This window comes from Citrobacter sp. Cpo147, from assembly GCF_030332405.1.
In the GTDB taxonomy this organism is placed as follows: Bacteria; Pseudomonadota; Gammaproteobacteria; order Enterobacterales; family Enterobacteriaceae; genus Citrobacter; species Citrobacter portucalensis.
The window spans coordinates 1-52,550 of sequence record NZ_JAOWHX010000036.1 but is presented as its reverse complement, the minus strand read 5'-3'; the positions used below and the strand labels follow the sequence as shown (position 1 = coordinate 52,550).

The window sequence follows — 52,550 nt, the reverse complement described above, 5'->3', positions numbered from 1 at the left end:
CGGTAGTTCAGTTGGTTAGAATACCTGCCTGTCACGCAGGGGGTCGCGGGTTCGAGTCCCGTCCGTTCCGCCACTTATTAAGAGCCCTGAGCTAACGCTCAGGGCTTTTTCTTTGTCTGCAATTTAATTATTGCTGAATCCGCAAAAATCCTCTGCATTTTTCACTCTTTTTCTATAAAGAGCTGAAGCTCATAATCCTCTCAGTTAACGAACATAGTGATTAAAAAGAGGAATTCTATGACTATCCCTGCATTCGGTTTAGGTACTTTCCGCCTGAAAGACGACGTGGTTATCGCTTCTGTTAAAACGGCGCTTGAGCTAGGCTACCGTGCTGTCGACACTGCGCAAATCTATGATAATGAAGCGGCTGTTGGTCAGGCGATTGCCGAAAGCGGCGTACCGCGTAACGAGCTGTATATCACCACCAAGATTTGGATTGAAAATCTCAGCAAAGAAAAACTGATCCCAAGTCTGAAAGAAAGCCTGAAGAAGCTGCGTACAGATTATGTCGATCTGACGCTGATCCACTGGCCATCTCCAGGTGATGCGGTATCTGTTGAGGAATTCATGCAGGCGCTGCTCGAAGCAAAACAGCAGGGGCTGACTCGCGAAATTGGTATCTCAAACTTCACCATTCCGCTGATGGAAAAAGCCATTGCCGCAGTAGGTGCAGAGAACATTGCGACCAATCAGATTGAGCTGTCTCCGTATCTGCAGAGCCGTAAGGTGGTTGACTGGGCGAAAGCACACGGTATCCACATCACCTCTTACATGACGCTGGCTTACGGTAAAGCGCTGAAAGATGAAGTGATTGCGCACATTGCCGCTAAACATAACGCGACCCCGGCGCAGGTTATTCTGGCATGGGCAATGGGGGAAGGTTACTCCGTAATTCCTTCTTCTACCAAACGTGAAAACCTGGCAAGCAACCTGCTGGCGTTGGAACTGCATCTGGATGCCGAAGATAAAAAAGCGATCGCGGCACTGGACTGCAACGATCGTCTGGTCAGCCCGGCAGGCCTGGCCCCTGATTGGGATTAATTGCCTGACCCTCTGTACCCTTTAACCCTCTTTCACAGCTCCTTCGGGAGCTGTTCTTATATATTCACTTAAAAAGTCGATAAATGCCCGAATGCGCGTACTGACGGCACGATCGCTGTAATAAACTGCGCTAAAAGGCATCTCTACCGGCAGACGTTTATCTGCCAATAACTCCACCAGTTCACCCCGCGCGATCTCTTTATCTATCATATAATCTGAAAGACATGCGATGCCGTTGCCATTCAGGCAAAGCTGTTTTAGCGTTTCTCCACTGTTGGAAGAAATTCCGCACTCGACCTCATGCAGCTGTCCGTCGATACAGGCAATCGGCCAGGTATTGAGTGAAACCGGTTCGGAAAACCCCAGACACAGGTGCTGGTTTAACTCCTCGACACTCTCTGGCTTGCCAAAACGGGCAATGTAGTCCGGTGAGGCAATAATCTTACGATAGCTGGTAAATAACGGACGCGCACGTAGACTCGAGTCAGTCAGTGTACCCGCTCGTATAGCAACATCCACTTTTCGTTCAATAAGATTGATGAACGTTTCTGAGGAGACGAGAGACAGCGTCATCTCGGGATACCGCTCCCGGAACGGCTTGATTAGCGGCATCAGGAAATGCAACATCACCGGTGTTGCTGCGTCGATGCGCAGCAGGCCGCGCGGAGTATTACGCGACTCCATGATTTCCGTTTCTGCTGCAGCCATCTCTTGCAGTATCTGCTGCACCCGCCTGAAGTAGCGCTCTCCTTCTTCGGTCAGGCTTAGCTGTCGGGTCGTGCGATTAAGCAAACTGACGCCCAGTTTCATCTCCAGCTTTTTTACTGCCCGGCTGACCGCGGAATTGGCTTGTCCAAGCTGTTCTGCCGCCCGGCTAAAGCTGCCACTTTCCACTACCGCCACAAAAATCGCAAGTTCTTCAGAGGTTGCTTTCATTTTTGCACCTGACGCAAAATTATATTGAGATTTTGAATATTTTTGTCATTAAAACATCCTGGCATACTGCGTGTCATCTGATTACTGATGTTACGGAGTTATTTATGCCTCTCGCTTTATTTGCACTAACAATAAGTGCCTTCGCTATAGGCACTACTGAGTTTGTGATTGTTGGCCTGGTGCCAACCATCGCTCAACAGCTGGCGATCTCGTTACCTTCCGCTGGGATGCTGGTTTCAATCTATGCGCTGGGGGTGGCAATTGGCGCACCGGTACTGACCGCTTTGACCGGACGCCTTCCACGTAAACAGTTACTGGTTGCGCTGATGGTTCTGTTTACAGCGGGGAATTTGCTCGCATGGCAGGCACCCGGGTATATGACACTCATTGTTGCTCGTCTGCTGACTGGGCTGGCACATGGCGTATTCTTCTCGATTGGTTCTACCATCGCGACAAGTCTGGTGCCAAAAGAGAAAGCGGCTTCCGCCATTGCCATTATGTTTGGTGGCTTAACGGTGGCGCTGGTCACCGGCGTGCCGCTGGGAACATTTATCGGTCAGCACTTTGGCTGGCGTGAGACTTTCCTCGCGGTATCAATGTTAGGCGTGATTGCACTGATCAGTAGCCAGTTGTTGATCCCCGCCAACATTCCCGGTCGCGCAGCCGCCAGCATTCGCGACCAGATGAAGGTGCTGACTCATCCCCGTCTGCTGCTGATTTACGCCGTTACGGCACTGGGCTACGGCGGTGTATTCACGGCATTCACCTTCCTGGCACCGATGATGCAGGATCTGGCGGGATTCTCCCCGGCAGCAGTAAGCTGGATCTTATTGGGTTACGGTGTTTCAGTGGCTATCGGTAATATCTGGGGCGGTAAGCTGGCGGATAAACATGGTGCGGTTCCTGCGTTGAAATTCATTTTCGCCGCGCTGTTTGTTCTGCTGATGGTCTTCCAACTGACGGCCTCTACGCAGTACGCCGCGCTGGCTACCATTCTGGTGATGGGGATCTTTGCCTTTGGTAACGTACCGGGATTGCAGGTCTACGTGGTACAGAAAGCTGAGCAATTTACGCCTAATGCTGTAGATGTGGCGTCAGGGTTAAACATTGCGGCGTTTAACATTGGGATTGCACTGGGGTCAGTGATTGGCGGGCAAACGGTCGAGCATTATGGTTTAGCTCAGACGCCGTGGATTGGCGCCCTCATTGTTCTGGTAGCTTTCCTGCTGATGGGGGTCAGCGGTCGTCTTGATAAACCCGTGCGTGTTGCTCTGGGGTAAATCATTGATGTAAGCGCCCACTTACAAAACAAACTGCAATTGTTCGTTGAAAGTGAGTGCTAAAATCCCTATAACAGAAGAACCAGTCCGGCTGCGGACTGGTTGACGTTACAGAGGTTTGAAAGTCTAAAGTGCGAAAAAACACCTATGCCATGCGTTATGTTGCCGGACAACCCGCCGAGCGGATTTTACCGCCGGGGTCGTTTGCGCATATTGGCCAGGCATTACCCGCAGGCGTTCCGTTAAGCAGTGAAGACCGCATTCGCGTGCTGGTATGGAATATTTTTAAACAGCAGCGCGCAGAATGGCAGTCGGTGCTGAAGAATTTTGGCAAAGATGCGCATCTGGTATTATTACAGGAAGCGCAAACCACGCCAGAACTGGTGCAGTTTGCGACCGCTAACTATCTTGCTGCCGATCAGGTTCCTGCCTTTGTGCTGCCTCAGCATCCCTCTGGCGTCATGACGCTCTCTGCTGCTCATCCTGTTTACTGTTGTCCATTGCGCGAGCGTGAGCCTATTTTACGGCTGGCGAAATCGGCTCTGGTAACGGTGTATCCGCTGCCTGACTCTCGATTATTAATGGTGGTGAATATCCACGCGGTTAACTTTAGCCTCGGTGTCGATGTTTATAGTAAGCAGTTACTTCCCATTGGCGATCAGATTGCTCATCACAGCGGTCCGGTTATTATGGCTGGCGATTTCAATGCCTGGAGCCGTCGACGGATGAATGCGCTATACCGCTTTGCGCGTGAAATGTCGCTGCGCCAGGTACGTTTTACTGACGATCAGCGCCGACGCGCGTTTGGTCGCCCTCTCGATTTTGTGTTCTATCGTGGTCTGAACGTGAGTGAAGCCTCTGTGCTGGTCACCCGTGCATCCGATCACAACCCGCTACTCGTTGAATTCAGTCCCGGCAAACCTGAACAATAACGGTGTGTCAGGTCTGCCGTAGGGCAGGCCTGTGATGGTTGCCCTTCCTATTTCACAACAACCGAAGGACAACACAATGACAACACGCTCTCACCATGACAACGTCGAAAAACAGTTTGGCTCTCAGGCTAATGCCTATTTAACCAGTGCGGTGCACGCCTCTGGCCGTGACTTGCAGCGTCTGAGGGAAAGGTTATCGGCATTTCCGCAGGCCCGTGTGTTGGATATGGGATGTGGAGCGGGGCATGCCAGCTTTGTAGCCGCGCAACACGTAAAGCAGGTTGTGGCTTATGATTTATCGTCGCAGATGCTTGAGGTAGTCGCTGAGGCGGCAAAAGACAGAGGCCTGGAGAATGTCGCCACACGCCAGGGTTATGCCGAAAGTCTGCCATTTGAAGATAGCGAATTTGACGTGGTAATTAGCCGCTATTCTGCGCACCACTGGCATGATGTCGGACGCGCGCTGCGGGAAGTGAACCGCGTTCTGAAGCCCGGTGGTGTATTGATTGTGATGGATGTGATGTCGCCAGGCCACCCAGTACGTGATATCTGGTTGCAAACCGTGGAGGCGTTACGCGATACCTCGCACGTTCGTAACTATTCCAGTGGAGAGTGGCTGTCGTTAATCAACGATGCCAATTTGATTGCCGATACTTTGTTAACCGATCGCCTGCCACTGGAGTTCAGTTCGTGGGTCGCGAGGATGCGCACGCCCGCGGCGTTGAGCGACGCGATTCGTGCATACCAACAAAGTGCTTCTGCAGACGTGAAAGCCTACTTTGCGTTACAGGAAGATGGCTCGTTTACCAGCGACACGATAATGGTTGAGGCACATAAAGCGGGATAAATAAAAAAGGCACTGGGGGGGAATCCAGTGCCTTCATTTCTACAATCCTATCAGGAATCCGGCATGCCGTTGTTTTTCACAAACAACGTGAGCTGATCGCCTGGCTGTAGATTGTCCGTATCGCTGTTCCAGCGCATGACATCTTTGATGTTAACCCCGTGACGTTTGGCAATGCTCGACAACGAGTCGCCTTTACGCACACGATAGGTGATGCTATCGCTGTTGTTCGCCAGACGCTGCGCGCTGGTACCCGCACCCACCGTCAGGTTTTGACCCACTTTCAGGGATGACCCGCGCAGATTATTCCACTGCTTAAGGTCATTGGTGCTCACGCCAAGACGTGAAGCGACGCCAGAAAGCGTATCGCCAGAGCGAACTTTGTAGCTACGACTGTTCAGCGGCGTGTTATCCGCGACCAGCGTTGACTGCACGGCTGCAATTTCGCCTGAAGCCAGAGATTCACGCAGCTTCTCTGCATGCTTCTTTGGCACCATCACATATTGCGGGCCGCTGGCACCCAACGTGGAGCCTTTCACACCTGCATTGAAAGTCTTCAGCTTGCTGACGGAAATACCCGCCATATCGGCAACCTGAGCCATCTCAACCGGGCTACTCAGGCGAACACGTGCCAACGCGCGGCTTTCGTCTGTTGTTGGCAGACGCACGCCATAGCGTTTGCTGTTTTTGAGTATATCGCTCAATGCCAGCATTTTGGGCACATACTGCTTTGTTTCCTGAGGCAATGGTAACGACCAGAAGTCAGTGGATTTTCCACGTGCTTTGTTCGTTTTGATTGCCTTCATGACACGACCTTCACCGCTATTATAAGCAGCAACGGTCAGCAGCCAGTCGCCATCAAACATCTTGTTCAGACGCTGCATCATGTCCAGTGCGGCGGTGGTGGAAGCCACAACGTCGCGACGTGCATCATAATTGCGGGTCTGTTTTAAACCATAATTGCGCCCCGTGCTCGGAATGATCTGCCAAATACCTGCGGCATTGGCGCCAGACGTTGCGTGAGGATCAAAAGCGCTCTCCACTATGGGTAGTAGTACCAGTTCCATTGGCATGTTACGTTTCTTAACCTGCCCGGCTATCCAGTACATATACGGCTCTGCCCGTAAAGTTACATCGTGGAGATAGCTCTTATTACGTAAATACTTCTGTTTCTGTTCGCGAATCCGGTTGTTTTCCGGAATTCCCATCTTTAGCTCGTCACCAATGAAAGCCCACAAATCTTGATCAGCAGCGATAGATGTTCCGTCGTCCATCCATCGCGCCTGACTTGTAAACTTTCCTGCTTCCCCTTGACCAGCTGCAGAAAGGCTCTGTGCGTGTTGTTGGACGTTACCAGTATTCTGGCACCCAACAAGCAGGACAGAGGCGAGTAATATCGCTTTTGCCTTCATGTGTGTGTCAATAGTTGCTTAAAAGACGACCGATCATAACGGCGAAGTTTTCAAAAGGCAACCCGGAATTGTCAGAACGTATCTTTCTTTGACCTTAACCAGGCAAAACGCTCTTCAGGTTGTTGCAATATTGTTTCTTTGTTTATTTCATTAATTAAATCAATATCTTCCGTTCTAAAAAAAAGATTATTTCGCCGCTCATTTTTCAGAATTACGGGTAGTGTCATTTGTTTTTTTACGCGTAACTCATTAACTTTACGATAATATTCATTTATGAACGAATCGTGCGGGAGAATGCTTAAGGCAAACTTCATGTTTGCTAATGTGTACTCATGTGCACAACAAATTAATGTATCGTCAGGAAGTTTGTTTATTTTTTTAAGTGATTGATACATTTGAGTTGCTGTGCCTTCGAAAAGTCGACCACAACCGCCAGAAAAGAGCGTGTCACCACAAAATAAGTAAGGATGGCTAAAGTAACAGATATGTCCTAAAGTGTGACCCGGAGTAGCAATTACCCTAAATTCATGCCCCAAAACGAGTGCAATATCGCCATCTTCGACTATGTGTGTCGTTCCCTTATCTTGCGTTTCAGCCGGTCCGTATACCACTATTTGTGGGTAATGTTGCAGGAGTTCTTTCACACCGCCCACGTGATCCTGATGATGGTGGGTTAGCAGGATGGCTTCCGGCACCCAGTTATGCTCTGCAATGGCTTTCAAAACAGGAGCCGCCTCACCCGGGTCCACAATCAGACAATGCTGGTCATTATTTGACAGGACCCAGATGTAATTGTCCTGAAATGCAGGAATACTGTTAAGATTCATATATTACCTCTCAATGCGTAACGGAAGGTTGTGATGAAACCGGCAAGGATCCCTCAAACTGTCGTAGCGCCCGTTAGCTGGGATGATTTGCCCTGGGGCGAACACTATCGTGAGGCGCTGGAGCATCAGCTTAACCCGTGGTTTGCAAAAATGTACGGTTTTCATCTGCTTAAGGTTGGTAATTTAAGCGCAGAAATCGATTCTGAAGCGTGCGCGGTTTCTCATCAGGTAAATGTTTCTTTGCAGGGATCTCCCATGCAGGTGACGGCCGATCCTTTGCATCTTCCCTTTGCCGATAAGTCCGTGGATGTCTGTTTATTGGCCCATACGTTACCGTGGTGCTCTGATCCGCATCGCCTACTGCGTGAAGCCGATCGCGTGTTGATTGATGACGGCTGGTTGATTCTGAGCGGCTTTAACCCGGTAAGCTTGATGGGATTGCGTAAACTGATACCCGTATTGCGCAAGACATCGCCCTATAACAGTCGGATGTTTACCCTCATGCGTCAACTGGACTGGCTATCATTACTGAATTTTGAAGTGCTGCACTATAGTCGTTTTCATGTTCTGCCCTGGAACAAGAAGGGCGGGAAAATGTTAAGCGCCCATATCCCCGCGCTGGGCTGTTTACAGCTGGTGGTTGCGCGCAAGCGAACCATTCCGCTTACGCTCAACCCGATGAAACAAAATAAAAGCAAAACGCCTATCCGTCATGCCGTTGGCGCGACCCGGCAATACCGTAAACCGGACGCTTAAGCCTCAGCCTGATACCCAATATCATCCTGAGTCGGGCTCATGGCCGCGGTGCGCGCAAGCTCATCGCAGCGTTCGTTTTCCGGATGGCCCGCATGGCCTTTAACCCATTCCCATTTGATTTGATGCGGCCCCAGCGCGGCATCGAGACGTTTCCACAAATCGACGTTCTTCACCGGTTTTTTATCTGCTGTTTTCCAGCCGCGCTTCTTCCAGTTGTGAATCCACTGCGTAATGCCCTGGCGCACATACTGGCTGTCCGTGCTGAGTATCACTTCACACTGTTCTTTCAGGGCTTCCAGCGCAACGATTGCCGCCATCAGCTCCATGCGATTATTAGTGGTGAGGTTGTAGCCCTCGCTAAAGGTTTTTTCGCGCCCACGATAGCGTAAAATCGCCCCATAACCACCAGGCCCTGGATTTCCCAGGCAAGAACCATCGGTGAAAATTTCTACCTGTTTAAGCATCTCTGGTAGACTTCCTGTTTTAGCAAATCGAAATCAAACGATAAGTCTGACATAAATGACCGTTATGAGCACTGGAATTACACGACAGATCGTCCTCGATACCGAAACTACCGGTATGAACCAGATTGGCGCCCACTATGAAGGCCACAAGATCATTGAGATCGGTGCGGTTGAAGTGGTGAACCGCCGCCTGACCGGCAATAACTTCCATGTTTACCTGAAGCCGGACCGGCTGGTGGACCCGGAAGCGTTCGGCGTACATGGAATCGCAGACGAATTCCTGCTCGATAAACCTACGTTTGCCGATGTGGCCGATGAGTTTCTCGACTACATTCGCGGCGCGGAGCTGGTCATCCATAACGCATCGTTCGATATCGGTTTTATGGATTATGAATTCGCTAAGCTCAGGCGGGATATTCCGAAGACGAACGAATTCTGCAAAATAACCGATAGCCTGGCGCTGGCGAGGAAAATGTTTCCTGGCAAGCGAAACAGCCTTGATGCGCTGTGCTCGCGCTATGAGATAGACAACAGTAAACGAACCCTGCACGGCGCATTGCTCGATGCCCAGATTCTGGCTGACGTTTATCTGATGATGACCGGCGGGCAGACCACGATGGCGTTCTCAATGGAAGGCGACAGCCAGCAGCAGAATGACACGGGGATCCAGCGTATTGTGCGACAGTCCAGTAAACTACGCGTTGTTTTCGCCACTGATGAAGAGTTAGCGGCCCATGAGTCACGCCTTGACCTGGTGCAGAAGAAAGGCGGAAGTTGCCTCTGGCGGGCATAGTTTGTACGTTTACCGTATGAAAATGGCCATTCGGGTGATTTTTGCAGCAAACGATTAAAAACGTGAGAAAAAGCGTTGACGAGGCGCGAGGCAATCCGTAATATTCGCTTCGTTCCCAAGCGGAACACAACGCGGAGTGGTAGTTCAGTTGGTTAGAATACCTGCCTGTCACGCAGGGGGTCGCGGGTTCGAGTCCCGTCCATTCCGCCACTATTCAGAAAGCCTGAATCAGAAATGATTCAGGCTTTCGTCGTTTTAGCCCGCCAAAAAATAATAATCTCATTATCACGCTTTATCGACCGCGCCCGAGCTTTCGGGTGGGCAACACATCAGGTCATCCTTAACCCGACGCATATCCAGAAGGCGATTAACTCGCGAAGTGATTCATCACGCAGGCGAAGCGGGGTGAAAAGTTATCGCCAATAAGAACCGTTTCCTCATTCAGGTGCTTTAGCATATACAGCTTGTCGGCACGTTCGTAAGCGTCGAAGAAGAGATAGTCGACAGCGTCCGTTGCATCATCATCGGGGGATTTTTCCCGACCATCGGGAGTGAGCATAAAAACGCCTGCGGTATGGCCGAGTGGACGGGCATAGCGAAAGAACAGTTTTCTATTAACAGCGAACTCGCCGTCGTCACTTTTGAGTTTCCCTTGGACTGACAATGAAAGGTGTCCGGAGTTGTAGCTGGTTATCAGCATTATTCCGTGGAGTTCCTTTTTTGTATTCTGGATGTCGAGTATCGACGTGAATTCCGAGGAGCAGGAAAAACTGATTTCTTGTTTTTTCGCATTCCCGGCGATAATAAAAAAAGCGATAGCCGCTAGCCCAAAAATGGCAATCACGACTGACCATAGTAAAGGAGAGTGATCGCTTTCCTGCTTCATATCATTCCTCATGATGGCGATACTGGCTGATGCAATGGTAATAGCCGAGGTTTAGCCCGCATTCAGCGGCAAACGACCACTCAACCAGATTATGGTTGCTCGCCCAGGTATTGAGATACAGATCTTTTGGGTACGAACAGTTGGGGTTAATACCCACGGACTTGAAAATATCCAGCGCTTTTTTTTCGGTTATGGTGTCGGTGAGGGCGTTTCCTAATATATGCACACGGCATTGCTCGTAGTCGATAGTCCGCAGGATCGCCGCGTCCGTCATCGCGATTTCATTGGGTATCCATGTTAACCACGCTGTCGCCAGTACGGCGATGCCGGTAATTAACGTTGTTATCGTGACAGGCCACAGGTTTCGTTTCTTTTCCCTGGGCGTCAATGCAACATTGACTATTCTGGTGGGCGCTTGCGATTCCTCCAGTTGCTGAATATTGATACTGGCGTCGCTCATCCGAAATCCTATTCGCGGAATAGTGACGATCAGTTCTGCAGGATGGCCCGTAGACGTTATTGCTTTGCGCAGAAATGAAATGTGCTGATTGAGATTAGCATCCGTCGCTCTGGCGCCATTATGCTGGAAAACATTCTGCAGAATTTCATCGCGCGAGGATATCTCTTTACCATTTTGCAACAGATAGAGCAGTAATTGTGTTGCCACATTATTCAATGTGGCCATTTCACCAGATGCCAGGTCTTTTAGGGTATTTTTATGTGGTCTGAAAACTAAGCCATCACCAATAATTACGGATTTAATTTTGTTTATTGGTATATGAGAAATCACTGATGTCTCCTTTAAAGCAGGATATCTCGCATTCGAGTGGGGGAAGCAATAGCATAACATAATTCATTTATAAAAAATGATTGTACCATAGATCACTTTATTAATATTTATATAACAATCTCTTAATGTATCTAATAGAATCCTCCAATCTCCTTCCTCTCTTTCACTATCTTATTGTCATTACTCGATTTTGATGCCCAATTTCATTTTTACAAAACATTCATAAATACATTTTGCCTGTTCTTCTGGCTAAATAAAAAAATAGTTGATAGATAAAAACTCTATAAAAACCATAAATGATAGACATTAACACTGGCATTGGCGTGTTTTTTGGCTATTTTTTAGGTAAACGATCGCTCTACAGACAGTGTTACAACACGATTCCCTGAGTTTGATTAATACCGGATTTTTGCATTGTGTCATTTTTTCGTCGACTTAATATAAGCCCCGAAACAGCGTAAACAACTGTGGACGGTATTTCTGATGGAATACCAATGAAGTTCAAAATACGGGGTGGCTTGAGATGGATTGTTTGCAAGGAAATGCACTTCCGCCACCTGCAGATCAGGGTTTCCCTTGCATAAATTGTCTGTGGAAATAGATCGTCGGAATAACCAAAAAACAGATATAAGGTTAAGTAGTAATATGAAAATGAAAAACGTGGCTGTGGCTTGTGCGCTGATGGCGGGAATGACTTTTACTGCATCTTCTGCTTTCGCTGCAAAAAATGTTGAACCGACTAACGGTAAAATTCACTTCACTGGTTCTCTGGTTAATTCCGCATGCGGTCTGGCCCCAGAATCCAGCCCGGTGCAGGTTAATTTTGGTGAGATCCCAACTTCTCAGTTAAAAGACAACCAACGTGCTGGTGTTAAGCATGCCAAAATCGTTCTGCAGGGCTGCGATACAACTGTTGCGAAAACCGCCACAGTAACTTACACCCCGGCAACGATTGATACCGACAACAATGCGCTGGCTGCATTTACCTCGGGTACAGCAAAGGGCGCGGGCATCGGTATGATTGACAGTGGTAACCAGGACGTGAAATGGGGCGAAGCCGCATCTCAGGTCAACATTACCGATGGCGAAACCGACATTGATTTCGTTGCTTATCTGCAGGCCAACAACGCATCCGCAGCAGTAACCCCGGGTGACTTCGAATCTACCGTTAATTTCCAGATCGATTATCAGTAACGATCTGCTGCGGGCGCAATTATGCGCCTGCTTAACCCTTCCTGCGAATAACTGAAAGGAAATGCGGTGATGCCTGGATGGCGTATTTTACTGCTTTTTATCTTCATATCGCCTGCATGGGTTTTGGCTGACACCCATCGTCTTGTCAGTACGCCCGGCAAAATGCGCATGCGGGGAAATATTATTGAGGCTGCCTGTTATGTCGATCCACACGACCGGTCGCTGCTGGTTGAATTTGATGACCTCTCAGCCAGAGATATTTCCGGAAAACCTGAAAAAGTATCTGCGCATGATTTCAGCATTCATTTGCTGGGATGTTCATTAGGGGATTCTCAACACCCCGGGAATCTGTTCCAACGCGCCAATATTACCTTTTCCGGCGCACCGGATAGTGACAATCCTGATTATCTGAGCGTGCAATCGGAAACTGAAAATTTAGCGATAGAAATATATGACGGCAGAGGCAAGCAAATTCATTTGGGTGAGCCATCACCGGATTATGCGCTTAACCCAGGGAAAAACACGCTCAATTTTACGGCTTATTTGATCTCCCGCGACGGAAGAATGACGTCTGGTGAATTTACTGCAGTCACGCATTTTGTTGTGAATTATCTCTGAGCTGCACAGCAATTCGGGTATCTGAAGGTTTGCGAACGAAAATGATCACGCTGAAAACAGATAAAAAACGTCTGGCGCTTTTAATTGCTCTGGTCTGTGCCTCTTCATGGGCTGAAGCGGATGAGTCTATTGAATTTAATACTGACGTCCTGGATGCCAGTGACAGACAAAATGTCGATTTACAGCGTTTTTCCGAAGGCAACTTTGTGACTCCCGGAGAATATCTACTGGATGTTCGTATTAACAGCCAGGAGCTCCCTCAGCAGTCGATCCGTTATATCGTTGATCCTGCCAACGCGCATAAATCCATGGCGTGCCTGACGCCGCAACAGCTCGAATTACTGGCGCTCAAAGAAGAGGCGCTGACCTATATTCATCCGATTAGCGCGACCTGCTATGACATTTCCCGCCTGCCGGGTGTGGTGCTGAATAATAGCGCAGGCGTACTGGACATTACCGTGCCACAGGCATGGATGAAATATACCGATCCAGACTGGACGCCGCCGGAGCGCTGGGATAACGGCGTCGCGGGACTGATTTTCGACTACAGCGTTTCGGGCCAGGCCACACATTACGAACAAGGTGGCGATCATTACCGCTCACTGTCTGGTTATGGACAGACGGGCTTTAACCTCGGCGCGTGGCGCTTTCGTGGCCAGTATCAGGCCAATTATGCTTCGGATGAAAATCGTGGGCGTATCGACTGGGATCAGATCTATGCCTATCGCCCGTTACCGATGCAGGCTGCAAAACTGACGGTCGGTGAAATATATCTGAATTCCCAGGTGTTTGATTCAGTGCGATTTACGGGGGCTAACCTCGCCAGCGACGAGCGCATGCTACCACCGAATTTGCAGGGCTACGCGCCAGAAGTGCACGGCATCGCCCGCAGTAATGCGAAGGTCGCCGTCAGTCAGCAGGCGCGTGTTATCTATCAAACCACTGTTCCAGCGGGGCCATTTAATATTCAGGATCTACATGGCTCGGTACGCGGCACGCTGGATGTTCGCGTCGAAGAGCAGGATGGCAGCGTACAAACCTTTCAGGTCAATACGGCCGATATCCCTTACCTGACGCGCCCGGGCTATGTTCGTTACAACGCCGCTGTCGGTAAGCCATCGCGTTATAACCACGACGTCCAGGGACCTGCATTTTATAGCGGTGATTTTTCATGGGGGGTCAGCAATGCGTGGTCACTGTACGGTGGCGCGTTGCTCACTGGCGATCGCTATAACGCCTGGTCGATGGGGATTGGGCGGGATTTGAGCTGGTTGGGCGCGCTGTCGGCTGACGCAACGCAATCCGTGAGCCGGGTGAAGCATCAGGCTGAACAAAAAGGGATGTCCTTTAAGCTCAGCTATGCCAAAACCTTTGATGAATACAACAGCGCCATCACCTTTGCCGGTTACCGTTTTTCACAGCGTAACTTCCGCACCTTCTCGCAGTTTCTCGACGAGCAGTATGAAAATAACAACAGCGCCGGTAACGAAAAAGAGATGTACACCATCACCGGTAACAAGACCTTTTTTGCCGACGACCCGCAATTAGCGACCACGCTGTACCTGACCTATACCCACCAGAATTACTGGGATCGTGGCTCTCAGGATCGTTACGGGGTGTCGATGGGGCACAGCTTTTCGTTCGCAGGCATTCAGGGGATCAGCGCTAACCTTGCTGCTTACCGCTCTGAGTATCAGGGCAAACGGGACGACAGCCTTTCGCTGTCCATTTCGGTGCCATGGAGCGATGGCCGCTCAATGGATTATGAAGTGCAAAACAGCGGCAGCCAGACCAGTCAGATGGTTTCGTATTCCGATAACCGCGACCGTAACAATCCATGGCGACTGCGCGCAGGGGTTTCCGGTGAAGGGCACACCGCGTTTGATGGCTACTACAAGCATCGCAGCATGATGGCGGAACTGGAATCTAACGTCAGCTGGCAGCAATCACGCTATTTCTCCGTTGGTGGCACGATGCGCGGCGGCTTTACCGCAACGCGTCATGGCGCGGCGCTACACAACAGCCAGGCGTCGATGAATACCGCCAGGGTGATGGTTGATACCGACGGTGTGGCGAATGTACCGCTGAACGGCGAACAGGCGCACTCAAACCGCTTCGGTATTGCCGTCGTACCGGACGTTGTCAGCTATCACAGCTTTGATACCCGTATCGATGTGGACGCAATGGACGAGGACATTTCCGCGACCAAAGCCATTGTCACCAACACCCTGACGGAAGGCGCGATTGGTTATCAGCGCTTCGCCGTGGCGCAGGGGCAAAAAATGATGGCGCTGCTGCGCCTGAAAGATGGTTCGGTACCGCCGTTTGGTGCCGAAGTGTTTAACGCCAACGGTGTTAGCGTCGCCATGGTGATGGAAAACGGCATGGCCTGGATTGCGGGTGTGAATCCAGCCGAGCGTCTTTCTGTTGCCTGGGGCGGTCGCGCGCAGTGTCACTTACAGGTGCCTCAACAAATCAACCCGGAAGGTAACGTGCTGTTGCCTTGTGAATAATATCAATAACCTGAATGAATTTTGTCATGAAAAATCAAGCATTTTACTCCGTGCAGCGTTGGCTCAAACCCGTGGTCTGCGGTCTGCTTTTTATTGCAGAGATCAACGCCTCATGGGCGGGCATTGCACTTGACCGTACCCGTCTGATCATCACCGGTGATGCGCGATCTGTCAGCGCGAACTTAACCAACACCAGTCCAAGCATTCCGTTTCTGGCTCAGTCGTGGGTGGAAGACGCCAATGGAACAAAAATTACCTCGCCGTTGATGGTTTTACCGCCGCTGCAGCGGATTAACGGCGGGCAAAAGGGCATTGCGCGTGTGACAAAAACCAGCGGTATTAACGCTCTGCCGCAGGATCGCGAAAGTCTGTTCTACCTGAATGTGCGTGAAATTCCGCCCAAGCCGGATAAGCCGAACGTGCTGCAACTGGCGATGCAGTCACGCATCAAACTGTTCTACCGTCCGACCGCCATCGTGCCGGAAACACCGGGCGCCGTGTGGCAAAACCAACTGGTCTTTCATAAGCAGGGGCAGCGCTGGAGTGTGGATAACCCTACGCCGTACTTCGTTACCTTAATCGGCTTAAGCCGCAAGCCTGAAGCGCAGGGCGGCGACAGGCTGACTGACTTCCCTGGGATTATGGTTTCACCAAAGTCCTCTCTCGATTTCAGCGTGGCCGACGGCAGCGTTAGCCAGTTCAGCATGATGTATGTGAACGATTTTGGCGGTCATCCCGAATTGAAATTCAGCTGCACAGGCAATGTGTGTAAAGCATTGCCGATGGAGCAACAGCCCCGGTAACAGGATTCGTAAATGAAAAAGATGCTTTGCGCTCTGCTGATGGCGGGCATGGCCTGCTCGGTTCAGGCCACAAGTGGTCGCCAGGATATGAGCAATGTGTCCGGCGAGTATGGCAACGTCCGCTTTCATGGGCGAGTGTTCGTTTCGCCGTGCGTGCTGGATATGGCCTCCCGCGATCAGACTATCGATCTTGGTGATATTTCCGCCAGCCGTTTTCGCCAGGGCGGCGATCGCAGCGATCCGGTATTGGTCACGCTGTATCTGAACGGCTGTTTAAAGGGCTCCGGTCATACTTTAAGGGATTTCCCCGGGCAGACCAGTGAGATGCCGGAGCTGGCGCATAGCACGGTGGAACGTGGCGTTTCGATGACCCTAATGGCTGAAGGCGCGCCGGAAAACAGCGATTTGGGGCGCATTCACGGCGATGTGCGTGGTGCAGGCATTCGGCTACTGACCGAACGCAACCAGTTGATCCACCTGAACCAACCGCAACGCATGTGGATCCTCAAACCGGGCGATAACGCCATTCATTTTCTTGCCGCGCTGGAATCTTTTGGGAGAGAGGTGACCGCCGGAGAATTTAACGGTCTGGTCAGACTCAAGCTGGAGTATCTATGAGCGTATTACGTAAAACGCTGTTGTGGGTGGTGCTGGCAGGCTGTCCGATAGCCGGGCAGGCATTTACACAGGGAGAAGGTGAGCCGGAAGGTGGGTCGCCGCATCAGTACGATATTGAACTGAGCTCGCTGGATGTCAGCAAAAACCACGTGGGTGGCAGAACGGAGCCGTTCCCATGGAATCTGGGTGGCTGGTATGTGGTGAATTTCTATTGCGAACAGGCTGACATCTCCCGAGCACCAATTTACTACACCACCACAACCACGATGCCGCCTTCAAATCAGGGGGCGAACCGTTTTCGGCTAAACGAGTATCTGGATGTGGAAGTTCAGGTGTGGGTTGCCGGGGGCTATAAAAAATATGTGCAGGCGCCTTTTACCAACGTTTCAAACCGCAACAGCAACAACAGCTGTAAAAAACGTAAGGGCTACACGCGAGCGACTAATGTTGAAAGTGGTTCAAAAGGGAAAGTGACGTTTATTGTCACTAAACCCATTATCAATGGCATCAATATCACTTCCCAGTCGCTGGTGGAGGTGGCCGGGCGTATGGGAAGCGCGGGACCTACGCCAACCACGGCGATTTCTCGCGTGGTGATTAAATCCGGGCTGATTACCGTCCCGGACAAATGCACCTTCAACCGGGGAGACAAAATCAGCATTGAGTTTGGCGATCTGCCTGGATCCGCTGCCCGGCTCAACGGCACTAACTACAGCAAGTCAGTCCCTATACATGTGGTCTGTGAAGGCGGGAGTTTCGATCAGGGCGCGCTGAACATTAATCTTGGTATACAAACGACCACGGCGTCAGGTACGGCGGGGTTTAACGGTAATCTCCTTGGCACGCTGAGCGGCGGACAAAAGCGCGACGATCTCGGCATTATGCTTAAAGACGAAAGTGGTGGCACCGTCGTGCCTAATCAATTCTACAACGTGAAGGGGTTTTACCAGAATCAGGGCGACTGGAATCTCACCGCTGCGCCGGTGGCAAAGCCGGGCGTGGGAAGCGTGAAGGAAGGTGAATTTGAAGCCTCTGCTACCGTTGTCGCGCAGTTTCAGTAGGGGGATGTCATGAGATTCTCGGCGTTATTCGCGACCAGTATGTTACTGCTAGGTGGCATGGCGCAGGCCGACACCAAACTGGTCGGCGGCGACATGTATTTTCACGGCACCATCAGAGCGCTGGCCTGCAGCCTTGCACCGGGAGGCGACAAAATCGAGGTCGATTTCAAGCAAATCGCGACACAGGATCTCTATCTCTCGGGGCGCAGTAAGCCGGAAAAATTCAGCATCCAGTTACGCGACTGCAACCCTGAGGTTTTCCGTGGGATCTCGGTTACCTTCAGCGGTCGTGAGGATGCGGAGCTGACCGATCATCTGGCGCTGGATAGCAGTGAACAAGGCGGCGCGTCAGGGATCGGGATTGGGATGAGCGAAGAGGACGGTACGGCAATCCGCCTTGATGAGAGCACGTCAGTCAAAGAGATAACAGAAGGTTCGATGACGCTGAATTTCTTGGCGTGGGTCGCAGCGGAGCCATCGGCGATAAAAAATCAGTCTCTCGAATACGGTCCGTTCAGCGCCAGCGGGACCTGGACGTTGAACTACCAGTAGCATGATGAACGTACTGAATCGCATTGCGCCGCTTCCTGCGCAGAAATTATTGCTCAGTATTAGTCTGTTTTTTTGGTGTGGGGCCATGCATCTCTACTGGCCGAACAACGGCGGCAGCGGTCTGTCGTTGCCGCTTAATATTACGAGCTGGATCTACGCTGTTGTACTGGCTGCAAGCGTATTGATGCTGGTGCCTCGTCAACGCTGGCGCATCACTGTGCCCGCTGCGGGTTTTACAGTCGGGGCGTTCATCCTGACGTTGCTTTGCCTGCTAACGCCTGATGTCTGGCAGGCCGAGGCACTGCTGGTGGCGGGGGCGTTACTGGGCGGTGTGAGCGTCTATCTGGTCACATTACAAATTCCGCTCACGGCAAACACCCTGACGGCACTGCTGGCTCTGCTATGGGGAGCGTGCGTGATTGAATGTCTGGCGTTTGTCTATCAGTACTGGCATTTGCCGGGCGTTGATTACTGGGAGTTTGCCTGGCGGCGCGGTACGCGACCCTACGGGATATTTCAGCAGGTCAACCTGATGGCCAGCTTCACGGCATGCGGTGTGCTGCTGTCAGCGCCGCTCTTTTTACGTCTGCACCGCGGGTATCGAATTGCCATTGGAATAGGCCTGGTAATGATGGGATTTGTACTGCATGAATCGCAGTCGCAAACCGGCTACTTGTCTTTGGTAGTCGGTGAAGTGCTGCTGCTGGCGGTTTTCCCGGCGCAACGGCGCACGCTACTGCTGCTTCTACTGCCGATGGCGTTAGGCGTGGTGATAGGGGCCACGGCCCGCCATTTTTTGTCTGTGGTCACGGTCGATCATCTGACGACTTCTCAAGTGCGCTGGACGGTGTTGAAAACGTCGCTGGCATTATTTGTCGAACGCCCGTGGATGGGGTGGGGCGTGGGCAGTTTTGCTGCCGTGTTTCTCGAACGCGCGGGGCCATTGGGGCTGGGCAGCATTTCGCATCCGCACAACGAACTGGTGCTGTGGCTGGTGGAGGGCGGTCTGGTTGGGCTTGCGGGGGCGCTCTGTTTTATAGCGGGTGGTTTCTGGCTCTGGCTGCACGGTAATTGCTGGCGTCGCGCCTGCCTGGTGGCGGCACTGCCGGTGGTTATTCATATGTTGACGGAATACCCCGTCAGGCAGTCAACGCCACACTGGCTGCTGTTGATCCTGTTGCTTCGATGTGCAGACAGTGCGCGAACGGGAATACGCCTGGCGCTTACGTCAACGTCGCTGATTCGCGCGACAGGGTTTATCTCGTTACTGACCGTCGCGCCATTGCTGCTTCTCACGCTGCACACGCAACAGCAATTGACGCTGGCGGAGAGGCAGTCAACGCAGTGGCATCTTGCCGAACTGCTCCCTGTGGGAGGCTGGCTTCTTACCAGTCGTTATCGGTTTGATGTCCAGATGGGGTATCTGCAACGGTATCAGCGTACCCGGGACGCACGTTGGCTGGAAGCGGTTCGCCGCTGGGCGCCTGATTATGTGCGCGTTCACCCAGACCCTAATGTCTCCTTCACGCAAATCTTACTGGCGCTGCACCAGCGCGACCTGGTCGAGGCGCATCGTTTGGCGACGCGCTTTTGCCTGATATACCCAAACGATCGCCGTATCCCGTGGCTGCAGGATGCACGACGTCCTTTTAATAAAATAATGGAATGATATGAACAGATTCAGTGAACAGGCCCGTTATGTGCCAGAACTTCCTCGCAACGCCGAACTGCTGCGGATCACCGGGATCCGTTTGCAGCGCATTCATTTTTTTGATGACGCATCGCTGGATGTTTGTGAGGTGTTAAGCCAGGTACGCACACCGCTCCCACTGGATCTGTTTTTCAAGCACCTTTCCATCACGGCAAAACAGCAGCTTTTTCTATGGCAAATGCAGCGGGTGCTGGCCCTCTCGGGAAGCTATTCGCTGAATTTATCCGTCAGGATGCTGACCAGTCTGTCATGGATCACGCGTCTCACAAAGCAGGGGCATCAGGGGAGGATTGTTATTGAGATTCAGGATCCGGGCTCCATGATGCGCCTGGATAAGGCAGAGCAGCAGGCCGTATGCATTGCCGTAAAAACGCTGGTGCGTCACGGGTTTCGCGTGTGGCTGGATGATGTTTCGCCTGAGCTATTTTTTGTCTGGCGGCTGTCGGGCATCCGTTTCGATGCCATCAAAATTGAAAGTGGAATGTTTCATCAGTTCAGAACATCGGAGTGGCAGTTGAGGGTTCTGGTCAATCAATTTCGTGGGCTGGGTGAACGGGTTGTCATTGAGGGGGTAGAAACACCACAGGATTATGCCATTTGCCGTATGAGCGGCGCAGATGCTGTACAGGGCTTTCTGTTTGAGCAGGAAATTTTACCGAAAAGCCTGAATCATTGCTGACTCAGGCTCTGGCAATTACTCGCTCAGCGTCTGTGCGATATCTTTTTGCACCTGCTGGCGCTGTTCTGGGGTCAGCACTTTGTTCAGGTCAAAATAGTATTTCACGCGATAATAACGCGCCTGCTGTTCGATGTTGCTGAACGCGGAAAGCTGTTTCTGAACGGCAGCTTCATCCCATTTCCCGGACTTGATGACGTCAATTAACGCGCCGTCTTTAACATCTTTCACCGAAATCTGGCCGACGTTGGTTTCAAGCTGTTGGTGCAGTTTTTTAATCTGCGCAACCTGGTCAGTGCTCAACTTAAGATGTTGCACTATAGGATCCTGGGCTGGAGCCGGAACATTAGATGTCGTTGCTGCAAGCGTGCTAAAAGAAGCGCCCGCTAAGGTAGCCGCCAGCAAAGTCATGCGTACGAAGTTCTTCATTATTGAAATCCTGATAAGGGAATTATCGACATTGTCTGCCACTCGTTGGTTGCGAGTGATTATCCTTTGCAGAATACGATGCCCGCCGCATGTCGCCACGCGAATTTGTTTTGCGGTTGGTTACGGAGTGAAACAATCCCGCCACGGAAAACGTTGTGCAGCGGGAGTGAAGGCGATAGTTATAGCGTGAACGGGTCGGCGTCTTGCCAGGCGGGAAACTTCTCGCGATACTCGCGCAGCGCTGAGAGTGACAGTTCGGCGTCAATGCGTGTGGCCTGATGCGGCTCGGCGGTGGCAATAATCTCACCCTGCGGATTAATCACCCGGCTGTCACCGCGATAATGATGACCGTTACCGTCTGTGCCCACGCGGTTACATCCTGCTACATAAGCCTGGTTCTCAATCGCCCGTGCGGCAAGCAGAAGCTGCCAGTGCAGCGAACGCGGCGCAGGCCAATTGGCAACATACAACGCCAGGTCGTAATCGTTGCGATTGCGCGACCATACCGGAAAACGCAGGTCATAACAGACCAACGGCAGAATGCGCCAGCCGCGCCATTCAACAATAACGCGCGCGTCACCCGCATGGTAATGCTGATGCTCGTCCGCCATGCGGAACAGATGGCGCTTGTCGTAGAAATGCACATTACCTTCGGGCTCAACCAGAAAAAAGCGGTTTACCGGGCCGCGTTCAGACTGGGTAGCAGCGCTGCCCGCGATCAGGGCGTTGGTCTGTTGCGCTTTGGCACGCATCCAGCTTACGACTTCTTCTTGCGGCAACGATTTATTTGCCGCTTCCATGGCAAATCCGCTGGTAAACATCTCGGGCAACACGATGACATCACGTCCGGCGACGGTTTCCAGTTGTCGGTCAAAATGGCGCAGGTTGGCCGGGCCATCCATCCAGATCAAGGGTTGTTGCAGCAGAGTAATTTTCAAACCAGGCACGATCGAGGCTCCTCGTTGAACAACATTTTGACACTGTAGCATGAGCATTAATGAAAATGTGGCAATAAAAAGCCCCGCATTAAGCGGGGCTAAACGTTGTGCGTATATCGTTATGCGGCTTCGACTTTACGCACTTTCTCTGGCAGCTTTACCGGCTGAGTCGCCAGCTCCTCGGGTTCAAAGTCATCCACGTTGATACTGCGCAGTCGGCTCGCTTCGGCTTTCACCAGAATCGCGGCTTCATCTTTATCAATCAGCCCTTTCGCCAGCGCATTGTGCGCCAGTTCGTCGAGGCGGGTAAATGGCAGGTTTTTACCCAACTCTTTACAGATCCGCTGGTGGAAAGGGTCGGCTGCAATCACGTCCAGCAGCGCCTCTTCCAGCAAACCAACCGGGTTATGCTCGCTTGGCGTCAGATATTGACCACGACCAATACGAGAACGAGTCGCGCTCGGAACCTGCAAAATCTTCGCGACTTTATGGTCCAGCTTGTCAGACGGAGCATCATAGTGGCGACCGGTCGGGAAGATAACCACGTTCAGCAAGCCCGCGACCAGACGGTTCGGGAAGTTTTTCAGCAGATCGTCCATCGCCTGTTCCGCTTTGTACAACGCATCCTGAACGCCCCAGTGAACCAACGGCAGGTCCGCTTCATTACGGCCTTCATCGTCATAACGTTTCAGTACCGCGGAGGCCAGATACAGCTGACTTAACACATCGCCCAGACGCGCGGAGATACGTTCACGACGCTTCAGACTGCCACCCAGTACGGCCATGGACACATCTGAAAGCAATGCCAGGTTGGCGCTCAAGCGGTTCAGGTGCTGGTAGTAACGTTTGGTCGCATCGCCGGTTGGCGTGCTGCTGGTTAAGCCACGTGTCAGACCAAGCCAGAAGCTGCGTACTTTGTTACTGCCAACGTGACCGATGTGTTTGAACAGCAGCTTGTCGAACGCATTCACATCGTTACTCTGTGCCGCAGCCATCTCTTCCAGAACATACGGATGGCAGCGAATCGCACCCTGACCGAAGATCATCATGCTACGGGTCAGAATGTTGGCACCTTCTACGGTAATGGCGATTGGCGCACCTTGATAAGCGCGGGCGAGGAAGTTGTTTTCGCCAAGCATAATGCCTTTACCGCCAGTGATATCCATCGCATCGATGATTGACTGCTGCCCGCGGTGGGTACAGTGATATTTCACGATAGCCGACAGCACCGCCGGTTTTTCACCCAGCATAATGCCGTAGGTAATCAGTGATGCCGCAGCGTCCATCACGTAGGCGTTACCGGCAATACGTGCCAACGGTTCTTCAATACCTTCCATCTTACCGATGGAGATTTTGAACTGGCGACGAATGTGTGCATAAGCGCCGGTGGCCATCGCGACCGATTTCACGCCGCCTGTCGAGTTAGACGGCAGGGTAATACCACGTCCCACAGACAGGCATTCCACCAGCATGCGCCAGCCTTGACCGGCCATTTTCGGACCACCGATGATGTAATCAATCGGTACAAACACATCTTTACCGAGGGTCGGACCGTTCTGGAACGGCACGTTCAGCGGGAAGTGACGACGCCCAATTTGTACGCCCGGCGTTGAGGTTGGGATCAGTGCACAGGTAATGCCGAGATCTTCTTCACCACCCAGCAGTTTTTCCGGGTCGGAGAGTTTAAATGCCAGACCCAGTACCGTCGCGATAGGCGCCAGCGTGATATAACGTTTGTTCCAGGTCAGGCGCATACCCAACACCTGCTGGCCCTGCCAGTCGCCCATACAGACCACACCGGTATCAGGGATCGCCCCTGCGTCGGAGCCTGCTTCCGGGCTGGTCAGAGCAAAGCATGGGATCTCCTGACCGCGAGCCAGGCGCGGCAGGTAATGATTTTTCTGCTCTTCGGTGCCGTAATGTTGCAGCAGTTCGCCTGGGCCTAATGAGTTAGGTACGCCAACGGTGATCGCCAGGATCCCGGAAACACCGGAGAGTTTCTGCAGAACGCGAGCCTGAGCATAGGCTGAGAATTCCAGCCCGCCGTACTCTTTCTTAATGATCATCGCGAAGAAGCGGTGTTCTTTCAGATATGCCCACAGTTCCGGCGGCAGATCCGCGAGTTCATGGGTTATCTGGAAGTCGTTCGCCATGCGGCACGCTTCTTCCACTGGACCATCAATAAACGCCTGTTCTTCAGCGGTCAGATGCGGTTGAGGATAGTTATGCAGTTTTTTCCAGTCAGGCTTGCCCTGGAACAGGTCACCTTCCCACCAGGTTGTACCCGCATCAATCGCTTCTTTCTCAGTACGCGACATCGGTGGCATGACTTTACGGAAACCGCGGAACACCGGCGCAGAGATCATGGATTTGCGCATCGGCGTAAAGTTAAACGGTACGAGAATAATGGCCAGAGGAACCAGCAGCCAGACTGACCACAGGCCAGCCACGCCAAGCGCAGCCGTCCAGGCGAGCAAAATTAAGCTGCTGAGGAATAAGCTCACGCGGTGATAAAACAGAACGCTGAGCAGAACAACCGTAGCGATAATACTCAAAATCATCATAACGAAAAGCTCCCTTGCTTGTAGGAGGTCTGACCACTTGTGATGATATGTTTGTAGTGGATGTAAATTCTTTTAGCAATGTGTTTACAAAATAATTACAACAAAGCTCACATTGTTGCTGTTTTAACCGGCACAAAAAATCAAAAGCGACAGCCATTCCTGTCTGGATAATTTTCTGTAGTAGGAAATATCAACATGCGTTGTTAAGGTAATGAACGTGTTAATTCTGAGAAATTGTTCCGTTCACTTTGCGTTTATCGCCACTCTGCAGCAACAATATTTGTGAACGTGTTAAGGGTGCTATCGCTGCACCCTTAACAATCCCGGCTCCTGGCGGGAAATACCCTCCGCTTATTCCTTCAGGCTACCGGGCCGGGCGCGAGGTAGCGTCCCTGCAAAACGCGCCCTGAGCCAGCATCCATGCTGGCTCTCCCGGCCTTACGGAAACACGTCGGCAATTTTCAGCCGGACCAGCCCACACCTGATCATCTCCGCCGTTTTTTCAAACAGCGAAACAGAAACACCTGAGATTAAGAGAGTTGAAGCGATACCCTCGGTCCGGCTGAAAATTGATGAGGCGTTGACGGCTGACTGGGGTCGTCCGCAGGGATGCGGACGGAGGGGATGGCCTGCAGGGATGCAGGCTCGGCCCCGACCCGAAAGGCAGACGGAATAAGACGAATGAATCGCATAGCGACGATTTTCCCGCCGGGAGCCCGGGTTGCAAGGGTGGTGGCGGTGAGCCACCCTTGCACGTTCACGTAAATAGCGATATCAGAGTAGCGATGAACATAAGGTGAACGTAACCCTGTTCAAAGATAAAATATTCTCCTTACATGATTCACTTGCAGTCATTATGACCATTCCTGTGGCTTGTACTTCTCGCTGGTAGCGCTATCCGGTACACTGCGTCTTGTCATTTACATTCATGCTGAAGGATATCCTCATGTACCAGGATCTTATTCGTAACGAACTGAGCGAAGCGGCGGAAACGCTGGCTAATTTTCTTAAAGATGACGCCAATATTCACGCCATTCAGCGCGCGGCAGTTCTGTTGGCAGACAGCTTTAAAGCGGGCGGTAAAGTGCTTTCTTGCGGTAACGGCGGTTCCCATTGCGACGCGATGCACTTTGCTGAAGAGCTGACCGGACGCTATCGTGAAAACCGTCCTGGTTACCCTGCTATTGCAATCTCTGACGTTAGCCATATCTCCTGCGTCAGCAACGATTTTGGTTACGATTATGTGTTCTCTCGCTACGTAGAAGCCGTGGGTCGTGAAGGTGATGTCCTGTTAGGCATTTCGACTTCGGGTAATTCCGGTAACGTAATTAAAGCGATTGCCGCAGCGCGTGAGAAAGGGATGAAAGTGATCACCCTGACCGGTAAAGATGGCGGCAAAATGGCGGGCAGCGCAGATATTGAAATTCGCGTGCCGCACTTTGGCTACGCCGACCGTATTCAGGAAATTCATATCAAAGTGATCCATATCCTGATCCAGCTGATCGAAAAAGAGATGGTTAAACCATAAGAAGATGATTGCCGGATGGTGGCTGAAGCCTTATCCGGCCTACATGAGCACCACGTAGGCCTGATAAGCGCAGCGCCATCAGGCAGTTCACGGTTTTAAGGTAGGTGATGTATGTGCGAACTGCTCGGGATGAGCGCCAATGTGCCAACCGATATCTGCTTTAGCTTCACCGGGCTGGTTCAGCGCGGCGGAGGGACCGGGCCGCACAAAGACGGCTGGGGTATTACGTTTTATGAAGGTAAGGGCTGCCGTACGTTTAAAGATCCGCAACCTAGCTTTAATTCGCCTATCGCCAAACTGGTACAAGACTACCCCATCAAATCCTGTTCCGTGATTGCCCATATTCGTCAGGCGAACCGTGGCGAAGTGGCGTTGGAAAATACCCATCCCTTTACCCGCGAACTGTGGGGGCGTAACTGGACCTATGCTCATAATGGACAGCTCAGTGGCTATAAATCGCTGGAAACCGGAAATTTCCGCCCGGTCGGGGAAACCGACAGCGAAAAAGCTTTCTGCTGGCTGCTCCACAAGCTGACGGAGCGTTATCCGCGCACGCCTGGCAATATGACGGCAGTGTTTAAATATATCGCGATGCTGGCAGGAGAACTGCGGGAGAAGGGCGTCTTCAACATGCTGTTGTCTGACGGACGCTATGTGATGGCCTTCTGTTCGACCAACCTGTTTTGGATCACGCGTCGTGCGCCGTTTGGCGTGGCGACATTGCTGGATCAGGATGTGGAAATCGATTTTAGCTCAGAGACCACACCCAATGATGTGGTCACCGTGATTGCCACTCAACCGTTAACCGGCAATGAAACCTGGCAAAAGATTATGCCAGGCGAGTGGGCATTATTTTGTCTCGGGGAGCGTGTAGTTTGATGCCAGTTGCGGCTGAACCACTTCGTGACTCAACGGCTTGCTGACGACGTAACGACCATCGACGACAGAGACAGTCGGTGGTTTACGTGTTTGTTCAAAGTAATCGTATCCCGGCTTTAACTGGGCCCAGAAATCTTTGTAATACGAGAACTTATGGCGCTGCATGTTGGCATCGGTCATGCGGAACGGGTAAATGCTAACCTGTACGCTGGACTGCCCGAACACCAGAGCACCGGTCACAAACTGGAAAATCTCATCAATGCCGTTGTCGGTCATTGCGTAGCAGCCGACGGAAACACAGGCACCATGGATCATCAGGTACTTACCTTCATAACCGTGTGCGCGGTCATAGGCATTAGGGAAACCAATGTTAATCGCTTTATAGAAGCGACTATCTGGTTTCAGCTGTCCACGCTGAACGCTGTAAAACCCTTCCGGACTTTTGAAATCACCCTGACGCTGCTTCGGACCTAAGCCACCGGAATAATTACAGATCTTATAACTGTCGAGCAATTGATACTGTTCGCCCATCTTGACGTACAGATCCAAGGTTCGCTCTTCTTTGAAGATCTGGATATAAACGGGGGAGCCCATTAATTGCTGCTTATATTCTTTGCTGACAGGCGTAGTCGGGCTGCTGCTGCTCAGCAAACCGGCAAATGAAACGCACGGCAATAAAAGCATCGCAAGAAAAAATGCGATTTTACGCATACTGCTTATTCCTTGATAAAACGATCACACACGCCAGGACGGCAAAAAGAATCCCCAAATCGGATAAATCTGGATCTGGAGCGCTCACATTAGCACCAAGAGAGTTTTTCGCAAGTCTCTCGTGCGGCGTTTACACTTTAGTTTTTCTTTATACGGAAAATTGCGCTTAAAGGCAGTCAGACACTGGCGTATTTTGCTGGTTACTGCGCTTCATTGGGTCTTAATCGTGCTGGATGGATAATGGGTCAGGAACGGCTCAGCATTAGGTACAACCAGACTTCTCACAACATAAAAATACTGTATACTTAAACAGTAATGTGGGAGACAAACGATGCGTAAAATCATACATGTCGATATGGACTGCTTTTTCGCGGCGGTGGAAATGCGCGACAACCCCGCCCTGCGTGATATTCCCATTGCTATTGGCGGCAGTCGAGAACGTCGGGGGGTCATCAGCACGGCCAATTACCCGGCGCGCAAATTTGGCGTTCGTAGCGCAATGCCAACTGGAATGGCATTAAAGCTGTGTCCGCATCTCACTTTATTACCTGGTCGTTACGAGGCCTATAAAGAAGCCTCCCGCCAGATTCAGGCTATTTTCTCCCGCTATACCTCGCTGATAGAACCACTTTCGCTGGATGAAGCCTATCTGGATGTGACCGACAGCACCCACTGCCACGGCTCAGCTACGCTGATCGCTCAGGAAATCCGCCAGACAATTTTTAACGAGTTACAGTTAACCGCCTCTGCCGGAATTGCGCCGGTAAAATTTCTGGCAAAAATAGCTTCCGATCTCAACAAACCCAATGGGCAATATGTGATTACCCCTGCCGATGTTCCTGAATTTCTCAGAACATTACCGTTAGGCAAAATTCCCGGCGTTGGCAAAGTCTCCGCCGCTAAGCTGGAATCAATGGGATTACGTACCTGCGAAGATGTTCAAAAATACGACCTGGCAATGCTGCTCAAACGCTTCGGCAAGTTTGGTCGCGTGCTGTGGGAGCGCAGTCAGGGGATTGACGAACGGGACGTTAACAACGACAGGCTGCGTAAATCCGTCGGCGTGGAGCGTACGCTGGCGGAAGATATTCACGAGTGGTCGGAGTGTGAGGCGATAATAGAACGGCTCTATCCCGAACTGGAACGGCGTCTGGCAAAGGTTAAACCGGATCTGCTGATCGCTCGCCAGGGGATAAAACTCAAGTTTAATGATTTTCAGCAGACTACGCAGGAGCACGTCTGGCCGCGCTTAAATAAAGATGACTTAATTACGACAGCGCGCAAGACCTGGGACGAGCGTAGGGGAGGGCGAGGCGTCAGGCTGGTGGGATTACACGTCACGCTGCTGGATCCACAAATGGAAAGACAGCTACTGTTGGGGCTGTGACTCAGAACAATTGCCGGATGTCGGCGTAAACGCCTTATCCGGCCTACAAACCAGCGTGCAGGCCAGATGGCTACGTAACAACTTTATCCGGCCTACAAATCAGCATGTAGGCCAGATAAACGTAGCGTCATCCGACATTTAGCGCAGAATCTTACTTCGCCGGAATAGACTTCAGCAGTTCAGTCAGCAGCGTCCAGTAATGGCCGACGCTTTCGATATGAACCTGCTCATCCGGGGAGTGTGGACCGGTGATAGTTGGCCCGATGGAAACCATGTCCATATCTGGATACGGTTTCTTGAACAGACCACATTCCAGACCAGCGTGGATGATCTGGATATTCGGTGTTTTATTGAACAGACGCTGATAGGTTTCACGAACCAGGTGCATAACCGGAGAGTTAGCATCCGGCTGCCAGCCTGGGTATCCGCCTTTTGCCTGGGTTTTCGCGCCAGCCAGTTTACCCAGTGAATCCAGCATGCTCACCACGTAGTCTTTACCGCTGTCGATCAGGGAACGGATCAGGCAGTGAATTTCAACGTTGTCGTCAGTCATGGTGACAACACCGACGTTCAGAGAGGTCTCTACCACGCCTTTGGCGACGTCAGAGTTGCGGATTACACCGTTCGGGGTGGCGTTCAGCAGACGCACAAAGCTGTCGCGAGACTGAGCGGTCAGCGCGGCTTTGTCTTGAGCTACGGCATCCAGCAGCAGAGCCAGGTTCTTCTCTTTGGCTTCCAGTTCGTTTTTCAGGATTTCCTGATAGGTGTTGACCAGCGCTTTTAACGCATCAACTTTATCTGCAGCCACGGCGAGGGTGGCAAAGGCTTCACGCGGAATCGCGTTACGCAGCGTACCGCCGTTGAAATCAACCAGACGCAGATCCAGCTCTTCAGCGTGGCCCGCCAGGAAGCGTACCAGCAGTTTGTTCGCGTTACCGAGACCCACGTGGATTTCGCCGCCGGAGTGACCGCCTTTCAGGCCTTTTAACGTCAGCTTAAAGCTCTGGAATCCAGCCGGGATTGCTTCACGGGACAGCGGCAGGTTAGAGGTAAAGTCGATACCGCCTGCGCAACCCATGTAGATCTCACCTTCTTCTTCTGAGTCGGTGTTGATCAGAATATCTGCCTGCAGCCAGTTAGCCTGCAGACCAAACGCGCCATCCATACCCGCTTCTTCGGTCATGGTCAGCAGCACTTCCAGCGGACCGTGTACCACGCTGTCATCAGCCAGAACGGCCAGCGCAGACGCCATACCGATGCCGTTATCCGCACCCAGCGTGGTGCCACGGGCTTTCACCCATTCGCCGTCAATATAAGGCTGGATAGGATCTTTAGTGAAGTCGTGCACGGTGTCGTTGTTTTTCTGCGGGACCATATCCAGGTGCGCCTGCAGAACGACCGGCTTGCGGTTTTCCATGCCTGCGGTAGCGGGTTTGCGAATCAGGATATTACCGACTTGATCGCGCTCGACGTGGAAACCTTTCTCTTGGGCCCAGCTCAGAATGTGTTCAGCGAGCTGCTCTTCATGATAGGACGGATGAGGAATAGAACAGATTTTGGCAAAAATATCCCATAGCGGTTGCGGGGATAATTGAGACAGTTCAGACACGTTGAGTCTCCTTGGCGATGTCCTACAAAACTTGCTTGCAGGCCACGGGGTTAGCAGAATTAAAAACACCACAAGTCAGGCTTGCGCGATGCGATTGAGAATACCACTTTCTCCGCTGACGGCTAGCATAAAGCATGCAAAAAGAGGCGCGGATTCCGCGAAACACTGGTTTTTAGTGCGTCAGATCTCTATAATCTCGCGCAACCTATTTCCCCCTCGAACACTTTTTAAGCCGTAGATAAACAGGCTGGGACACTTCACATGAGCGAAAAATACGTCGTCACCTGGGACATGTTGCAGATCCATGCACGTAAACTGGCAAGCCGCCTGATGCCTTCTGAACAATGGAAAGGCATTATTGCCGTTAGCCGTGGTGGTCTGGTGCCGGGCGCATTGCTGGCGCGTGAATTGGGTATTCGTCATGTCGATACCGTATGCATCTCCAGCTACGATCACGACAACCAGCGCGAACTGAAAGTGCTGAAGCGTGCCGAAGGCGACGGTGAAGGTTTCATCGTAATCGATGACCTGGTTGACACCGGTGGGACCGCCGTTGCGATCCGCGAAATGTATCCTAAAGCGCATTTCGTCACTATCTTCGCTAAGCCGGCTGGTCGCCCGCTGGTGAATGATTATGTTGTTGATATCCCTCAGGATACCTGGATTGAGCAGCCGTGGGATATGGGCGTGGTGTTCGTCCCGCCGATCTCAGGTCGCTAATCTAAAAAGTTTTCAACGCCTGGCATTTGCCGGGCGTTGTTCTTTTTGTGCTGTGTCAGGTTACACTATGCCTTAGTGAGTACTCATGGAGGCTGCAATCATGTCACAGGCTAACCTCAGCGAAGTCCTGTTTAAACCCCGCTTCAAACACCCTGAAACGTCAACACTGGTTCGTCGTTTTAATCACGGCGCGCAGCCGTCCGTACAATCTGCCCTGGATGGCAAAACCATTCCGCACTGGTATCGCATGGTGAATCGCCTGATGTGGATCTGGCGCGGCGTCGACCCGCGTGAAATCCTTGAGGTGCAGGCACGTATCGTGATGAGCGAAGCCGAGCGTACAGATAAAGAACTCTACGATACGGTTATCGGCTATCGCGGTGGGAACTGGATCTATGAGTGGGCGAAGCAGGCGATGGACTGGCAACAGAAAGCGTCTATGGAAGAGGATCCGCAAGTGAGCGGACGTCACTGGCTGCATGCGTCTACGTTGTACAACATTGCCGCTTACCCACACCTGAAAGGCGATGAGCTGGCAGAGCAGGCACAGGCTTTAGCCAATCGCGCCTATGAAGAGGCCGCACAGCGATTGCCGGGCACGCTGCGTGAGATGGAGTTTGCTGTTACCGGCGGTGCGCCGATCACCGGTTTCTTACATATGCCAAAAGGCGACGGTCCGTTCCCGACGGTGCTGATGTGCGGTGGCCTCGATTCCATGCAAACGGATTATTACAGTCTGTATGAGCGCTACTTTGCCCCGCGCGGTATTGCCATGCTGACGCTGGATATGCCGTCGGTCGGGTTCTCGTCAAAATGGAAACTGACTCAGGATTCCAGCCTGCTGCATCAGCATGTATTAAAAGCGCTGCCTAATGTTCCCTGGGTGGATCACACCCGCGTGGCGGCCTTCGGTTTCCGCTTTGGCGCTAACGTAGCGGTACGTCTGGCGTATCTGGAATCATCGCGTCTGAAGGCGGTGGCCTGTCTGGGGCCAGTGGTTCATGCGCTGCTTAGCGACCCGCAGCGTCAGGCGAGCGTCCCGGAAATGTACCTTGATGTACTGGCTAGCCGCCTGGGGATGCATGACGCCTCCGATGAAGCGCTGCGCGTTGAGCTAAATCGCTATTCATTAAAAGTGCAGGGCCTGCTGGGGCGACGCTGCCCGACGCCAATGCTTTCGGGCTTCTGGAAGAACGATCCGTTTAGCCCGGAAGAGGAGTCGCGTTTAATCACATCTTCATCTTCAGACGGTAAGCTACTGGAGATCCCCTTCAACCCGGTGTATCGCAATTTTGACAAAGGGCTGCAGGAAATAACCGGTTGGATCAATCAGAGATTGTGTTAAAAGTTTGCTAAATTTTATCGATTTGGTAAAACAGGTGCTTCACCTAAGGAGATCGTAATGACGTTACCGAGTGGGCATCCGAAAAGTAGATTGATCAAGAAATTCACCGCGCTTGGCCCGTATATCCGGGAAGGGCAGTGCGAAGATAATCGATTTTTTTTCGATTGTCTGGCTGTTTGCGTCAACGTGAAACCCGCCCCTGAGAAACGCGAGTTCTGGGGCTGGTGGATGGAACTGGAGGCGCAGGAAAAACGCTTCACGTACAGCTATCAGTTTGGTTTGTTTGATAAAGACGGTAACTGGACGGCGGTGCCGGTGAAAGAGACTGAAGTGGTAGAGCGACTGGAATACACCTTACGTGAATTCCATGAAAAATTACGTGGCTTGTTAACGACGCTGAATCTGGCGCTGGAACCTGCTGACGGCTTTAAGGATGAACCGGTTAAGTTAACGGCATAATGAACAGTGAAATGCCGGATGGCGGCGCAACCCAATCCGGCATTTTTTTATGCTATATCAAAACTGGTAGACCATACCGACAGCAACGATGTCATCATCGTTGATGCCCAGTTTATTATCGCTATCCAGCTGGTTGATTTTATAGTCAACAAACGCGGACATATTTTTGTTGAAATAATATGTTGCGCCCACGTCGATATAATTCACCAGGTCTTCATTGCCGACACCTTCAATATCTTTCCCTTTAGAAAGTACATAACCCAGTGACGGACGCAGACCAAAGTCAAACTGGTACTGAACAACCGCTTCGAAGTTCTGTGTTTTATTGGCGAAGCCGCCGGAAATTGGCGTCATATTGCGTGTTTCAGAATAGAACGTCGCAATATAAATATCGTTAGCATCATATTTTAAGCCGGTCGCCCAGGCTTCAGCTTTATCACCCGTACCACGAGTTTGCAGATTCTGCTGGTTGGTACGATCGGAGTTGGTATAAGCGCCGCTCACCGCGAAATCGCTGCCACCAAAGTCATAGGTAACGGAAGTACCAAAACCGTCGCCGTTCTGTTTTTTCACATCACGATCCTGGTTTTTACCCTGGTATTGCAGGGTCAGATCCAGGCCATCCACGACGCCGAAAAAGTCGGTGTTACGGTAAGTTGCCAGACCGCTGGCGCGTTTGGTCATAAAGTTATCGGTCTGTGCGGAGGAGTCACCACCGAATTCCGGGAACATATCAGTCCAGGCTTCCACGTCATACAGCGCGCCCAGGTTACGACCATAATCAAACGAGCCAAAATCTTTTAATTTCACACCGGCGAAGGCCAGACGTGTTTTTTGTTGGTTAGAGTCGCTTTCAGCTTTATTGCCGGCAAACTCTGCTTCCCAACGACCATAACCGGTTAGTTGATCGTTAATTTGCGTTTCGCCTTTAAAACCTAAACGGATATAGCTTTGGTCACCATCTTTGCTGTCATAATCCGTCATGTAATGCATGGCTTTTACTTTGCCGTACAAGTCTAGCTTATTACCATTCTTGTTATACACTTCCGCCGCCTGTACGGATGCCGACGCAACAATTCCCATCACCACTAATGCCAGAGTGCTCTTTTTCATTTTCATTCCTGATTAAAAGTACGCGCTAATATTCACTGGGTGTGATCCCCGTTAAAAGACAGGAGGGTTTTTAACGTCTGGCAATGAACGTTTTATGACAAAGTAAGAATATTTTTAAAAAAGGATGTTTTTATGTTTCTGTAATAAATGCGTCAAAATCTGCCGCTACGCTTGCTGATCCTGCGCAATAAAATTTCATGCTTTGTGCGCTGGTTGTTGGCAACCGGGGCCAGTCCTGCTAAAACGTTCGTTTGATATCATTTTCCCCAATTTTGAATGGCAGAGAATCATGAGTGACAGCCAGACGCTGGTGGTAAAATTTGGCACCAGTGTGTTAACGGGCGGATCCCGCCGCCTGAACCGCGCCCACATCGTAGAACTGGTTCGCCAGTGCGCGCAGCTCCATGCCGCAGGGCATCGTATTGTTATCGTTACCTCTGGTGCGATTGCCGCCGGACGTGAGCATCTTGGTTACCCGGAGCTCCCGGCAACGATAGCTTCGAAACAGCTGTTGGCGGCGGTCGGGCAGAGCCGACTGATTCAACTGTGGGAACAGCTGTTCTCGATCTACGGTATTCATATCGGGCAGATGCTGCTGACGCGTGCAGATATGGAAGACAGAGAGCGCTTCCTCAATGCCCGCGATACGCTCCGCGCGCTGCTGGATAACAACATTGTTCCTGTCATTAATGAGAATGACGCCGTAGCGACCGCTGAGATTAAAGTCGGCGATAACGACAACCTCTCCGCGCTGGCGGCAATTCTGGCTGGAGCCGATAAGCTGCTGCTGTTGACCGATCAGCAGGGGCTGTTCACCGCCGATCCACGCACCAACCCACAGGCTGAGCTGATTAAAGACGTACACGGCATTGATGATGCGTTGCGCGCCATTGCCGGGGATAGCGTCTCAGGTCTGGGAACCGGCGGCATGGGCACAAAACTGCAGGCCGCCGATGTCGCGTGCCGCGCCGGGATTGACACCATTATTGCCGCAGGCAGCAAGCCGGGCGTGATTGGCGACGTGATGGAAGGCGTTTCCGTTGGGACGCGTTTTCATGCTCAGGCCTCTCCGCTGGAGAACCGTAAACGCTGGATCTTTGGCGCGCCGCCTGCCGGGGAGATTACCGTCGATGAGGGCGCGACCGCAGCAATTCTGGAACGCGGCAGCTCATTACTGCCAAAAGGCATTAAAAGCGTGACAGGTAACTTTTCTCGTGGTGAAGTGATCCGCATCTGCAATCTCGAAGGGCGCGATATTGCCCACGGCGTCACCCGCTATAACAGCGATGCGCTGCGCCGTATTGCCGGACATCACTCACAACAGATCGACACCATCCTGGGCTACGAATACGGTCCGGTTGCTGTCCATCGCGATGACATGATCACCCGTTAAGGAACAGGCATATGCTGGAACAAATGGGCATTGCTGCCAAAGCCGCGTCATACAAGCTGGCGCTGCTCTCCAGTCGCGAAAAAAATCGCGTACTGGAAACCATTGCTGATGAGCTGGAAGCGCAAACGGAAAGCATCCTCAGCGCGAACATACAAGATGTTGAGCAGGCGCGAGCCAACGGCCTGAGCGAAGCGATGCTCGACCGCCTGGCGCTGACGCCGGCACGTCTGAAAGCGATTGCTGACGATGTGCGCCAGGTCTGTAATCTTGCCGACCCGGTAGGGCAGGTGATTGACGGCGGCCTGCTGGATAGCGGTCTGCGTCTGGAGCGTCGTCGCGTCCCGCTGGGCGTGATTGGCGTGATTTATGAAGCGCGTCCAAACGTCACCGTTGACGTTGCCTCCCTGTGCCTGAAAACCGGCAATGCGGTGATTCTGCGCGGTGGGAAAGAGACCTACCGGACCAACGCCGCGACCGTGGCTGTTATCCAAAAGGCGCTGGAAGCCTGCGGTTTACCCGCGGCTGCCGTACAGTCAATTGATAACCCGGACCGCGCGTTGGTCGCTGAAATGCTGCGAATGGATAAGTACATCGATATGCTGATCCCTCGCGGTGGCGCGGGTCTGCATAAGCTGTGCCGTGAGCAGTCGACTATCCCGGTCATCACCGGTGGCATTGGCGTATGCCATATTTATGTTGATGATACCGCGGAGATCGACCCGGCCCTGAAGATTATCGTTAACGCCAAAACCCAGCGTCCAAGCACCTGTAACACCGTAGAAACTCTGCTGGTGCATCAGGATATTGCTGAGCATTTTCTGCCTGCGTTAAGCCAAAAGATGGCGGATAGCGGTGTTACGCTGCACGGTGATGAAATCGTGATGCAGGTACTGCATGGCCCTGCCAAACTGGTGTCACTGAAACCGGAAGAGCTGGATAACGAGTTTCTGTCTCTGGATCTGAATGTTGTGGTGGTCGAAAATATGGATGGCGCTATCGCCCATATTCGCGAACACGGCACCCAGCACTCGGACGCCATACTGACGCGCACGCTCAGCAACGCCAACCGTTTCGTGAATGAAGTGGACTCTTCTGCCGTGTATGTAAACGCCTCTACTCGTTTTACCGATGGCGGCCAGTTCGGACTGGGTGCGGAAGTGGCGGTGAGCACGCAAAAACTGCACGCACGTGGCCCAATGGGACTGGAAGCACTGACCACATATAAGTGGATTGGCTTCGGTGACGACACGGTTCGTGCATAATTGAAACTGGGTGATGCAATAATAGCCATCTGATTTAAAAGGCTATTAAGGCATCACCCAGTTAATTCTAACCTTCATCCCGCTGCCGTATTTTTTATCCTGTGTTTTTAACATCATCCGCACCAGTCTGGTTCTGACCTATGCATTCTCTGGCGCCAGAAAGGCGGCGTATCACAGAATTTTCCCTGCCTGCATGAATTTTCCTGGTCTTCGTTTCACGTATTGTTCCTATGGCCCGATCTATTAGAATCAATCTCATTTTTATGAGGAGTTGTTGCGTGAAATCGGATATTCACAAACTTAGCATTCCTGTTGTGCCGCTTGGCAACCCGTTTCCTCCCCGTCATTGTTCGCTGTGCCCAAAGGGAGCGGCGATTGATCGTAATAATCAATACAAATTAATAGACAAAAGAAGGCGGTTTAAAGCTGGGGAGATACTCGCCCGACAGGATGAAACCGCGGATATGCTTTTTGTTATCCATGAGGGGTACTGCAAGTCCAGCGTGGAATGTGGCGATAACGTTTTTATCAGCCGCTTTTATGTTCCGGGAGATATCATGGCGCTGGATGCTGTCGAAGGGGGGAAGTACCTGACAACGATTAAGGCGGCAACGGCTGCGGAGGTTTGCCACATTGATATTGCGCGGTTGTTCAAGGTAGCAGATAAGGAGCCTTCGGTTGCTGCCGCAGTCATCAAGTTTCTCTGCAGGGACAATGGATTCATTGTTGAAAAACTGCGGCGCTATGCGAATAAACATGCTGAGGCTAGGATCGCGGCTTTCCTGGTGGAATTTTACGAGATGCATTTGCGCATCGGCAGGCCAGAAACGACGCTTCGCTTGCCATTTTCTCGGGACGAAATTGCCAGTTATCTCGATCTTAAAATTGAAACCGTTAGCCGCTCATTAAAATCACTTGAACAGCAGAATCTGATTACCTTACATAGGGTACGTACCGTAACAATTAATAGTTATCTTGGTTTAAAACGTTTTATCTAATTTTCTATTTAACGATAATCATTATCTCTCCTGATAAGCCAGGAATATTCATTTTATATGGAAAATTCCTGGTTTTAATTTTGTCAAATAATTATCAATTAGAATGTAGTTTCTGTAGGTGAATGATTTTTTTATAAGAATATTCCCGCGGAAATGGATATATCATGAGAATTTTCTTGCGGCGTTAAAAATTTAGCATAATTGCAACAAATAATAAGCATTATAGAGAAACTATGGAGGTGTTAATTATCTTTATGTTTTGTAAGGGTTTTGCTCTCGTGATATTTGTATGATCTTTTTGATATTTATCAAAAACATAAAAAAGATGAATTGTTTGATTTGCCTTATTTATTTGGGTGATAGTTCTGATTCACGGTGTTATTTAAGTAAATTAAACTTAGGAAACTTCTTAGATTATCGTTTTAGTGGGAAAATTCTTAGTCTTTTTGTAATTTTTGCGTTTCAGGGTTTGTTGAGATGTTACTTAATTCAAATGATAATTTTTGGGCGCGGCAATTCTGGCTCGCAATTAATGGAACCGCTGGAGTGACTTAATAATAAGACTCGGTGGTGAGTATGTTCTTAGGAGAAGACAAAAATGAAAAAATTATTATTAGTGACCTCTCTGGCGTCTGTATTTGTTGCGGCAAATGCAATGGCAGATGTCACTGCTTCTGCAACGGCCTCGTGGGACGCGACGGCAACAAAAGATACCACCAGCATGTTGGTCGTCACTCCGTTGAACTCTTTGACTTTCCAGTATGCGGAAGGTCTTAATGGCTTCAACTCCCAGGATGGCGCGTTTGATGTGACTATTCAGGGCCAGGAAACGGCAACTGATTTTGAACTGACCGCTCAGATTATTAGCAATACTCTGACCAACGCCAGTGGCGATGCGTCTACCCTGAACGTAGGGGTGGCATGGAATGGCACCGCGTTGACTAATTCATCAGATACTGTCCTGGTAAATTCCAGCTCGACTTCTGGTCTTGAAAGCCTGATGGCTGATGGCGCTTACAACGGTGCTGATCGCGTCAGCGATCAATCTAACTTCAAATTCACCATTGCGTCTGCGACTTCTGATGGTAGCACGCCGGTAACGGATTACTCTGCACTGCCAGACGGCTATTGGACTGGTGATGTAAAAGTACAGTTCAATGCAACCTGGACGACTCCGTCCGCCTAATAAATAAAGGTTCGGGAGGAGAAATTCTCCCGAATTTATCAGGAATGGTGTCATGAATAAATATTTACCGGCAGCAATGTTGGTAGGGTTGGTAATCTCTTTTTCCAGCTGGGCAATTAACGTCGGTGATATCACGTCGATAATGACTTCTACTGAGAGTTCATTATCGAAAGAAATCACTAATACGACAGATTCGGCTCGTTATGTCAGCGTATCGGTAAAACAACTGTCATCACCTTTAGCGGGCGGAGTCGAAATAAAACCCGTTAATTCCGGGGAATTACTCTCTACGCCTGCCAATCTAATTCTGCCTGGTCAGGCAAAGGATGTTTTTCGCTTCTTTTATAAAGGGCCAGTTGATGATGTCGAGCGTTATTATCGTCTGCAATGGATAGATGAGCCGGTCACCGAGAGCGCGGAAACCCGGGCCAATAAATTGGCTGTTGCGACAGCGTCAGCAGAAATTGGCACGATTTTGGTCGTTGCGCCGCGAAAAGAGCGTTTTGAATATAACCGTAATGGTGATGTTATTAGCAATACTGGCAATGTTTCATTTCGAGTAATCGCCTATGGAGCTTGCAAAGATAATGCTCGCGATCAGGGACGGGGCTGTCGTGAACGTTATTACATTATGCCAGGTACAAAAATAAAACTGCAGTTCACCGACATTAGTAATAGCCGCTCACGCATCGGTATCTGGCACGGTAAGCAGTTTATTACAGTGAAGTGATGGTCAATAGCAGCCATCTGTACGGGATAAATAAAAATACCGGATTGTAAGGATGCATATGACAACAACATATATTGTTGGCGGTAGCATTTGTCTTTTTCTTGCGCTGACACCAGGAACTTCACATGCAGCCCCAGTAAAAGTGGGTAATTACGTTATTCCCAGTGCTTTCGCCCGTTCACTGGAGCAGGGAATGACGGTGCCGGTATATATACGTTACAACGAGACTGATGAGAAAAGTCAGCAAAAAATTGCCGATGCGGTGATTTCGCTTGTTGATGGCAATATTACAGTTAAAGCACTGACTCTTGCTGAATTGCCCAATAATGCTGTGTTATCCGAGAAAACCCGTGCGTTAGTGGAAAAAATCCGTGATGTAAAGTTTCACGATAATACGAATATTGAACTGTCAGATGATGCTCGACTGCAACTTAATGTCTCATCATTTCACCTGGAGATGATTGTCAGCAAAGATGCGTTAACTGAAGCGATTGTCGCGCGCAGTAGCTTGCTTGGACCTTCCAGCGTTGAAACTCTGTCTAACGTCCTGAACTACAACTTTGGTACCTACTACAACGATTACCGAAATGGCAGCAGTACCCGCAGCTATCTGACGATGGACAATACAATATCGCTGCGGGAGCACCACATTAATGTTAACGGTTCGTTTTACGGCATCGGTGACAGTAATGGTACCAGTAAACTTTATCGTGCGATGTATGAGCGCGATTATGAAGGGTATCGACTGGCGCTGGGGATGCTTGATACATGGAATGTCCAGTCTATTGCCAGCCTGAATGCGCTGAATGGTGGGAAAATTTACGGTGTGAGCTACGGGAACAAAGGAAGTACGGTTGTTGAGAATACCGCGCTTTCACTCACGCCGATTACCGTATTTTTGCCAGCCGCTGGTGAGGTTCATGTCTTCCGCGATGGACGTTTACTCAGCGTGCAGAACTTTAATATGGGCAGCTATGAAATTGATACCAGTCGCTTTCCGTATGGTGTTTACGACGTCACGGTAGATATCGTGGTCAATGGGCGGACAATTAATAGTCGTGTCAGCCGGGTTAATAAGATCTTTGCTCGCCAACAAGCTGCTGGAGTTGATCAGCTCTCATGGCAGTTTTTTGGTGGTTCGCTGGATTATGATCGGGTGAGCTATAAGCGTAACCACTATCAGGATTTGGGTAATGAGCAGACCTGGATTGCTGGGGGGGCCGCATCGGTGACGCTGGCGATATTGTCGGGGCTGGGCCTGAAATCAACGATCTACGGTTTTGACAACAATGCGGTTAATGAAACGGATGTCACGCTGAATGTGAATGAATACGTCAGTATTGGCAATCAGATGTTGGTAGCGAACGATTCATCATGGCGAAACATCAGTAACATCAATCTCAATGTCCCTGAAGGATATGGTTCCCTTTGGGCATCTCGTGAAGACAGTAAAATTGGCGATCGCTTGCCCATGCAGGAACGTGATAACTATTCCATTGGCGGAACTCTTAACCTTGGAAAGTTTATTCCTCATGGCGGCTCGCTCACCGTGAGCCAGACGGAGAATCGTTACTCAGGCAATAAATACCGTAATCTGGATTACAACACGACCCTTTATTCAGGCAGGTATGCCACGGTTGGGTTGCGTGCAGGTATTCAGCGTTATTACTACAACAACCGAAATGACGATGGGCGACAGGAACGTTATGTCAGCCTGGACTTATCGTTGCCGTTGGCGACCTGGTTGAGCATGGGCGTCTCCCGAGATCGCTATGGTAGTACCCAGGGTAATATCAGTGCACGAAAACAGTATGCTGAAGGGCCGATTAAATCGGTCGGATTATCGGCATCAACGCGTCTGAGCGGCGAACAGTATTATGACAATAATTATTCGGTAAACGGCAATTTGAGTTATGACACGAAATATAACGCCGGCACCGTATCGGTAACGCGTTCTGCTGACAACTCCACCAATATGAACTTCTCTTCCCAAGGTTCTCTGGCGTGGGCTGGTAAAGACTTCGGTCTGAGTAAAGAGAGGCAGCGTTCTGGCGTTATCGTAAAAACAGATTTGACCGGCGAGGGGAAACTGGCTGCGAAGATTAATAACCGCAATTATCTTCTCAGCGGTAAATCAAATTTCATTGCACTGCCGCCCTATGCTCAGTACAAGCTGGAAATCCTCAATGATAAAAATTCTGAGGACAGCTTCGATATTGTTTCAGGACGCAAACAGGAGTTGACGCTATATCCGGGTAACGTGGGTGTTATCAACCCTGAAGTGAAAAGCATGGTCACCGTATTCGGTCGCATTCGTTATCCCGATGGACAATTGGCTGCAAATACCGATATCCATAACCACATCGGTAAAACGCGTACGGATGAAAAGGGTGAGTTTGCTATCGATATCGATAAAAAGTATCCGGTTATTACGTTAATTTCTGCCAACGGCAGGGTATGTGAAGCCGATCTGGATCTGGAAAAAGCACGCGGTGCAGCGTGGGTTGGTGATGTGAAATGTGCAACGCAAACCACGATGGCACAGAGGTAATAAAATGAAAGTATTGATTAAATTAGCTACTGTAATCTGTGCCGTAGGGAGTTTTTCACCTGTGCCTGCGTTGGCGTTGAATGCAATCTCTTCGGGATCAGTCAGTAATAACTATTTGTTTATCGAAAATGCCATTGATAGTGAATACTTTATTACCCCATCGGCACTTGATCCGCGTTTCAGCGGGTCAAATACGTGGATAAAATACGGTACCTCTCAGGTCAGTCTCGGGTATTTAGGTTTTGTCGGCTGGACTGCGCCTGGATATTATTATCAGGACATGTGGATTGATAACTCCCCGATTAACGGGCCTTTCCGGGGAATCCGTTGTTATAGTGGCAATCAATGCCCATCAACCGGGTTTATTGCCGGATTGGGCGCTGACAAAAACGGTTTTTATCATGCGCAGGTCGGCTCTGTCGCAGGCGTTATTGGTGGCGCCTACGGATTCGCTTCCCTGACCGATACTGCTTATGAGTACTTCCGCAATGTGCCAACCGGTAGCAGCGAAACCTATGTGTTCAACCGCTGTTATACTTCTGTAAATTATGATTATTCTTCCGGGCAACGGTGCAAAGACCAATCGACAGGATCATGGAATTACGTCAATTACACGTTAACTAAACGCGGTCATCTGTCACTTGTCTCGACTAACGCATTTCAGGAGCTTTGGGTTGCCAGCGATGGTACGCCGAGCATCACCAAAGACTCTGGTTATTGTGAACTTGGCGTGGTGGGCGGTACTGACGGTGTGATTTGCAAAATGGTGAGCTATAACTTGCAACAAACGGCCAATCTGACCGCCTCCTTGACGTTTCGCGCTTTTGTCGACACGGCGATGCTTGGTTTTACGCCCGGAGCGGCCACCGTGAAATACTCCGGGAATGGTGCAAACTGGTATAACTATGGTACTTCAACTGCTTATTACAACGTTTTTACGACATCTGGAGAATACATTTATATTTTTCTGTCAAAAGCATTTTTGAAGAAGCTTGTTGATTCAGGGATCAGCATTACCAACAGTCAGCCGTTTACCTTCGGTTTTTATAATGGCTTAACACCAGAGTCAGGACACTACCAGTTTACCCCTTCGCTACAGCTCAATATTGTGCCAAAGGAATATGGGATCAGTATTATCTCATCGGATAACAGCACCTCGGCAAGCGGCAGCGGCACAATTGGCGAGACTGCTCCGATTGAGATGGATTACACCGTGACGGTTTCGGGGCCTCGTCAGGCTGATAGCATTACCGCACAAGTTATTGGGGAAAGTACGACGATAAACAATGTGCCTTATTGCCTGTTCACCTCTACGCAAGGTGGGTTAGCTGTCCCAATTCCCGCCTTTCTTCAGTACAACAGTCAGTCGGGTGGCGTGGTACAGAAACGAAATAGCTGTAGTGAAGCGGCGATCAGCATGAGAGATGCGCAATGGCAACAGACGCCCTGGGACGCAAATAATACAGATGATGGAAGCTACTTTGCGACTGATTTAAAATTGCTTTTCCCAATGAATGATTCGCGTTCGATGTTGACCGTTTCCGGTGCGGATTGGGAAGGTGTTGTCAGTGCCAGCGGAGAGATAAAAGTGACGGCGAATTGGGTGGGCGTGACGCCATGAGCCACTGTCGTTTGGCGCTAAGATGGATATTGGTCTTGCTTTCCGGGCTAACGGTATTCTCCGCTCAGGCCGTCTACCTGGAGTCGACTATTTATGAGATGCCATCGGATAAATCATTTATCAGTAAACGAATCTATAACGATAGCCAGAAACAGAACGTGTACAGTATTAGCGCAGTTAAAATAGATAAACCGGGACCGGGAGGTGAAAACAGAAGTGCTATTGCCGAAGGCGAACTTTTGTTTACTCCGCTCAGTTTTTCACTGGCACCGCAGGCAAGTGAGTTTTTTAAGATTTTCTATCGTGGCCCGCAGGATGATAAAGAACGCTATTACCGAATACTGTTTCGTGAAATGCCGATAACGCTGTTTACCGAACGTAATCTAGGGAAAGGCGGACAGGCTCTCCCGGTGATCGCTATGGATACCATATTGGTCGTTCGTCCGAGGAAAATGAACCTAGCCTACACCATTGATGAGATAAACGGGACGTTGAAAAACACAGGGAATACTTTTTTCAAAATTATCGTACACCAGGGGTGTCACTCAACTGATGATGAAGCCACCATGCGTTATGTGTTACCGGGGGAAACCTGGCATAGTAGTGAGTTGAAAACAAAAAACCGGAAATTTATCGTAGCGTTACAGAAATATTTACCCGTGGGTCAGGGTTGCTCAAAAATTAATCATTAGAGGTGTTGGGTCTGAGCCAATATGCCCAGATTATATATTGGACCTATACTGTCACTAGCTTTATAAAACGTAGCATTAAGTTTAGAGTCGATGAAACAATATGTCGTGCATATTGCCGGAAATGTTTATGAATACAAGATCTACGACATCCTCTCTTAGTTTGTCGGTCAGCATAAACTACGGTAATATGTTATTCTGCTGGTCACTGTAGTTATATGTTTTGTAAGTTTTGTATTTATAGCTTTTTGTTTTGTAATGAAGTGAAAGTGAGTAAAGGGATTTGTACTGATTAAGAAATGGAGTTTTTTCTTTTTCAATTTTTAAATGGAACTTACGGTGTGATGAGAATACTCATATGGATAACTGTGATTATAAATTCTGAATTTACGTGATATGGCTTATGGATAAAGTTTTATCACGAATCGCCTTATGATTATTGGAGGTCGAAGGTGTTGTATATTCTCTCGTGAATAGAGCGAGGGACCTGCTATGCCATAAATTCAAGTTGGTGATAACTATGAATACGAAAAAAATTTTTCTGCTCAGTTATGATACTTTCCTTTTTTCAGGAATAAAAGCATGGTTACCAAATCTGGTATTGATCGATGCACGGACATTTATTTCTGGCACGCAGTCAGTTATGTCACAATATCCGTCCTGCTTGCTGGTGATCGATAACCGGTTGCCATTATTATTGGTCAAAAAATGGCTTCAGAGAAACAGTACACAGTTCATCAACATACACTGTATTGTTCTGCGGATGTGCGAAACCCTGCCAGTTAATCGGGGATATGAAGAATATTCCTTTATCAATGGGGGGGAATTGTCGGAGCAGTTGATCGCTCAATTAAAAGAGAGTTTATTGGCACCTAACAAAGTTGTGGAAGTCAATAAAGATTCACCGATATTTACTTTTAACTTGACTGAATTTGAAGAAGAAATGCTGTATTCATCATTCACAAAAGAAAAACTGCATGATTTCTGTATTGCTAATTCGCTAACAATTAAGTCAGTGTATCGATATCGGGATAAAATTACTGCTCGCCTCGGCTTTTCCAATTTTAATGAAACTGTTATCTTTTTAACCCGAAATAATTTATTAAATGAAGGTTCTATAATCAATAATAATGTGAATGGGGATGCGGTTTACACTGACGCATATGATGTTTCGGATACTAGTAGACTGAGTATGGCAATAAGGAATGAGGAGATCATTCCTTATTTTCAGCCCATCGTGAATATCAGGGGCGACGTTTGTGGAGTTGAGGTATTGGCTCGTTGGCCACAGGGACATAACTATGCTATTTCTCAGCGAGAGTTTATTCCATTGGCTGAAAAAAGTGGTTTAATCAATGAGTTAACTAGCTATTTAATGACCGCTGTTGCGCGCAATCTGGTCTCTGGAGGCGCGAGTATTAATAAAACTCTGTTCGTTTCTTTTAATGTCAGTCCGTCAGGTTTAAATAATCCTGTATTCTATTGGGAATGCCTTAATTTTATGGAGATAACGCAAGGTCTTCCGATAAAATTGATGATAGAGATAACAGAGAACCAGACGTTCACGATTACTCCTGCAATCAAAGAACTTATTCGCTCGTTGCGAAATAAAGGTGTTTTGTTCGCTTTGGATGATTTTGGTACTGGATACGCTAATCTCTGCTATCTCAATGAGTTAGACCTGGATGTAATCAAAATTGATAAAAGCTTCATTAAGGAAATTAAAGAGGTTGATCAATATATCCCTATGCTCGAGTCAATTACTCACCTTTCAGGACTTCTGGGGTTACGTACGGTGGCAGAGGGGGTTGAAAATGACTATCAGCAACAATGGCTGGGAAAAAATAATGTTGACTATCTGCAGGGGTATCAGTTTCTACCGCCAGTGACATTTAATGATTTTATCCGGTATTACCAGCAGTCAGTAGATTTGTTTGAATCAGCGTCGGATTCACCTTTATCTACGTAATTCCTTTTTGACACGGTTATTACATATGAAGGGTAAAACCTTTAAACGAGTATGTGCTCTGAGCTGACATGGCCTGCAGCATGATTTTTTCCTGAACACCAGGGGCAGACGCCTCTGGTATGGGCGTCTTTGCATCGCTGCCTGTCTGTCTGATTAAGTAAAAAGTCCTATAGTGAGGTGTGCACCGTTTGTTTATGTATCTTAAACGGGGTATTTATAGTGATATCAGCGTTAATCAAACAGGTACTGAGGTTTGCCCGTAGCCATGCGTCCTTTCCTGACAAAATTAAGAGTCTGGCTTCCACCACCTCTCATCCTGTTATTATTCCTCATCGCGGATGCGTTGACGGCGATACCGCGTTTCACATTTTGCGCGGTGACTATCGTGATAAGTGCATTGTTGGCTAGCGTCAGTCTGGCGATGATACTGCATACCGCGTGGCAGATGCGGAAGAAACGTACGACGCTAAACCCACTGCATGCAGAGAAATCGACCACGCTTGTTACTGACGGATGTTACGCCTGGAGCCGCAATCCAATCTATCTTGGAATGAGTGGACTTCAGTTAGCTTTTGCTCTTTACGTCGGTAGCTTGATTGGAATATTGGCTGCACCGCTGTTTATGCTGGTGGTTGCCAGATTACATATTGATTTTGAAGAGGAACAACTACGAAAACATTTCGGGCCGGAATGGATACGCTATGAGCAGCGTGTTCGCCGCTGGTTATAGAATTCCCTTGCCGCGTACCAGGAAGCCTGTGACGACACGATTTGTGCGTAATTGAATGCGGATGATGCAAAAATAGGCGTTTGATTCGCAAGGCCATTGACGCACAGTCCGGTTAGTTTTAACCTTCTACCCCGTGTTCACATTCATGGGCACGTCCTTATCAGGGCCGATATAGCTCAGTTGGTAGAGCAGCGCATTCGTAATGCGAAGGTCGTAGGTTCGACTCCTATTATCGGCACCATTTCAAACTCTTCCCAAGTCTACCGAAATCAACTAAAAGCCCGTATACTGCGGTTTCTGGCCCGTATCTTATCTCCTGTTATCAACTGGACTCAACCGAAATCAAGTCGCAGTTGGGGGCATAAGTGGGGGCATTCTGTGTTCGGTCCAGGGAGATGCCCCCAATGAAGCTTAATGCACGACAGGTAGATGCTGCTAAACCCAGAGAGAAAGCCTACAAGCTAGCAGATGGTGCAGGCTTGTATCTTGAAGTTGTTCCTTCTGGTTCTCGATACTGGCGGATGAAATATCGCTTCAATGGAAAAGAGAAACGTATAGCTTTTGGTGTCTATCCGGCAGTGTCCCTTGCACAAGCGAGGGCACTACGTGATGAAGCCAAGAAAAAGCTGGCCGAAGGTATCGATCCATCGTTTGCCAAGAAAGAAGAAAAGTTGGTTCGTGATGTGCAGCTCAACAATACGTTTCAGGCTGTGGCACTTGAATGGCACGGAACGAAGGTGAGCCGGTGGTCAGAAGGTTATGCCTCCGACATTATCGAAGCCTTCAATAAAGATATTTTCCCTTATATTGGCCAACTGCCGGTGAATGACATCAAGCCTTTGGTTCTGCTGAATGTGCTACGTCGAATGGAAAGCCGTGGCGCGACAGAGAAGGCCAAGAAGGTTCGCCAGCGCTGCAGTGAAGTCTTTCGTTACGCCATCGTTACCGGTCGTGCGGAATACAATCCTGCAGCGGATCTTACCAGTGCAATGTCAGGGCATGAATCGAAGCATTATCCCTTCCTTACTGTTGAGGAGTTACCAGAATTCTTTAAAGCTCTCGCAGGCTACACAGGAAGCCCGTTAGTTGTTCTTGCCGCTCGTCTGCTGATCCTTACAGGAGTTCGTACTGGCGAGCTCCGAGGTGCTTTCTGGAGTGAATTTGATCTTGAGAAAGCGGTATGGGAAATCCCTACAGAGCGTATGAAGATGAAACGGCCTCACCTTGTCCCCCTTTCTACCCAAGCGCTGGAAATCGTACAGCAGCTCAAAGTGATGTCTGGGCAATATCCTCTGGTGTTTCCTGGGAGGAATGATCCCCGCAAAACGATGAGCGAAGCGAGTATAAATCAGGTGTTCAAGCGGATTGGATATACGGGGAAGGTAACAGGGCATGGTTTTCGCCACACGATGAGTACGATTTTGCATGAGAAAGGGTTCAATACAGCGTGGATTGAAACCCAGCTGGCTCACGTTGATAAGAATGCGATTCGTGGCACGTATAACCATGCACAGTATCTGGAGGGACGGAGAGATATGATGCAATGGTACGCAGATTACATCGATAATATTAGTAAATTTAAACTAATCATAGGATTATAAATTTACCTACGTACTAACTGCTTATTCGTTCGATAGAGTGAAAATATAAGTAGAGCTCCTCATGTGGCATAAAATCAGTATGTAGTAAGATCTCTACAAGCTAGTGGTGTATTTTGTCGGGACGCTTACATTTATAATGCATGTACAATTCGCTATTATTTTTCTGTAATAAAGCAATAGCGAATTGAATTATTCAACTGCATTACGTTTTGTTTTTCGCCGATTGAATGAAATATACCCAAGAGTGGTTTCTTTTATTTTTATAATTTCTTATTATTTCTCTTGCCCCATAATAAATTCCGAATGGATTTACGACGGAAGGGAGTGGAAGGTTGCTTAATACTGCTTCCATGCTGGATTTTGTAATGTTAGGTTTAATTTGCAAAGCCAAATCCCATAAGGCTGAATCTAAATCTAAATTAAGTTCTAAATCGATATTTTTGTCATTCATTTCAATGGAGAAATATTTTTTCCTAAACGCCTTTATATATTTGTCTTCTCTTAATTCCAGAATTTGATCCCAAGTTAGTTCTTCAAAGTTTGGGATAATTAGATCAGTTGTGAAAAGATTTTCTATATTGGATGTTTGTTGGGCTGAGTTAACCGCTGATGCAACTACCGGGGCAAAGTTAATATGAAGGCTTTTATATTTATTTTTTAATAGGAAATTAAACCCCAGATCGGAGCTAATATCTCCCCAAACTATTCTTGCTGCCTTATACTCCCTATCATGGTTATGGATCCCCATCTCTTTGTCTATGAGGGCTCGTCCCCATGAGAATTTAGAAATCATCTCACTTTGATGTTCTGAAACATAGTCCCTAGCTTCATCATTTAATTTTTCAGGGTTTTCGGATAAATCCCATAAATCGGTAAATAAATCTTGGAATTTTTTATTTTTAGAAAGATTTAGTTTCTGCTTGAGATCTTCTTCATCACTTGCAAAAGTTGAAATATATTCAGGTAGACTTGTAAATAAATCATGGGTTCCTATTGGACATCCGTACCTGTTGAATATTATTTTATCAAATAAAATAGCATATCTCTTATATATTCCTTGGATAGAAATATTTGAACGTTTAAAGTTTATAACATTAGAAAATGATGAGTAAACTTCCATTTTATGGTTTCCATATCGGTAAGGTTGATTGACCTGGTTTCCCTATAACGATTGCAACGCTTTGCTGAGCTCTTGTAACTGCAACGTAAAATGTTGCGGCGGCTGTACTTTCAAGATACTCATTTTTTTGAATAAAGGCCTCAATTCCTGAGGTCGGAATTATTAGGATTCTTTCAAAAGTTGAACCTTTAGATGCTTTGAAATTAATAAAATCGAAATTATAGACCTTACCGCTACTTTTTGAGTTTCTCAAGCATTGTGGTTTAAATGCTTTGATGTAATCTTCAACATCCTCCTTCATTACAAGAAAAACCCCATCATGATATGTAACAGTGTGATTTTCAGATTTTGTTTTAGGAAAACCCCATTCAGGTGAAAAAATAGTATCGGCGTAATCAGATATTAAATGATGGCATCTCCAGGTTGTAAAACGTTCAATTATCTTTATTATTCCTTTCTCTTCTCTTTCCAAAAACCAAGAAAGCATATTAGTATTTTGATATTTTTTATGCTTACTTCCTCTTGGATTGGTTGATAGAACAGCTTGCCGCATATCTCCAACCATTTTTAAATTGATAGCCGTTGCTAACAAAGAATCTAATATGTCTAAATCGTAGCCACTCAAATCCTGAACTTCATCAATAAGTATTTCATCATACATAGATTCAAGTCTAAAAATTAATGCCCCTTGGCTTGCATTAATCAGTTCTGCACTTAGTCGAGCTAGCTCACAAGCGTAAGCATGGTTGTTTTTATCTAAAAATCTGTTGATACCCTTTGCCATCATGTATGGCCTTCCATCAAAGTTAAATCCCAAAATTCTTTGTCCAGGGAATTTATAGGGGAGGAACGGTTTGGCAAAATGTCGGATTAAAAAGGTGTACCACCCAAGCACTTCAATATGTGAGCTGTTTCCTGCACAATGAGATAACCGATTGCGAATTTCATTTTGGTTGAATTGAGTAAATGTTAAAACTAATACTCTTTTTTGACCATCTATTCTCGCACAATGATCAATGATTCCTTGTGTTTTTCTTGAACCTGCTACAGCCAAGATTAACTCATTGTTCATAAATAAACCTTATCGCATTGACCTGCTCCCCGTTGATTAGTACACCCCGATGTTAGTAATGTCTTCATAAGCCACATGAGGACATCCCCATGAAGAAGCGTTTTTCCGACGAACAGATCATCAGTATTCTCCGCGAAGCCGAAGCTGGGGTACCCGCCCGTGAACTCTGCCGCAAGCATGCCATTTCCGATGCCACGTTTTACACCTGGCGTAAGAAGTATGGCAGTATGGAGGTGCCTGAAGTTAAGCGCCTGAAGTCGCTTGAGGAAGAGAACGCCAGACTCAAGAAGCTGCTTGCCGAAGCCATGCTGGATAAAGAGGCGCTTCAGGTGGCTCTTGGGCGAAAGTACTGACGACAGACCAGAAGCGGGAAGCCGTGATGTTGATGTGTGATGCGACCGGTCTGTCGCAACGTCGTGCCTGCAGGCTTACAGGTTTATCCCTGTCGACCTGCCGCTATGAGGCTCACCGTCCGGCTGCTGATGCGCATTTATCAGGGCGCATCACTGAGCTGGCACTGGAGCGCAGGCGTTTTGGCTACCGTCGTATTTGGCAGTTGCTGCGCCGTGAAGGGCTTCATGTTAATCATAAGCGCGTGTACCGGCTTTATCACCTCAGTGGCCTGGGCGTAAAACGCAGAAGACGTCGTAAAGGGCTGGCAACAGAACGTCTGCCGCTGCTCCGTCCGGCGGCGCCCAATCTGACCTGGTCGATGGATTTCGTCATGGACGCACTTTCCACCGGTCGCAGGATCAAGTGTCTTACCTGCGTCGATGATTTCACAAAGGAATGCCTGACGGTCACTGTTGCCTTTGGGATTTCAGGCGTTCAGGTCACGCGTATTCTGGACAGCATTGCACTGTTTCGAGGCTATCCGGCGACGATAAGAACTGACCAGGGGCCGGAGTTCACTTGCCGTGCACTGGATCAATGGGCCTTTGAGCATGGTGTTGAGTTGCGCTTAATCCAGCCGGGCAAGCCAACGCAGAACGGATATATTGAGAGCTTTAACGGACGATTTCGCGATGAATGTTTGAATGAGCACTGGTTCAGCGATATCGTTCATGCCAGGAAAATTATTAATGACTGGCGGCAGGATTATAACGAATGCCGCCCGCACTCCACGCTGAATTATCAGACACCGTCTGAATTTGCAGCGGGCTGGAGAAAGGGTCATTCTGAGAATGAAGATTCCGACGTTACTAACTGAGTGTTGTATCTAATCGTGGGGGCAGGTCA

47 protein-coding genes and 2 tRNA genes are annotated in these 52,550 nt (G+C 49.4%); 35 read left to right on the top strand and 14 right to left on the bottom strand.

Annotated features, from left to right (window positions below):
- Positions 1-237: 237 nt before the first annotated feature.
- Positions 238-1,041: a 2,5-didehydrogluconate reductase DkgB gene (gene dkgB / locus OGY06_RS17865; protein WP_257661371.1), complete on the top strand. Its 804-nt coding sequence runs from the start codon at positions 238-240 to the stop codon at positions 1,039-1,041.
- A 21-nt stretch (positions 1,042-1,062) separates the two neighbouring features.
- Here the strand turns inward: dkgB and yafC are convergent, their stop codons facing one another.
- Positions 1,063-1,977: a DNA-binding transcriptional regulator YafC gene (gene yafC / locus OGY06_RS17860; RefSeq protein ID WP_003830795.1), complete on the bottom strand. Its 915-nt coding sequence runs from the start codon at positions 1,975-1,977 to the stop codon at positions 1,063-1,065.
- A 104-nt stretch (positions 1,978-2,081) separates the two neighbouring features.
- Between yafC and OGY06_RS17855 the strand changes: the two genes are divergently transcribed.
- The 3 genes from OGY06_RS17855 to OGY06_RS17845 all read left to right on the top strand — a co-directional run bounded on the left by OGY06_RS17855 (position 2,082) and on the right by OGY06_RS17845 (position 5,036).
- On the top strand, positions 2,082-3,257 hold the full coding sequence (locus OGY06_RS17855; RefSeq protein ID WP_126319178.1) for an MFS transporter: 1,176 nt from the start codon (positions 2,082-2,084) through the stop codon (positions 3,255-3,257).
- Between the two features lie 131 nt (positions 3,258-3,388).
- Positions 3,389-4,189 (top strand): endonuclease/exonuclease/phosphatase family protein, encoded by an 801-nt coding sequence (locus OGY06_RS17850; protein WP_008783770.1) that lies wholly within the window; start codon positions 3,389-3,391, stop codon positions 4,187-4,189.
- 76 nt (positions 4,190-4,265) lie between these two features.
- On the top strand, positions 4,266-5,036 hold the full coding sequence (locus OGY06_RS17845) for a class I SAM-dependent methyltransferase (RefSeq protein WP_126319176.1): 771 nt from the start codon (positions 4,266-4,268) through the stop codon (positions 5,034-5,036).
- 50 nt (positions 5,037-5,086) lie between these two features.
- On the opposite strand, the gene mltD is transcribed toward OGY06_RS17845, so the two are convergent.
- Positions 5,087-6,445 carry a murein transglycosylase D gene (mltD, locus tag OGY06_RS17840; RefSeq protein WP_032934340.1) on the bottom strand — a complete coding sequence of 453 codons (1,359 nt, stop codon included), beginning with the start codon at positions 6,443-6,445 and terminating at the stop codon, positions 5,087-5,089.
- 71 nt (positions 6,446-6,516) lie between these two features.
- On the bottom strand, positions 6,517-7,272 hold the full coding sequence (gloB, locus tag OGY06_RS17835) for a hydroxyacylglutathione hydrolase (RefSeq protein WP_286605822.1): 756 nt from the start codon (positions 7,270-7,272) through the stop codon (positions 6,517-6,519).
- A gap of 33 nt (positions 7,273-7,305) precedes the next feature.
- Here gloB and OGY06_RS17830 point away from each other — a divergent pair, with 33 nt between their 5' ends.
- Positions 7,306-8,028, top strand: a complete 723-nt coding sequence (locus OGY06_RS17830) for a class I SAM-dependent methyltransferase (protein WP_126319174.1) — start codon at positions 7,306-7,308, stop codon at positions 8,026-8,028.
- Here the strand turns inward: OGY06_RS17830 and rnhA are convergent.
- On the bottom strand, positions 8,025-8,492 hold the full coding sequence (rnhA, locus tag OGY06_RS17825; protein ID WP_063941989.1) for a ribonuclease HI: 468 nt from the start codon (positions 8,490-8,492) through the stop codon (positions 8,025-8,027). The genes OGY06_RS17830 and rnhA overlap by 4 nt on opposite strands.
- A gap of 64 nt (positions 8,493-8,556) precedes the next feature.
- Here rnhA and dnaQ point away from each other — a divergent pair, with 64 nt between their 5' ends.
- Together dnaQ and OGY06_RS17815 are read left to right on the top strand one after the other, a co-directional pair.
- Positions 8,557-9,285: a DNA polymerase III subunit epsilon gene (gene dnaQ / locus OGY06_RS17820; protein ID WP_029139417.1), complete on the top strand. Its 729-nt coding sequence runs from the start codon at positions 8,557-8,559 to the stop codon at positions 9,283-9,285.
- Between the two features lie 133 nt (positions 9,286-9,418).
- Positions 9,419-9,495, top strand: a tRNA-Asp gene (locus tag OGY06_RS17815).
- A gap of 157 nt (positions 9,496-9,652) precedes the next feature.
- Here the strand turns inward: OGY06_RS17815 and OGY06_RS17810 are convergent.
- On the bottom strand, positions 9,653-10,171 hold the full coding sequence (locus OGY06_RS17810) for a FidL-like protein (RefSeq protein ID WP_003830806.1): 519 nt from the start codon (positions 10,169-10,171) through the stop codon (positions 9,653-9,655).
- Between the two features lies 1 nt (position 10,172).
- On the bottom strand, positions 10,173-10,856 hold the full coding sequence (locus tag OGY06_RS17805) for a winged helix-turn-helix domain-containing protein (protein WP_223240930.1): 684 nt from the start codon (positions 10,854-10,856) through the stop codon (positions 10,173-10,175).
- 750 nt (positions 10,857-11,606) lie between these two features.
- Between OGY06_RS17805 and OGY06_RS17800 the strand changes: the two genes are divergently transcribed.
- From OGY06_RS17800 to OGY06_RS17760, 9 genes are all read left to right on the top strand, one after another.
- On the top strand, positions 11,607-12,155 hold the full coding sequence (locus OGY06_RS17800) for a fimbrial protein (RefSeq protein WP_003830808.1): 549 nt from the start codon (positions 11,607-11,609) through the stop codon (positions 12,153-12,155).
- 69 nt (positions 12,156-12,224) lie between these two features.
- The gene (locus OGY06_RS17795) at positions 12,225-12,773 is read left to right on the top strand and encodes a fimbrial protein (RefSeq protein WP_003830809.1); all 549 of its coding nucleotides are present in this window, start codon (positions 12,225-12,227) and stop codon (positions 12,771-12,773) included.
- A gap of 41 nt (positions 12,774-12,814) precedes the next feature.
- The gene (locus OGY06_RS17790; RefSeq protein WP_286605820.1) at positions 12,815-15,286 is read left to right on the top strand and encodes a fimbria/pilus outer membrane usher protein; all 2,472 of its coding nucleotides are present in this window, start codon (positions 12,815-12,817) and stop codon (positions 15,284-15,286) included.
- A 26-nt stretch (positions 15,287-15,312) separates the two neighbouring features.
- On the top strand, positions 15,313-16,089 hold the full coding sequence (locus OGY06_RS17785; protein WP_100247262.1) for a fimbrial biogenesis chaperone: 777 nt from the start codon (positions 15,313-15,315) through the stop codon (positions 16,087-16,089).
- 12 nt (positions 16,090-16,101) lie between these two features.
- A complete protein-coding gene (locus OGY06_RS17780) occupies positions 16,102-16,707 on the top strand; it encodes a fimbrial protein (protein WP_003830812.1) in 606 nt (201 codons plus the stop codon).
- Positions 16,704-17,768, top strand: coding sequence for a fimbrial protein (locus OGY06_RS17775; protein WP_003830813.1), 1,065 nt, complete (start codon positions 16,704-16,706; stop codon positions 17,766-17,768). The genes OGY06_RS17780 and OGY06_RS17775 overlap by 4 nt, the downstream gene beginning before the upstream one ends.
- Before the next feature lie 9 nt (positions 17,769-17,777).
- A complete protein-coding gene (locus OGY06_RS17770) occupies positions 17,778-18,320 on the top strand; it encodes a fimbrial protein (protein WP_003830815.1) in 543 nt (180 codons plus the stop codon).
- A 1-nt stretch (position 18,321) separates the two neighbouring features.
- A complete protein-coding gene (locus OGY06_RS17765; RefSeq protein ID WP_286605818.1) occupies positions 18,322-19,989 on the top strand; it encodes an O-antigen ligase family protein in 1,668 nt (555 codons plus the stop codon).
- Between the two features lies 1 nt (position 19,990).
- The gene (locus OGY06_RS17760) at positions 19,991-20,710 is read left to right on the top strand and encodes an EAL domain-containing protein (RefSeq protein WP_003830818.1); all 720 of its coding nucleotides are present in this window, start codon (positions 19,991-19,993) and stop codon (positions 20,708-20,710) included.
- 15 nt (positions 20,711-20,725) lie between these two features.
- Here OGY06_RS17760 and OGY06_RS17755 read toward each other — a convergent pair whose 3' ends face one another.
- The 3 genes from OGY06_RS17755 to fadE form a co-directional block, all read right to left on the bottom strand.
- A complete protein-coding gene (locus tag OGY06_RS17755; protein ID WP_126957798.1) occupies positions 20,726-21,136 on the bottom strand; it encodes a Spy/CpxP family protein refolding chaperone in 411 nt (136 codons plus the stop codon).
- Positions 21,137-21,315: 179 nt separating this feature from the next.
- The gene (locus OGY06_RS17750; protein WP_003830820.1) at positions 21,316-22,083 is read right to left on the bottom strand and encodes an amidohydrolase; all 768 of its coding nucleotides are present in this window, start codon (positions 22,081-22,083) and stop codon (positions 21,316-21,318) included.
- Positions 22,084-22,193: 110 nt separating this feature from the next.
- Positions 22,194-24,638 (bottom strand): acyl-CoA dehydrogenase FadE, encoded by a 2,445-nt coding sequence (gene fadE, locus OGY06_RS17745; protein ID WP_286605815.1) that lies wholly within the window; start codon positions 24,636-24,638, stop codon positions 22,194-22,196.
- A 946-nt stretch (positions 24,639-25,584) separates the two neighbouring features.
- On the opposite strand from fadE, the gene lpcA reads away from it, so the two are divergent.
- Both lpcA and OGY06_RS17735 read left to right on the top strand, forming a co-directional pair.
- On the top strand, positions 25,585-26,166 hold the full coding sequence (gene lpcA, locus OGY06_RS17740) for a D-sedoheptulose 7-phosphate isomerase (RefSeq protein ID WP_003031390.1): 582 nt from the start codon (positions 25,585-25,587) through the stop codon (positions 26,164-26,166).
- Positions 26,167-26,277: 111 nt separating this feature from the next.
- A complete protein-coding gene (locus tag OGY06_RS17735; protein ID WP_003031388.1) occupies positions 26,278-27,045 on the top strand; it encodes a class II glutamine amidotransferase in 768 nt (255 codons plus the stop codon).
- On the opposite strand, the gene dpaA is transcribed toward OGY06_RS17735, so the two are convergent.
- The gene (dpaA, locus tag OGY06_RS17730) at positions 27,016-27,756 is read right to left on the bottom strand and encodes a peptidoglycan meso-diaminopimelic acid protein amidase (protein ID WP_003830823.1); all 741 of its coding nucleotides are present in this window, start codon (positions 27,754-27,756) and stop codon (positions 27,016-27,018) included. The two genes, OGY06_RS17735 and dpaA, sit on opposite strands and share 30 nt — an antisense overlap.
- A gap of 331 nt (positions 27,757-28,087) precedes the next feature.
- On the opposite strand from dpaA, the gene dinB reads away from it, so the two are divergent.
- Positions 28,088-29,143 carry a DNA polymerase IV gene (gene dinB, locus OGY06_RS17725; protein WP_003830824.1) on the top strand — a complete coding sequence of 352 codons (1,056 nt, stop codon included), beginning with the start codon at positions 28,088-28,090 and terminating at the stop codon, positions 29,141-29,143.
- 151 nt (positions 29,144-29,294) lie between these two features.
- Here the strand turns inward: dinB and pepD are convergent, their stop codons facing one another.
- Positions 29,295-30,752, bottom strand: a complete 1,458-nt coding sequence (gene pepD / locus OGY06_RS17720) for a cytosol nonspecific dipeptidase (RefSeq protein WP_003830826.1) — start codon at positions 30,750-30,752, stop codon at positions 29,295-29,297.
- 261 nt (positions 30,753-31,013) lie between these two features.
- Between pepD and gpt the strand changes: the two genes are divergently transcribed.
- The 3 genes from gpt to crl all read left to right on the top strand — a co-directional run bounded on the left by gpt (position 31,014) and on the right by crl (position 33,276).
- Positions 31,014-31,472, top strand: a complete 459-nt coding sequence (gene gpt, locus OGY06_RS17715; protein WP_003031380.1) for a xanthine phosphoribosyltransferase — start codon at positions 31,014-31,016, stop codon at positions 31,470-31,472.
- Positions 31,473-31,572: 100 nt separating this feature from the next.
- Positions 31,573-32,817 (top strand): esterase FrsA, encoded by a 1,245-nt coding sequence (gene frsA / locus OGY06_RS17710; RefSeq protein ID WP_003830828.1) that lies wholly within the window; start codon positions 31,573-31,575, stop codon positions 32,815-32,817.
- Positions 32,818-32,874: 57 nt separating this feature from the next.
- Positions 32,875-33,276, top strand: coding sequence for a sigma factor-binding protein Crl (crl, locus tag OGY06_RS17705; protein WP_003830830.1), 402 nt, complete (start codon positions 32,875-32,877; stop codon positions 33,274-33,276).
- A 57-nt stretch (positions 33,277-33,333) separates the two neighbouring features.
- Here crl and phoE read toward each other — a convergent pair whose 3' ends face one another.
- On the bottom strand, positions 33,334-34,389 hold the full coding sequence (phoE, locus tag OGY06_RS17700; protein ID WP_003830831.1) for a phosphoporin PhoE: 1,056 nt from the start codon (positions 34,387-34,389) through the stop codon (positions 33,334-33,336).
- 289 nt (positions 34,390-34,678) lie between these two features.
- Between phoE and proB the strand changes: the two genes are divergently transcribed.
- From proB to OGY06_RS17640, 12 genes are all read left to right on the top strand, one after another.
- Positions 34,679-35,782 carry a glutamate 5-kinase gene (gene proB / locus OGY06_RS17695; RefSeq protein ID WP_286605813.1) on the top strand — a complete coding sequence of 368 codons (1,104 nt, stop codon included), beginning with the start codon at positions 34,679-34,681 and terminating at the stop codon, positions 35,780-35,782.
- Between the two features lie 11 nt (positions 35,783-35,793).
- Positions 35,794-37,044 carry a glutamate-5-semialdehyde dehydrogenase gene (proA, locus tag OGY06_RS17690; RefSeq protein ID WP_126957802.1) on the top strand — a complete coding sequence of 417 codons (1,251 nt, stop codon included), beginning with the start codon at positions 35,794-35,796 and terminating at the stop codon, positions 37,042-37,044.
- 278 nt (positions 37,045-37,322) lie between these two features.
- Complete coding sequence (locus OGY06_RS17685) at positions 37,323-38,042, top strand: Crp/Fnr family transcriptional regulator (RefSeq protein WP_063941995.1); 720 nt, start codon at positions 37,323-37,325, stop codon at positions 38,040-38,042.
- A gap of 598 nt (positions 38,043-38,640) precedes the next feature.
- Positions 38,641-39,228, top strand: coding sequence for a common pilus major fimbrillin subunit EcpA (ecpA, locus tag OGY06_RS17680; RefSeq protein WP_003830835.1), 588 nt, complete (start codon positions 38,641-38,643; stop codon positions 39,226-39,228).
- A 52-nt stretch (positions 39,229-39,280) separates the two neighbouring features.
- Complete coding sequence (locus tag OGY06_RS17675) at positions 39,281-39,958, top strand: EcpB family pilus assembly chaperone (protein ID WP_060682708.1); 678 nt, start codon at positions 39,281-39,283, stop codon at positions 39,956-39,958.
- Positions 39,959-40,016: 58 nt separating this feature from the next.
- On the top strand, positions 40,017-42,509 hold the full coding sequence (locus tag OGY06_RS17670) for a CS1-pili formation C-terminal domain-containing protein (protein ID WP_286605811.1): 2,493 nt from the start codon (positions 40,017-40,019) through the stop codon (positions 42,507-42,509).
- Between the two features lie 4 nt (positions 42,510-42,513).
- Positions 42,514-44,130 (top strand): fimbrial adhesin EcpD family protein, encoded by a 1,617-nt coding sequence (locus OGY06_RS17665; protein WP_267441256.1) that lies wholly within the window; start codon positions 42,514-42,516, stop codon positions 44,128-44,130.
- Positions 44,127-44,822 (top strand): fimbrial biogenesis chaperone, encoded by a 696-nt coding sequence (locus OGY06_RS17660; RefSeq protein ID WP_126319144.1) that lies wholly within the window; start codon positions 44,127-44,129, stop codon positions 44,820-44,822. The genes OGY06_RS17665 and OGY06_RS17660 overlap by 4 nt, the downstream gene beginning before the upstream one ends.
- Before the next feature lie 517 nt (positions 44,823-45,339).
- The gene (locus OGY06_RS17655; RefSeq protein ID WP_003830840.1) at positions 45,340-46,788 is read left to right on the top strand and encodes an EAL domain-containing protein; all 1,449 of its coding nucleotides are present in this window, start codon (positions 45,340-45,342) and stop codon (positions 46,786-46,788) included.
- 265 nt (positions 46,789-47,053) lie between these two features.
- Positions 47,054-47,518: a methyltransferase family protein gene (locus tag OGY06_RS17650; protein WP_286605808.1), complete on the top strand. Its 465-nt coding sequence runs from the start codon at positions 47,054-47,056 to the stop codon at positions 47,516-47,518.
- Positions 47,519-47,683: 165 nt separating this feature from the next.
- Positions 47,684-47,759, top strand: a tRNA-Thr gene (locus OGY06_RS17645).
- Positions 47,760-47,922: 163 nt separating this feature from the next.
- The gene (locus OGY06_RS17640) at positions 47,923-49,119 is read left to right on the top strand and encodes a tyrosine-type recombinase/integrase (RefSeq protein ID WP_116360903.1); all 1,197 of its coding nucleotides are present in this window, start codon (positions 47,923-47,925) and stop codon (positions 49,117-49,119) included.
- 202 nt (positions 49,120-49,321) lie between these two features.
- Here OGY06_RS17640 and OGY06_RS17635 read toward each other — a convergent pair whose 3' ends face one another.
- Positions 49,322-50,239, bottom strand: coding sequence for a hypothetical protein (locus OGY06_RS17635; protein ID WP_116360904.1), 918 nt, complete (start codon positions 50,237-50,239; stop codon positions 49,322-49,324).
- A gap of 1 nt (position 50,240) precedes the next feature.
- The gene (locus OGY06_RS17630; protein ID WP_275147870.1) at positions 50,241-51,311 is read right to left on the bottom strand and encodes a UvrD-helicase domain-containing protein; all 1,071 of its coding nucleotides are present in this window, start codon (positions 51,309-51,311) and stop codon (positions 50,241-50,243) included.
- An 89-nt stretch (positions 51,312-51,400) separates the two neighbouring features.
- Between OGY06_RS17630 and OGY06_RS17625 the strand changes: the two genes are divergently transcribed.
- Positions 51,401-52,521 (top strand): IS3-like element ISSen4 family transposase gene (locus OGY06_RS17625; RefSeq protein WP_103015411.1). Its coding sequence is split into 2 segments (ribosomal slippage): positions 51,401-51,659 and positions 51,659-52,521, totalling 1,122 coding nucleotides; the frame shifts between segments, so codons are not numbered across the junction.
- The last annotated feature ends 29 nt before the right edge of the window (positions 52,522-52,550 follow it).

Coding starts and splice junctions, on each gene's coding strand:
- OGY06_RS17795 (WP_003830809.1), top strand. CDS start 12,225: ATGCCTGGATGGCGTATTTTACTGCTTTTTATCTTCATATCGCCTGCA.
- dkgB (WP_257661371.1), top strand. CDS start 238: ATGACTATCCCTGCATTCGGTTTAGGTACTTTCCGCCTGAAAGACGAC.
- OGY06_RS17630 (WP_275147870.1), bottom strand. CDS start 51,311: ATGAACAATGAGTTAATCTTGGCTGTAGCAGGTTCAAGAAAAACACAA.
- OGY06_RS17735 (WP_003031388.1), top strand. CDS start 26,278: ATGTGCGAACTGCTCGGGATGAGCGCCAATGTGCCAACCGATATCTGC.
- OGY06_RS17660 (WP_126319144.1), top strand. CDS start 44,127: ATGAGCCACTGTCGTTTGGCGCTAAGATGGATATTGGTCTTGCTTTCC.
- proB (WP_286605813.1), top strand. CDS start 34,679: ATGAGTGACAGCCAGACGCTGGTGGTAAAATTTGGCACCAGTGTGTTA.
- rnhA (WP_063941989.1), bottom strand. CDS start 8,492: ATGCTTAAACAGGTAGAAATTTTCACCGATGGTTCTTGCCTGGGAAAT.
- yafC (WP_003830795.1), bottom strand. CDS start 1,977: ATGAAAGCAACCTCTGAAGAACTTGCGATTTTTGTGGCGGTAGTGGAA.
- OGY06_RS17810 (WP_003830806.1), bottom strand. CDS start 10,171: ATGAAGCAGGAAAGCGATCACTCTCCTTTACTATGGTCAGTCGTGATT.
- ecpA (WP_003830835.1), top strand. CDS start 38,641: ATGAAAAAATTATTATTAGTGACCTCTCTGGCGTCTGTATTTGTTGCG.
- gloB (WP_286605822.1), bottom strand. CDS start 7,272: ATGAATCTTAACAGTATTCCTGCATTTCAGGACAATTACATCTGGGTC.
- dpaA (WP_003830823.1), bottom strand. CDS start 27,756: ATGCGTAAAATCGCATTTTTTCTTGCGATGCTTTTATTGCCGTGCGTT.
- OGY06_RS17665 (WP_267441256.1), top strand. CDS start 42,514: ATGAAAGTATTGATTAAATTAGCTACTGTAATCTGTGCCGTAGGGAGT.
- lpcA (WP_003031390.1), top strand. CDS start 25,585: ATGTACCAGGATCTTATTCGTAACGAACTGAGCGAAGCGGCGGAAACG.
- frsA (WP_003830828.1), top strand. CDS start 31,573: ATGTCACAGGCTAACCTCAGCGAAGTCCTGTTTAAACCCCGCTTCAAA.
- OGY06_RS17845 (WP_126319176.1), top strand. CDS start 4,266: ATGACAACACGCTCTCACCATGACAACGTCGAAAAACAGTTTGGCTCT.
- mltD (WP_032934340.1), bottom strand. CDS start 6,445: ATGAAGGCAAAAGCGATATTACTCGCCTCTGTCCTGCTTGTTGGGTGC.
- phoE (WP_003830831.1), bottom strand. CDS start 34,389: ATGAAAAAGAGCACTCTGGCATTAGTGGTGATGGGAATTGTTGCGTCG.
- crl (WP_003830830.1), top strand. CDS start 32,875: ATGACGTTACCGAGTGGGCATCCGAAAAGTAGATTGATCAAGAAATTC.
- OGY06_RS17790 (WP_286605820.1), top strand. CDS start 12,815: ATGATCACGCTGAAAACAGATAAAAAACGTCTGGCGCTTTTAATTGCT.
- OGY06_RS17675 (WP_060682708.1), top strand. CDS start 39,281: ATGAATAAATATTTACCGGCAGCAATGTTGGTAGGGTTGGTAATCTCT.
- fadE (WP_286605815.1), bottom strand. CDS start 24,638: ATGATGATTTTGAGTATTATCGCTACGGTTGTTCTGCTCAGCGTTCTG.
- dnaQ (WP_029139417.1), top strand. CDS start 8,557: ATGAGCACTGGAATTACACGACAGATCGTCCTCGATACCGAAACTACC.
- dinB (WP_003830824.1), top strand. CDS start 28,088: ATGCGTAAAATCATACATGTCGATATGGACTGCTTTTTCGCGGCGGTG.
- OGY06_RS17780 (WP_003830812.1), top strand. CDS start 16,102: ATGAAAAAGATGCTTTGCGCTCTGCTGATGGCGGGCATGGCCTGCTCG.
- gpt (WP_003031380.1), top strand. CDS start 31,014: ATGAGCGAAAAATACGTCGTCACCTGGGACATGTTGCAGATCCATGCA.
- OGY06_RS17755 (WP_126957798.1), bottom strand. CDS start 21,136: ATGAAGAACTTCGTACGCATGACTTTGCTGGCGGCTACCTTAGCGGGC.
- OGY06_RS17775 (WP_003830813.1), top strand. CDS start 16,704: ATGAGCGTATTACGTAAAACGCTGTTGTGGGTGGTGCTGGCAGGCTGT.
- OGY06_RS17830 (WP_126319174.1), top strand. CDS start 7,306: ATGAAACCGGCAAGGATCCCTCAAACTGTCGTAGCGCCCGTTAGCTGG.
- OGY06_RS17640 (WP_116360903.1), top strand. CDS start 47,923: ATGAAGCTTAATGCACGACAGGTAGATGCTGCTAAACCCAGAGAGAAA.
- proA (WP_126957802.1), top strand. CDS start 35,794: ATGCTGGAACAAATGGGCATTGCTGCCAAAGCCGCGTCATACAAGCTG.
- OGY06_RS17770 (WP_003830815.1), top strand. CDS start 17,778: ATGAGATTCTCGGCGTTATTCGCGACCAGTATGTTACTGCTAGGTGGC.
- OGY06_RS17650 (WP_286605808.1), top strand. CDS start 47,054: ATGCGTCCTTTCCTGACAAAATTAAGAGTCTGGCTTCCACCACCTCTC.
- OGY06_RS17855 (WP_126319178.1), top strand. CDS start 2,082: ATGCCTCTCGCTTTATTTGCACTAACAATAAGTGCCTTCGCTATAGGC.
- OGY06_RS17800 (WP_003830808.1), top strand. CDS start 11,607: ATGAAAATGAAAAACGTGGCTGTGGCTTGTGCGCTGATGGCGGGAATG.
- OGY06_RS17805 (WP_223240930.1), bottom strand. CDS start 10,856: ATGGCCACATTGAATAATGTGGCAACACAATTACTGCTCTATCTGTTG.
- OGY06_RS17760 (WP_003830818.1), top strand. CDS start 19,991: ATGAACAGATTCAGTGAACAGGCCCGTTATGTGCCAGAACTTCCTCGC.
- OGY06_RS17670 (WP_286605811.1), top strand. CDS start 40,017: ATGACAACAACATATATTGTTGGCGGTAGCATTTGTCTTTTTCTTGCG.
- OGY06_RS17655 (WP_003830840.1), top strand. CDS start 45,340: ATGAATACGAAAAAAATTTTTCTGCTCAGTTATGATACTTTCCTTTTT.
- OGY06_RS17765 (WP_286605818.1), top strand. CDS start 18,322: ATGATGAACGTACTGAATCGCATTGCGCCGCTTCCTGCGCAGAAATTA.
- OGY06_RS17635 (WP_116360904.1), bottom strand. CDS start 50,239: ATGGAAGTTTACTCATCATTTTCTAATGTTATAAACTTTAAACGTTCA.
- OGY06_RS17785 (WP_100247262.1), top strand. CDS start 15,313: ATGAAAAATCAAGCATTTTACTCCGTGCAGCGTTGGCTCAAACCCGTG.